53 protein-coding genes, 1 tRNA gene and 1 pseudogene (1 of these 55 cut by a window edge) are annotated in these 56,660 nt (G+C 67.8%); 28 read left to right on the top strand and 27 right to left on the bottom strand.

What is annotated here, in order from left to right; genetic code table 11:
- Positions 1-111: 111 nt before the first annotated feature.
- The 4 genes from G578_RS30000 to G578_RS0106990 form a co-directional block, all read right to left on the bottom strand.
- On the bottom strand, positions 112-1,095 hold the full coding sequence (locus tag G578_RS30000) for a VOC family protein (protein WP_211228877.1): 984 nt from the start codon (positions 1,093-1,095) through the stop codon (positions 112-114).
- On the bottom strand, positions 1,092-1,727 hold the full coding sequence (locus tag G578_RS0107000; protein ID WP_028793624.1) for a TetR/AcrR family transcriptional regulator: 636 nt from the start codon (positions 1,725-1,727) through the stop codon (positions 1,092-1,094). Before G578_RS0107000 ends, G578_RS30000 begins: the two co-directional genes overlap by 4 nt.
- Positions 1,728-1,883: 156 nt before the next feature.
- The gene (locus tag G578_RS0106995) at positions 1,884-3,992 is read right to left on the bottom strand and encodes a catalase (RefSeq protein ID WP_084618738.1); all 2,109 of its coding nucleotides are present in this window, start codon (positions 3,990-3,992) and stop codon (positions 1,884-1,886) included.
- Positions 3,993-4,142: 150 nt separating this feature from the next.
- Positions 4,143-5,045, bottom strand: a complete 903-nt coding sequence (locus tag G578_RS0106990) for a GNAT family N-acetyltransferase (protein ID WP_028793622.1) — start codon at positions 5,043-5,045, stop codon at positions 4,143-4,145.
- A gap of 137 nt (positions 5,046-5,182) precedes the next feature.
- Between G578_RS0106990 and G578_RS29420 the strand changes: the two genes are divergently transcribed.
- Complete coding sequence (locus G578_RS29420) at positions 5,183-5,389, top strand: hypothetical protein (RefSeq protein WP_156907227.1); 207 nt, start codon at positions 5,183-5,185, stop codon at positions 5,387-5,389.
- A 224-nt stretch (positions 5,390-5,613) separates the two neighbouring features.
- Here the strand turns inward: G578_RS29420 and ltnD are convergent, their stop codons facing one another.
- A complete protein-coding gene (gene ltnD / locus G578_RS0106980; protein WP_028793621.1) occupies positions 5,614-6,525 on the bottom strand; it encodes an L-threonate dehydrogenase in 912 nt (303 codons plus the stop codon).
- Between the two features lie 62 nt (positions 6,526-6,587).
- On the bottom strand, positions 6,588-7,430 hold the full coding sequence (locus G578_RS25170) for a sulfite exporter TauE/SafE family protein (RefSeq protein ID WP_038013798.1): 843 nt from the start codon (positions 7,428-7,430) through the stop codon (positions 6,588-6,590).
- A gap of 251 nt (positions 7,431-7,681) precedes the next feature.
- On the opposite strand from G578_RS25170, the gene G578_RS25165 reads away from it, so the two are divergent.
- From G578_RS25165 to G578_RS0106960, 3 genes are all read left to right on the top strand, one after another.
- Positions 7,682-8,062: a DUF302 domain-containing protein gene (locus G578_RS25165; protein WP_051244209.1), complete on the top strand. Its 381-nt coding sequence runs from the start codon at positions 7,682-7,684 to the stop codon at positions 8,060-8,062.
- A 160-nt stretch (positions 8,063-8,222) separates the two neighbouring features.
- Entirely contained in the window at positions 8,223-9,212 is a 990-nt protein-coding gene (locus G578_RS0106965) for an MBL fold metallo-hydrolase (RefSeq protein WP_028793620.1), read from the top strand.
- Between the two features lie 238 nt (positions 9,213-9,450).
- The gene (locus tag G578_RS0106960) at positions 9,451-11,709 is read left to right on the top strand and encodes a sensor histidine kinase (RefSeq protein ID WP_028793619.1); all 2,259 of its coding nucleotides are present in this window, start codon (positions 9,451-9,453) and stop codon (positions 11,707-11,709) included.
- Here G578_RS0106960 and G578_RS0106955 read toward each other — a convergent pair.
- The 8 genes from G578_RS0106955 to G578_RS0106920 all read right to left on the bottom strand — a co-directional run bounded on the left by G578_RS0106955 (position 11,654) and on the right by G578_RS0106920 (position 18,946).
- Positions 11,654-12,508: a sulfotransferase family protein gene (locus G578_RS0106955; protein ID WP_051244208.1), complete on the bottom strand. Its 855-nt coding sequence runs from the start codon at positions 12,506-12,508 to the stop codon at positions 11,654-11,656. The two genes, G578_RS0106960 and G578_RS0106955, sit on opposite strands and share 56 nt — an antisense overlap.
- Positions 12,509-12,535: 27 nt before the next feature.
- A complete protein-coding gene (locus G578_RS0106950; RefSeq protein WP_028793617.1) occupies positions 12,536-12,829 on the bottom strand; it encodes a DUF1330 domain-containing protein in 294 nt (97 codons plus the stop codon).
- A 75-nt stretch (positions 12,830-12,904) separates the two neighbouring features.
- Entirely contained in the window at positions 12,905-14,137 is a 1,233-nt protein-coding gene (locus G578_RS25160; protein WP_038013793.1) for an MFS transporter, read from the bottom strand.
- The gene (locus G578_RS28255; RefSeq protein ID WP_051244205.1) at positions 14,131-15,417 is read right to left on the bottom strand and encodes an adenylate/guanylate cyclase domain-containing protein; all 1,287 of its coding nucleotides are present in this window, start codon (positions 15,415-15,417) and stop codon (positions 14,131-14,133) included. The genes G578_RS25160 and G578_RS28255 overlap by 7 nt, the downstream gene beginning before the upstream one ends.
- Before the next feature lie 7 nt (positions 15,418-15,424).
- Positions 15,425-16,468, bottom strand: a complete 1,044-nt coding sequence (locus G578_RS0106935) for an aromatic ring-hydroxylating oxygenase subunit alpha (RefSeq protein ID WP_028793616.1) — start codon at positions 16,466-16,468, stop codon at positions 15,425-15,427.
- Positions 16,469-16,551: 83 nt separating this feature from the next.
- The gene (locus G578_RS0106930; protein WP_028793615.1) at positions 16,552-16,905 is read right to left on the bottom strand and encodes a TraR/DksA family transcriptional regulator; all 354 of its coding nucleotides are present in this window, start codon (positions 16,903-16,905) and stop codon (positions 16,552-16,554) included.
- Positions 16,906-16,976: 71 nt separating this feature from the next.
- Positions 16,977-17,993 (bottom strand): flagellar motor switch protein FliG, encoded by a 1,017-nt coding sequence (fliG, locus tag G578_RS0106925; protein ID WP_084618733.1) that lies wholly within the window; start codon positions 17,991-17,993, stop codon positions 16,977-16,979.
- A 125-nt stretch (positions 17,994-18,118) separates the two neighbouring features.
- Entirely contained in the window at positions 18,119-18,946 is an 828-nt protein-coding gene (locus G578_RS0106920) for a DUF547 domain-containing protein (RefSeq protein WP_084618732.1), read from the bottom strand.
- A 70-nt stretch (positions 18,947-19,016) separates the two neighbouring features.
- Here G578_RS0106920 and G578_RS0106915 point away from each other — a divergent pair, with 70 nt between their 5' ends.
- The 4 genes from G578_RS0106915 (at position 19,017) to G578_RS0106900 (ending at position 22,682) form a co-directional block, all read left to right on the top strand.
- Entirely contained in the window at positions 19,017-19,964 is a 948-nt protein-coding gene (locus tag G578_RS0106915) for an AEC family transporter (protein WP_028793612.1), read from the top strand.
- A gap of 2 nt (positions 19,965-19,966) precedes the next feature.
- Complete coding sequence (locus G578_RS25150) at positions 19,967-20,656, top strand: HNH endonuclease family protein (protein WP_211228876.1); 690 nt, start codon at positions 19,967-19,969, stop codon at positions 20,654-20,656.
- A gap of 63 nt (positions 20,657-20,719) precedes the next feature.
- Complete coding sequence (locus G578_RS0106905) at positions 20,720-21,376, top strand: glutathione S-transferase family protein (RefSeq protein WP_028793611.1); 657 nt, start codon at positions 20,720-20,722, stop codon at positions 21,374-21,376.
- Positions 21,377-21,467: 91 nt separating this feature from the next.
- Positions 21,468-22,682 carry a MalY/PatB family protein gene (locus G578_RS0106900; protein ID WP_028793610.1) on the top strand — a complete coding sequence of 405 codons (1,215 nt, stop codon included), beginning with the start codon at positions 21,468-21,470 and terminating at the stop codon, positions 22,680-22,682.
- 78 nt (positions 22,683-22,760) lie between these two features.
- On the opposite strand, the gene G578_RS0106895 is transcribed toward G578_RS0106900, so the two are convergent.
- A complete protein-coding gene (locus G578_RS0106895) occupies positions 22,761-23,192 on the bottom strand; it encodes a CBS domain-containing protein (protein ID WP_028793609.1) in 432 nt (143 codons plus the stop codon).
- A 243-nt stretch (positions 23,193-23,435) separates the two neighbouring features.
- On the opposite strand from G578_RS0106895, the gene G578_RS0106890 reads away from it, so the two are divergent.
- Positions 23,436-23,512, top strand: a tRNA-Arg gene (locus tag G578_RS0106890).
- A 110-nt stretch (positions 23,513-23,622) separates the two neighbouring features.
- Here the strand turns inward: G578_RS0106890 and G578_RS25145 are convergent.
- Positions 23,623-24,441, bottom strand: a complete 819-nt coding sequence (locus tag G578_RS25145; protein ID WP_038013787.1) for a DUF1206 domain-containing protein — start codon at positions 24,439-24,441, stop codon at positions 23,623-23,625.
- Between the two features lie 237 nt (positions 24,442-24,678).
- Here G578_RS25145 and G578_RS0106880 point away from each other — a divergent pair, with 237 nt between their 5' ends.
- Positions 24,679-25,362, top strand: a complete 684-nt coding sequence (locus G578_RS0106880; protein ID WP_028793608.1) for a PAS domain-containing protein — start codon at positions 24,679-24,681, stop codon at positions 25,360-25,362.
- Positions 25,363-25,418: 56 nt separating this feature from the next.
- On the top strand, positions 25,419-26,123 hold the full coding sequence (locus G578_RS0106875) for a PAS domain-containing protein (protein WP_084618730.1): 705 nt from the start codon (positions 25,419-25,421) through the stop codon (positions 26,121-26,123).
- 35 nt (positions 26,124-26,158) lie between these two features.
- On the opposite strand, the gene G578_RS25140 is transcribed toward G578_RS0106875, so the two are convergent.
- Positions 26,159-26,815, bottom strand: a complete 657-nt coding sequence (locus G578_RS25140) for a glutathione S-transferase family protein (protein WP_051244203.1) — start codon at positions 26,813-26,815, stop codon at positions 26,159-26,161.
- A gap of 42 nt (positions 26,816-26,857) precedes the next feature.
- On the bottom strand, positions 26,858-28,048 hold the full coding sequence (locus G578_RS0106865; RefSeq protein ID WP_028793606.1) for a class I SAM-dependent rRNA methyltransferase: 1,191 nt from the start codon (positions 28,046-28,048) through the stop codon (positions 26,858-26,860).
- 93 nt (positions 28,049-28,141) lie between these two features.
- Here G578_RS0106865 and G578_RS0106860 point away from each other — a divergent pair, with 93 nt between their 5' ends.
- The 4 genes and pseudogenes from G578_RS0106860 to G578_RS0106845 all read left to right on the top strand — a co-directional run bounded on the left by G578_RS0106860 (position 28,142) and on the right by G578_RS0106845 (position 32,195).
- The gene (locus tag G578_RS0106860; protein WP_028793605.1) at positions 28,142-28,795 is read left to right on the top strand and encodes a hypothetical protein; all 654 of its coding nucleotides are present in this window, start codon (positions 28,142-28,144) and stop codon (positions 28,793-28,795) included.
- A 198-nt stretch (positions 28,796-28,993) separates the two neighbouring features.
- A pseudogene (locus G578_RS25135) lies at positions 28,994-30,220 on the top strand (Re/Si-specific NAD(P)(+) transhydrogenase subunit alpha); the annotation flags it as partial.
- 120 nt (positions 30,221-30,340) lie between these two features.
- Positions 30,341-30,784 (top strand): NAD(P) transhydrogenase subunit alpha part 2, encoded by a 444-nt coding sequence (locus G578_RS0106850; RefSeq protein ID WP_028793604.1) that lies wholly within the window; start codon positions 30,341-30,343, stop codon positions 30,782-30,784.
- 16 nt (positions 30,785-30,800) lie between these two features.
- Entirely contained in the window at positions 30,801-32,195 is a 1,395-nt protein-coding gene (locus tag G578_RS0106845) for an NAD(P)(+) transhydrogenase (Re/Si-specific) subunit beta (RefSeq protein ID WP_028793603.1), read from the top strand.
- 118 nt (positions 32,196-32,313) lie between these two features.
- Here the strand turns inward: G578_RS0106845 and G578_RS0106840 are convergent, their stop codons facing one another.
- Positions 32,314-33,738 (bottom strand): amidase, encoded by a 1,425-nt coding sequence (locus G578_RS0106840; protein WP_028793602.1) that lies wholly within the window; start codon positions 33,736-33,738, stop codon positions 32,314-32,316.
- 60 nt (positions 33,739-33,798) lie between these two features.
- Here G578_RS0106840 and G578_RS0106835 point away from each other — a divergent pair, with 60 nt between their 5' ends.
- Positions 33,799-33,990: a hypothetical protein gene (locus G578_RS0106835; RefSeq protein WP_028793601.1), complete on the top strand. Its 192-nt coding sequence runs from the start codon at positions 33,799-33,801 to the stop codon at positions 33,988-33,990.
- 103 nt (positions 33,991-34,093) lie between these two features.
- The gene (locus G578_RS0106830; RefSeq protein ID WP_245565573.1) at positions 34,094-34,816 is read left to right on the top strand and encodes a Crp/Fnr family transcriptional regulator; all 723 of its coding nucleotides are present in this window, start codon (positions 34,094-34,096) and stop codon (positions 34,814-34,816) included.
- Here G578_RS0106830 and G578_RS0106825 read toward each other — a convergent pair.
- Positions 34,808-35,347, bottom strand: a complete 540-nt coding sequence (locus G578_RS0106825) for a hemerythrin domain-containing protein (protein ID WP_051244196.1) — start codon at positions 35,345-35,347, stop codon at positions 34,808-34,810. The two genes, G578_RS0106830 and G578_RS0106825, sit on opposite strands and share 9 nt — an antisense overlap.
- A gap of 339 nt (positions 35,348-35,686) precedes the next feature.
- Between G578_RS0106825 and ccoN the strand changes: the two genes are divergently transcribed.
- From ccoN to ccoS, 8 genes are read left to right on the top strand one after another with little or no spacing between them, the layout of a single operon-like run.
- Entirely contained in the window at positions 35,687-37,096 is a 1,410-nt protein-coding gene (gene ccoN, locus G578_RS0106820; protein WP_245565621.1) for a cytochrome-c oxidase, cbb3-type subunit I, read from the top strand.
- Between the two features lie 12 nt (positions 37,097-37,108).
- Complete coding sequence (gene ccoO, locus G578_RS0106815) at positions 37,109-37,840, top strand: cytochrome-c oxidase, cbb3-type subunit II (RefSeq protein ID WP_028793597.1); 732 nt, start codon at positions 37,109-37,111, stop codon at positions 37,838-37,840.
- Between the two features lie 11 nt (positions 37,841-37,851).
- Entirely contained in the window at positions 37,852-38,001 is a 150-nt protein-coding gene (locus G578_RS0106810) for a CcoQ/FixQ family Cbb3-type cytochrome c oxidase assembly chaperone (RefSeq protein ID WP_028793596.1), read from the top strand.
- 3 nt (positions 38,002-38,004) lie between these two features.
- Positions 38,005-38,874 carry a cytochrome-c oxidase, cbb3-type subunit III gene (ccoP, locus tag G578_RS0106805; protein WP_028793595.1) on the top strand — a complete coding sequence of 290 codons (870 nt, stop codon included), beginning with the start codon at positions 38,005-38,007 and terminating at the stop codon, positions 38,872-38,874.
- Between the two features lie 32 nt (positions 38,875-38,906).
- Positions 38,907-40,481, top strand: a complete 1,575-nt coding sequence (ccoG, locus tag G578_RS0106800) for a cytochrome c oxidase accessory protein CcoG (protein ID WP_028793594.1) — start codon at positions 38,907-38,909, stop codon at positions 40,479-40,481.
- Positions 40,478-40,975 (top strand): FixH family protein, encoded by a 498-nt coding sequence (locus G578_RS25130; RefSeq protein ID WP_051244194.1) that lies wholly within the window; start codon positions 40,478-40,480, stop codon positions 40,973-40,975. Before ccoG ends, G578_RS25130 begins: the two co-directional genes overlap by 4 nt.
- 1 nt (position 40,976) lies before the next feature.
- Positions 40,977-43,268 carry a heavy metal translocating P-type ATPase gene (locus G578_RS0106790; protein WP_028793593.1) on the top strand — a complete coding sequence of 764 codons (2,292 nt, stop codon included), beginning with the start codon at positions 40,977-40,979 and terminating at the stop codon, positions 43,266-43,268.
- Complete coding sequence (gene ccoS / locus G578_RS0106785; RefSeq protein ID WP_028793592.1) at positions 43,265-43,438, top strand: cbb3-type cytochrome oxidase assembly protein CcoS; 174 nt, start codon at positions 43,265-43,267, stop codon at positions 43,436-43,438. Before G578_RS0106790 ends, ccoS begins: the two co-directional genes overlap by 4 nt.
- A 7-nt stretch (positions 43,439-43,445) precedes the next feature.
- On the opposite strand, the gene G578_RS0106780 is transcribed toward ccoS, so the two are convergent.
- Positions 43,446-43,925 (bottom strand): GFA family protein, encoded by a 480-nt coding sequence (locus tag G578_RS0106780; protein WP_038013780.1) that lies wholly within the window; start codon positions 43,923-43,925, stop codon positions 43,446-43,448.
- A 2-nt stretch (positions 43,926-43,927) separates the two neighbouring features.
- Positions 43,928-45,265, bottom strand: coding sequence for a dihydroorotase (locus tag G578_RS0106775; protein ID WP_038013777.1), 1,338 nt, complete (start codon positions 45,263-45,265; stop codon positions 43,928-43,930).
- A 163-nt stretch (positions 45,266-45,428) separates the two neighbouring features.
- On the opposite strand from G578_RS0106775, the gene G578_RS28250 reads away from it, so the two are divergent.
- The gene (locus G578_RS28250) at positions 45,429-46,541 is read left to right on the top strand and encodes a DUF898 family protein (protein ID WP_028793589.1); all 1,113 of its coding nucleotides are present in this window, start codon (positions 45,429-45,431) and stop codon (positions 46,539-46,541) included.
- Positions 46,522-47,640 carry a M48 family metallopeptidase gene (locus G578_RS28245; protein WP_156907226.1) on the top strand — a complete coding sequence of 373 codons (1,119 nt, stop codon included), beginning with the start codon at positions 46,522-46,524 and terminating at the stop codon, positions 47,638-47,640. Before G578_RS28250 ends, G578_RS28245 begins: the two co-directional genes overlap by 20 nt.
- 13 nt (positions 47,641-47,653) lie before the next feature.
- Here G578_RS28245 and G578_RS0106760 read toward each other — a convergent pair whose 3' ends face one another.
- Entirely contained in the window at positions 47,654-48,223 is a 570-nt protein-coding gene (locus G578_RS0106760; protein WP_038013774.1) for a tetratricopeptide repeat protein, read from the bottom strand.
- A 90-nt stretch (positions 48,224-48,313) separates the two neighbouring features.
- Between G578_RS0106760 and G578_RS28240 the strand changes: the two genes are divergently transcribed.
- Complete coding sequence (locus G578_RS28240; protein ID WP_051244188.1) at positions 48,314-50,974, top strand: methyl-accepting chemotaxis protein; 2,661 nt, start codon at positions 48,314-48,316, stop codon at positions 50,972-50,974.
- A 292-nt stretch (positions 50,975-51,266) separates the two neighbouring features.
- Here G578_RS28240 and G578_RS0106750 read toward each other — a convergent pair whose 3' ends face one another.
- The 4 genes from G578_RS0106750 to G578_RS0106735 all read right to left on the bottom strand — a co-directional run.
- Positions 51,267-52,445, bottom strand: a complete 1,179-nt coding sequence (locus G578_RS0106750; protein ID WP_028793586.1) for a cystathionine gamma-synthase — start codon at positions 52,443-52,445, stop codon at positions 51,267-51,269.
- Positions 52,446-52,460: 15 nt separating this feature from the next.
- Positions 52,461-53,831, bottom strand: coding sequence for a pyridoxal-phosphate dependent enzyme (locus tag G578_RS0106745; protein ID WP_028793585.1), 1,371 nt, complete (start codon positions 53,829-53,831; stop codon positions 52,461-52,463).
- A gap of 125 nt (positions 53,832-53,956) precedes the next feature.
- The gene (locus tag G578_RS0106740) at positions 53,957-55,093 is read right to left on the bottom strand and encodes a hypothetical protein (RefSeq protein ID WP_028793584.1); all 1,137 of its coding nucleotides are present in this window, start codon (positions 55,091-55,093) and stop codon (positions 53,957-53,959) included.
- A 249-nt stretch (positions 55,094-55,342) separates the two neighbouring features.
- A protein-coding gene (locus G578_RS0106735; protein ID WP_245565572.1) for an acetolactate synthase large subunit crosses the window boundary here: on the bottom strand, positions 55,343-56,660 show its 3' portion. It continues 245 nt past the right edge of the window; the window shows 1,318 of its 1,563 coding nt (coding positions 246-1,563); the start codon falls outside the window, past its right edge; its stop codon occupies positions 55,343-55,345.

Raw genomic sequence — 56,660 nt, 5'->3', positions numbered from 1 at the left:
CCCTATAAACCGACATCAGAAACCGCGACATTACGACGCAGGTCTGCATAGGAAGCGCGGAGCCGTATTCCCGGCCGGCATGACGCAACCTGGTGGGCTTGGCGCCCGCGGTCAGGCGGTTTGACTGCCGCTCGCTTCGAAGGCCGCCTCCAAACCGGCAATGTCGATCTTGCCCATGGCCATCAGGGCCGCGCTCACCCGCCCCGCCGCCTGCGGGTCGCCGGCATGCATGAGACGCGGCAGCGCCTTGGGCACGATCTGCCAGTGCAGGCCGAACCGGTCGCGCAGCCAGCCGCACTTGCCTCCCTCGCCGCCATCGGCGCAGAGCGCGTGCCAAAGCCGATCGGTCTCTCCCTGGTCCTCGGTCAGGATCGAGATCGAGACCGCGTGGGAGGGCGCCGACGGCGGCGCGCCGTTCATCGCCATATAGGGCGTGCCGGCCAGGGTGAACTCCACCACCAGCGGCGGGCCGTTCGGGTCTGGGCGATACACCTGGTCGATCCCGCTGTCCGGCAGCAGCCCGCAATAGAACTCCGCCGCCTCCAGGGCCCCATGCGGCAGGAACAGACAGGTCCGCGCCTTCGCCCTGAACAGCGGATCCGCGCCCAACGGCCGGGGCAACGACGCCGCCAGTTCCTCAAGCTGGTCCGTGGCGGCGTTCCAGCCGGCCTCGAAACCCATCTCAAGATGCTGCCGCGTCGTCTCCACCGAGGGATGCCGCGCGCCCCAGGACATCCGGGTCCGACCTTCCCCCGCCTCTTCCAGGGTGACGAAGCCGGTCATGAAGTGACTGCCCGACGGCACGAATCCCTCGCTATAGGCATCGGTGAAGGTGAGATGACGGCCGGGCTCGACCTGCAGGAACGAGCCGGTGTTCTCGATGCGCTCGCCATCCGACCCCTCCATCACCGTGTTGAAGCGGCCGCCCGGGCGCAGGTCCATCTCGGCGGCGGTCACCTGCCAGGGCTTCGGGCAGTGCCAGCGCATCAGCAGATCGGGCTCGCTCCAGCACCGCCACACGGCGGTGCGCGGCGCATCGAGCACCCGCTCCAGGACGAGCGTGCGGTCGTCGGGTCTTTCGATCGGCGTGATCATGACGGCAGTCCCTCCCCGGGGCGGGCTTCGAACAGAAGCGTGATGTAGCGTTTGAGATGGTCGATCTGCTCGACCGCGGCGTCGGGCCCGCCACCGGCCTTGGCCAGAATGAAGGCGCCCTGAAGCACTGCCTGGGTGTGACGGGCGAGGCCGGCCGCGGTCCAGCCGCCGCCGGCCATACCCCGACGCTCCATCGCTTCCGCGATGTCCGCCTCCAGAGTCCGGGCGTGGCCGAAGATACTGCGCCCGCAGGCGGCGGCGATGTCCGGATGGGCGTCGTAGGCCTCCTGCACCATGGTACCCACCAGGCAGGTGAACTCGCAGACCTCGCCGGCGATCAGCGAACGGCGGAAATCGACGTAACCGAGTACGCGATCCAGCGGGTCGGTCTGCCGGTGGTAGGCGGCCGAGGCGAACAGACCCCCGGTCGTCTCCGACCAGTGATCCGCCGCCACCACCGCCAGGGCCTCCTTGCTCCTGAAGTGATGGAAGAAGGCCCCCTTGGTCACGCCGGCCGCCGCACAGAGATCGTCGACGCTGGTCGCCGAATATCCCTTGGCCCGGATCACCGACAGGGCGGCATCCAGCAGCTTGTCACGGGCATTCGGCGTTCCGGCAGGGGGGCGCGGCATCGGACTCTCCTTCGTCGGAGAAATTACATACCAACCAGTTGGTATGCTGTAAATCACTGAAATTCACAGCACGGCCGACTCGGCAAAAAAAGCCGGCGATGTCCGCGACACCGCCGGCTTGAGGGAGCCGGCGCCAGATCGCAGGCTACGGGGTCCTCAGCTCACCCGGTCCCAGTAGCGGAGCTTGCCGCAGGCCTTGATGAAACCGGCCGCCTCCGCCTTGCCGGACAGTACGGTCATGCCGTCGTCCCGGTCGGTGACGCCGGCCGCGTCCAGCAGTGCGCCGGCGGCCTGGCTGAGGGCCATGAACTTGGCATGGGCGTAGGCGTCGGCGGCGAAGGCCCGGGCCGGGTGCATCGCCTTCAGGTCGGCGGCACCGTCCTCCGAGACGATGATCGCCACCGCGTCGTAGAGGACGGAGGGCCCGCCATCGATCTTCTGCTGCGCCGCAAGGGTCTTCCCGTTGGACAGCGTCACGCCATAGACCTTCGGCGCGACCACCTCGACCGTGCCGCCGGCCTCTTCGACCGCGTCCATCAGCCCGCCGACCAGATCGGCATCGGCGCCGTCGGTCACCAGCAGACCGAGCTTGCGCCCCTCGAACCGGTCCGGGCCGTTCTTCAGGATCGACAGCTTGTCGGAGACCGGCAGGTCGATCGGCGTCCGGGCCGGATCGGCCGCCTTGGGCATGGTCCAGAGTCCCAGCCCCTCGGCCACGTCCTGGGCCAGGCCGTCGTCGATGTTCAGCAGGTGGGAGACCACGCGTTCGCGGATACCGGGAACCTCGACCTTCGACAGTTCGAAGACCAGGGCGTTGGCGATGTGACCCTGCTCCACCCCGGTCTGGCTGCGGTAGAACTGCCGGGCCTGGCTGTAATGGTCGGCGAAGGTCTCCGAGCGCACCCGACGCTTGTCGCCCTGCACCCGGTCGGCGATCGATTGGAAACCCTGTTTGGGGGCGGCACGGGGTCCTCCCTGGCTCCAGGAGTTCGGCTCGTAGTTCGCCCGACCCTTGGGGTTGTGCATCGCCATGTGCCCGTCCTGCTGGAAATGATGGAACGGGCATTTCGGTGCGTTGATCGGGATATGGGTGAAGTTCGGCCCGCCCAGCCGCTTGGTCTGGGTGTCCAGGTAGGAGAAGTTCCGGCCCTGGAGCAGCGGATCGTCGGAGAAGTCGATGCCGGGGACGATGTTCTGGGTACAGAACGCCACCTGCTCGGTCTCGGCGAAGAAGTTGTCGACAACCCGGTCGAGCACCAGCCGGCCGATGATCCGCACCGGCACCTGCTCCTCGGGGATCAGCTTGGTCGCGTCCAGCACGTCGAACTCGAACGTGTCGGCGAAGGCGTCGTCGAACACCTGCACGCCCAGTTCCCATTCCGGGAAGTCGCCTGACTGGATCGCGTTCCACAGGTCGCGGCGGTGGAAGTCCGGATCGGCGCCGTTGAGGGTCACCGCCTCGTCCCAGACCACCGACTGCATGCCCAGCTTCGGCTTCCAGTGGAACTTAACGAAGGTTCCCTCGCCCTCGGCGTTGACGAACCGGAAGGTGTGGACGCCGAAGCCCTCCATGAAGCGCAGGGAGCGTGGGATCGCGCGGTCCGACATGACCCACATGACCATGTTCATGGCTTCCGGCATCAGCGAGACGAAGTCCCAGAAATTGTCGTGGGCCGACTGCGCCTGGGGGAAGCCGCGATCCGGCTCCGGCTTCACTGAATGAATCAGGTCGGGAAACTTCATGGCGTCCTGGATGAAGAACACCGGGATGTTGTTGCCGACGATGTCCCAGTTGCCGTCCTCGGTATAGAGCTTCACCGCGAAGCCGCGCACGTCGCGCGCCAGATCCGGCGAGCCCTTGCTGCCGGCCACGGTGGAGAAGCGCACGAAGGCCGGAACCCGGTTGCCTTCCTTCTGGAACAGGCCGGCGGACGTCGGCTCGGGAATTGCGTCGGTGACTTCCAGATAGCCGTGGGCGCCGTAGCCGCGGGCATGGACCACACGCTCGGGAATGCGCTCGTGGTCGAAGTGGAACATCTTCTCGCGGAAGTGCAGGTCTTCCATCAGGGTCGGCCCGCGGGCGCCGGCCTTCAGGCTGTTCTGATCGTCTGAGACCGGCGTGCCCTGGGCCGTCGTCATCCGGGGGGTGTCGCCGCGCGGGGTCTGGTGCAGTTCCCCGCCCTGCCCCCGTTCCGCCGGATGCTCGGTCCGCTCATTGGACATCTGGCTGTCGCTGGTCGGGCGATACAACGGCTCGTCTTGCATGGGGATACCCTCGCGGTTTCTGGAATCGGTCGCGGATGAGAGCGCGATCCGGATGGCGCGCCCTACCTTTGAACAATTCCAGAAAAGCGAAGTTCCAAGCCTTCGCAGACGCGACTGACACCAGTGACACAGCCGGTTCTGCGGGACCCCTTACATCCAGGTCCCCGCCAGCGTGACCGGCGCGGCCCCGGTCCCGAGCTTGAAGCGGCTCACGCCCTCCATGGCGGCGTCGACGCCGCCCAGGTCGAGCCAGCGCACCCCGTCGGCAGCCAACCGGCGCATGCCCTCCCACAGCAGGAGACGGTTGGCGTTGGCGGCACGCCCGGCCTCGCTGGTGTAGGCGACCTGATAGGTGGCGGAGAACCCGTGGCGCAGGAACAGCACGCCAGCGAGCGGCTCGGACCCGCGCTCGGCCTGGAGCAGCAGCACGTCGCGCGGGCGGGGCGCGCAGATCGCCAGGGCGGCGGCGAAGGCGCCGCTCGCCGCACGGAACCGCCTGCGCCTGCGCTCCGCATCGTAGCGGGCAAGCAGCCAGTTCAACGCCTGACCGGAATGGGCGTCGCGGATCCGCAGCTTCTCGCCCTCCGCCGCGAGAAGCTGGTTGCGCCATTTCTGGTTCAGGCCGGCCCGCAGGCGGTCGGCCCCCACCGTCAGATCGATCCAGGCCGTGGAATAGCCGGTGACGGTCTGCTTCAGGTTCAGGCTGCGCATGGCCGATCGGGAGAAATCCCCATCGATCATCTCCGGCGTGAAGAACAGCCAGTTCAGCCTCGGCATCGGCCAGCGGTCGGCGATCAGCCGGTGGACCGCCACGCATTCCTCTTCGGTCACATCCTTCAGGAACAGCGGCCCGCGCACCACCTTGGCCAGCCGGGCCGCCCGGACGAAGGACCATTCCAGCGCCTGGACGATGGCCACCGGCTTGCCGTCCCGCGTCACCACGCCCCGGGTCGGCCGGTAGGGCGAGCCGGCGGCGATCGCGTCCCCATACATCCAGGCCTGCTCCAGCGGCGCCATCGGCACCGCACTGTGCAGATCCATCCAGCGGCGCATGTCGCCCCCATCCCAGGTCAGCACCAGTCCGGCACGCTCGCCGCCCGACCATCCGGCCTGGGAAGCCGGCCTTCTTTTGCTTCGGACTACCGCCATAGTGGTTCCGTCTCCGCCGCGCCGAGGCTACTCTTGCGTCCATGGTAGGCATTAAGAACAAGCCCGTAACCATCCTTGGTCACGAGGTCCAGCGCCGGCACTACACGTGGTGGGCAATCCTGTACGTGCTGATCTTCGTCGGCCTGCCGGTCACCCTGCTCATGGCCCTGCTGGACCTGGCGGCCTGGGGGCTGACGGTTCACGTCTTCGGTGCCGACTGCTACGGCATCGGCTGCCTGTTTCAGTGAGGGCGGCACGGTGCGGGTCGAGTGATCCTGTCCTATACCGGAACCGCGAGCGCAGCGCCGGGCTGATACGGCGGCCGGAACTTCCGGCGACGGTCATCGTCCTGATCGTCGATTTCGGCCCGACCGCGCGGTTCCTCGACAGCACCTCCGGGACGGCTGCCGGCCCCATTCTAGAGCCAAATCCGAACCGGCACGCCCCTGGGCCGCCGACACGCACCGGCGGATCAGCCGTCCTTGCCCTCCGGCAGCTCGATCCCGGCGAGCTTCTGGAACACCTTGATCACCGCGCTGTCGTCCTCGCGTCCGAGGCCGGCGGCGGCGGCGGCAAGGAACTGCTGATGGGCGGCGGCGGTCAGCGGCAGCGGGAAGGTATGCCGCTTGCCGGTCTCCAGCACGATGCCGAGATCCTTCACGAAGATGTCGACCGCGCTCTTCGGCGCGTAGTCGCCGTCGAGGATGTGCGGGACCCGGTTGTTGAACATCCAGGAGGCACCGGCCGAATTCGAGATCACCTCGTACAGGGTGTGCGGGTCGACCCCGGCGCGCACACCCAGCGCCATCGCCTCGCAGGCCGCCGCGATATGCACGCCGGCCAGGAGCTGGTTGATGGTCTTCACCGAGGCACCGATGCCGTGGGCCGTGCCCAGCCGGTAAACCTTCTTGGCGATGACATCGAGCACCGGCTGGGCCAGGTCGAAGGCGATGTCCGGCCCCGACGCCATGATCGACAGTTCGCCCGCATTGGCACCGACCGCACCGCCCGAGACGGGGCCGTCGATCATGTGGATGCCGCGGTCGGCCAGATCCTGGCCGATGGCGACCGCGTCGGCCGCCGGCACGGTGGCGCTGGCGATGACGACGGAGTCCGCCGCCATGGATTCCGCCGCGCCCGCGTCGGCGAAGAGAACGCTGCGCGTCTGTTCCGCGTTCACCACCAGCACGATGGCGACATCGACATTCTTGCCGAGTTCCCACGGACTGGTGGCCCAATGGCCGCCGATCTCCTCCAGCTCGCTGCGGCGGGTATCCACCACGTCGCAGCCCCAGGTCTCGATCCCCGCCCGGCGCAGCGAGCGGGCCACGCCCATTCCCATGGAGCCGAGGCCGATCACCCCGGCGCTGATGCTCTCGGTCATGCTTTCCTCCCGTTGGCGGATCCGCGTCGCCCTGCGCCCCACCTTCCGGCAGGATAGTGTCCTTACGAGAAGACTTCGTACAGCCGCAGGAACATCCGCACCGCCGTCACCCCCAAGAATAGGGCGAACGCGCGCCGCAACCAGACCCGGTTCAGCTTGTGGGCGATGGCCGCGCCGTAGGGCGCCATCAGCGAGGACAGCGGGAAGATCAGCAGGAAACCGATGATGTTGATGAAGCCGATCGACAGCGGCGGCCGGTTCTCCACGCCCCAGCCGGCGATGGCGAAGCCGATGACGCCGGGAATGGCGATCGGCAGGCCGAGGGCGGCGGCGGTACCGACGGCGCGATGGATCGGGAAGTTGAAGGCCGAGAGGGTCGGCACGGACAGGGTCCCGCCCCCGATCCCCATGGTCACCGAGAAACCGCCGATGAAGAACGACATGATCGCGTTCTTGATTTTGGAGACCGGCAGGGAATCGGCCACCTTGAGTCCGTCGCGGCTCGCCATGTTGATCGCCACCAGGGAGGCGACGACGGCGAAGATCGCGGTCAGCATCCAGCTCTTGAACTGGCCGGCCAGGATGGTGCCGATGGTGGCGCCGACGAACGCCCAGACCGCCCAGACCTTCAGCAGATCGACATCCACGTTCCCCTTTTTCCAATGCGCCCGCATCGAGAAGATCGAGGTCGGGATGATCGTCGCCAGGGAGGTCGCCACGGCCACGTGCATGGCCCATTCAGGCGGCAGGTGGAGCACGTCGAACATGTTGAACAGCACCGGCACGATGACGATCCCGCCGCCGACGCCGAGCAGACCGGCAAGCAGGCCGGCGACCGCACCGGTGAAAATCAGGACGAGAATGGACGGAAGGTAGCTGGCGAGTTCGCCGCCAAATTCAGGCATAAGGGTACTCCGGACAGGAAGGCGGGTGTTCCCTACACCGGGACAGACGGCGAATAAAGACCACAAGACGTAGCAGCCAGCCGGACCGGCGCTTCACGTCGCCTCACGCAGTGTTGTGTTCGCCCCCGCCACGCGGTGCCGTATGACCGGACGACCCGGCTACGGAGGCTGTCATACGTGCCCTGCTGCTCGTCCTGCTCCTTGCCCTCGCGTCACCGGCCGTCGCCGAGACGCCGGGCGGCACCGTCACCGTGGACACGCACCGGCCGTTCGCCGCCTATATCGACGCGCTGCCGAAGGCGATCGGGGACAACGGCTTCAACATCGTCGGCATCGCCTGTGCGACCTGCGCCATCCGGAACGCCTTCAACGAGGCCGTGCCCGGCAACCGGGTCTTCCTGTTCTTTCGCCCGGATTACGCCCGCCGGATGCTGCGGGCCAGCACCGAGGCCGGAATCGAGGCGCCGATCCGGCTCTATGTGACCGAAACCGAGGACGGCACCGCCCGGGTGACCTACCGGCGGCCCAGCCAGGTCTTCGGCACCTACGGGATCGACGACCTGACCGCCATGGGCCGGGAACTGGACGTCCATGTGGCGACGATCCTGCAGACCGCCGGCGAGGCGGGCTGACGATGGAATACGGTGCGCCTCAGCTACGGCAGCGACATCGGCGCCTTGTTTTCCGAAGCCCCTGCCGGGATCGCTGGTCGGCCGCCGGCGGCGACCTATCTTTCGGCTCGATCAACCCTCCGATCACCCAAAGCATACAACGACAACAGGGAGTAGCCCGATGACCGACACACCGACACGCCTGACCCGCCGTGCCGCCCTTCTGGGGGCCGCCGGCGTCACCGCATTCGCCGCCTCCGGCGTGTTGACCGCCCCGCCGGCCGGTGCCAGCGCGCCCCTGCTCGGCCCGACCCAGCGGACCCATCACCGCTTCAAGCTCGGCGAGTTCGAGGTCACGGTGATCCATGACGGCTTCATCGCCCTGGACGGCCCGCACCCGATCTTCGGCACGGACCAGGAGCCCCAGGCGGTCGAGGCGCTCGCGGCCGAGAACTTCCTGCCGCCGAAGAAGATGACCATCGGCTTCTCGCCGGTGATCGTGAACACCGGAGCCGAGCTGATCCTGTTCGACACCGGCAACGGCGCCGGGCGCCGGCCCGACGCGGGTCAACTCCGCGCGCTCCTCGCCGGCGCCGGTTATACGCCGGAACAGATCGACATCGTCGTCCTGACCCATTTCCATCCGGACCATATCGGCGGGCTGATGGAGGACGGCACCCCGGCCTTCCCCAATGCCCGATACGTCGCCGGCCGGGTCGAGTACGACTTCTGGTCGCCCCAGGAGAAGGCGAGCGGCCCCACCGAGCGGGTCGGCAAGCTGGTACAGGCCAACGTGGTGCCCTTCGCCGAGAAGATGACCTTCATCGACGACAATCAGGATGTGGTTTCCGGCATCACCGCGGTCAGCGCCTTCGGCCATACGCCTGGGCATCTCGCCTTCCATGCCGAGAGCGCGGGCCAGCGGCTCATGATCACCGGCGACACCGCCAACCACTATGTGATCTCGCTGCAGAAGCCGGACTGGCACGTCCGCTTCGACATGGACAAGGACGCCGCGGCGGCCGCACGCCGGAAGGTGTTCGGCATGATCGCGGCCGACCGGATTCCGTTCTCCGGCTACCACATGCCCTTCCCCAATATTGGCTATGTGGAAGCGCAGGGCGACGGATTCCGCTATGCGCCGGTGAGTTATCAGTTCGACGTGCAGTGAGGGATAACTCCCCGACACAGCCAGTCATAGTAGAGCCGGCCGTATTATTTCGGCCGGCTCATGAGTGTTCGGCGTAGATTTTAATGTCTCAGTGAAACATTAAGCCTTACGATTCCTGCTCTGAATAACAAAGTCAGGATATGACTGACCGATGACGCAGGATGACCGTGATCCGGACCGAAGCGTTGACGGGTCCGGCCACGCGAGGAAGGCCACTGGTGATACCGCCCCCCTCGACATGGACCCCAGGCTGCTGCCGTCCCTGCGCCATCTGATCAGGGGCAGCGCCGGCCTGGCCGTGACGCGCGACGGCCAGCCGGAGCCTGAGCTCGTGCTGGCCCTGGTCTCGGATCTCCCGGCAGTTTCCTCCGCCACCCTGGCGACCGACCCCGGCGGGCTGTCGCCCGACCAGCGCCGGTTCGCGTTGGACCCGGCCGGAACCGAGGGCGGGCAGACGTCACTTGTCGCGACCTTCCATTCCGTGGCCCTCGCCCATGCATTGGAGGACGACCTCAGGCGCACCCTCGATCTCCTGCGCATCGGCCGCGGGGCGCCGGCCGAGCCGACCCTGCCGCCGGTCGATCTGCGGACCTGGCGCAAGGAACGAGCCCTCGCCCATATGCGCCGCGCGTTCATCATCACCGACCGCGACCAGCGCATCCTGTGGGTCAACCCGGCCTTCGAACGGGTCACCGGCTTCCAGCGGGCGGACGCGGTGGGCCAGATCTGCGACGAGCTGCTGGGATATCGGGAACACAACCCGGACCTCGTCTCCCGCCTCGCCCGGCACCTGAAGGACCGGGAATCGTTCGACGGCGAGATCCGAATTGTCAGAGCCTGGGGCGAGGCGCTGACGGTGCACCTGGAACGGCATCCGGATGTCGATCCCGACGGGCGCATGGTCTGGCTGTCGCTGCTGACCGAGGGCTCCCTCATGGAGGAGGGCGGGCGAACGGAAACCGAGACGCGGTCGCTGGCGATCTCGGCCAGCCATGGCCAATGGTACTTCGAGACCGATCCCGAAGACCGGTTCCTGCGGGTCTGGGGCGGACCGGCCATCGCCGCGGGCCGGCGCATCGGCTTCCGCCGGGAAGACGTCTCCGCCGAAGACACCACCACGCAGAAATGGGACCAGTACCGCAAGGCGCTGGCCCGCCGGGAGCCGTATCAGGATTTCATCTACCGGGTGAAGGCGATCCCGACCGACCGCCTGGTAATGGTGTCGGGCACGCCGCGCTACGATCGCCAGGGCCGGTTCCTCGGCTATGAAGGCGTCTCGCGGGATGTCACCGATATCGAGCGCAACCGGGTCAACTCGATGCTGGTCGGCGCCGCCCTTGAAGGCATCCAGGAACTGATCGCCCTGTTCGACGACATGGGCACGGTTCTGTTCATGAACCAGGCGTTCATGCAGACGTTCCGGCTCGACCCCCAATCCATCCACCTGCGCGAGACGACGATCGAGAACCTGACCCGCGACATCATCCGGCGCGGCGATCCGGACCTCGACGCCGAGACCAGGGAGATGGCCGTGGTCGACCGGCTGCAGCGGTACTGGTCGGCGACCGGCTCACACGACTATCGGTTCGGCGACCGCTGGATCCGGATCCACGACCGCCCGACCTCCGATGGCGGCCGGCTGGTGGTCGGCTTCGACAACACCCAGGCCCGGGCCAGCAGCGAAGCGATGACCGCCGCGCTGGAGAAGGCCGAGGCCTCGGCGCGGGCGGCCGACGCCTTCCTGGCCCGCATGAGCCATGAGCTGCGCACGCCGCTCAACGCGATCATCGGCCTGTCGGAACTCATGACCACGGACCAGATTCAGCTCTCCCAGGACAAATTCAGGGAGTACGCCGGAGATATCAACCGATCCGGCCGGCACCTGCTGGACCTGATCCAGGACATCCTGGAATTCTCCTCGATCCGCTCCCGCGACCGCACGCTCTCGGAGGACGAGGTGGACGTGAGCGCCGCCGTCGCGGAGGTGCAGGCCATCGTCCGTCCGATCCTGTCGCGCCGGACCCAGGCCCTGGTGGTCACGAACACGCTGGCCCCGACGGACAGGGTCCGCGGCGACACCCGCGCCGTGAAGCAGATCCTGATCAATCTGCTCACCAACGCGTCGAAATACGGTCGCGCGGAGGGACGTGTCTGGCTCGAGGTGGCGCGCCGCGACGACCGGGCCGCGATCATCGTCATCGATGACGGTCCGGGCATCTCGCCGCGCGACCTGCCCCATGTCTTCGACCCGTTCTATCGCGGGATGAACCCGATGAACGCAGGGACGGACTCCGAAGACGTCGACGGCACCGGGCTCGGCCTGGCGATCGTGAAGACCATGGCCGAGCGCATGGACGGCCAGGTCACGCTGGACAGCTCGGCGGAGACCGGAACGCGGGTGACGATCGAACTCCCCTTGGTCTCCGGGACGGCCGAGCCGGCTACGGATCGACCGGCCACCCGGTCCGCCGGCAGAACTCCAGCTGTTCCGGAGTGAAGACCGAGAGATCGCGCTCGCGCCACCGGCCGACGGTCGAGGGCACGATCACCTCGCGGGTCGCCGCCGCCAGGGCCGCCGGGTCCGGCGCCAGCCCCAGTCGGCCTGCGAGTGCTGCCACATGGGGCACCGGATCGGCCGCGAAGGCGTCGAAATTCAGCGGATAGATCCGGCCCTCGTGACGCGCCAGCAGGCCGTCGAGCCGCCGCTGGGTGCGGATCCAGTATTCGAGCTGTGCCGCCTCCGGCGCGGCAAACCCGTCCGGATCGAGATCGAAGAGCCAGCTCCAGTTGCCGAGCTGCCCCTTGTTGTCGCTGTAGGCCATGTCCAACGGATGGCGGGTGACATAGACGAACAGCGCGTCCGGCCAGCGCTCCAGGATGGGTTCCACGAACAGGTGGCAGTTCGGCTCCTTGGTCATCCAGCCGATGGCGCCCGGCGTCCCCACCAGACCGCGCCCCTGCTGCCGCCGGAACCGCCGCAGCGCCGGCCAGCGCAGCATCGACATCGCGCCGACGCCCTCGCGCATGACCTGCTCGAAGAGCGCCAGGCGGCGGTCGATGGCTTGCGGGGTCGGGCTGCCGCGGATCCAGTCGGGGCGTTTGAACAGCTCGGTGAAGATCAGATTGTCGTTGGCGCCGTTCAGGCAGCCGCCGGCGTAGTAGCCGAGCGCCATCATGGTGCCGGCCACCGCTCGGGTCCCGGAGCCGCCAAGGCCGCCGATGAACAGAATGGGTGCTTCAGACGTCACGAAGGGCGGATAGCCGAGCGGGCCGGGTCCGTCAATGGCGGTGACCATCGCATGACGGACCCGGCGCCGCCGGGTTCACTCGGCGCCTTCGACGATCCGCATGTCGCGCTCGGCACCGTCGCCCAGCGCGTCCAGCGCCTCCTTGTAGGCCGGGCTGTCATGGGTGGCGACGGCGGCCTCGACGCTCGGGAACTCGATCAGCACCGTGCGCTCGGCCAGCCCCGCCTCGTAGGTCTTGGCCGGCATGCCGCGGGCCAGGAACGTCCCGCCGCCGGCGGTGATCGCCGGACCGGCCAGCTTGGCATAGGCGGCGAGCTTGTCCGCGTCCTTGATCTTGCGATACGCGGAAATCCAGTAGGCTTTCGCCATGTCATCCTCCGAAACAGACGTGAGGGGCGATGAGAACGGGTCGGCACGCGCTTTGGCAATGCCTGATCGAAGGCCTCAGGTCGCGGACAGGCGGCGACCGGTGAACAGGATCCAGAGAACACCGATTCCCAGCACCACATAGACGGCGCAGGCCAGCGCGATCGCCTCCATGGTGATACCGGCATCCAATCCCCAGCCCATCAGGGCGGGCGACAGGGCGCTGGAGACCACCGAACAGGCGGTCACCAGAGCCCGGATCGCGCCCAGGTGGCGGACCCCGTATATCTCGGCCCAGAGGGTGCCGAGCAGGGTGGAAGACGCCCCCGAAGTGGCGCCGCACATGGCCAGGAAGAACAGGCCGGCCCAGACCGCATCCGACGCGGCGAGCAGCACCAGACCGAACACCATCGGGGCCAGATAGACCCGGGCCACCCGCCGGGCGCCGATCCGGTCGATCGCCGGGCCGGCCACCAGGGCGACGGCGATCTGACACACGGCGTATCCCACATAGCCGGTGGCGAAGATCGAGAGGTCCCACCCCTTCGACTCCGTCAGATACACCTGATGGAACAGGATGCCGGTGACGATGAAGGACGGCGCCAGGACGGCGGTCAGGGACCACAGAAAGGTCGGATCGCGCAGGACCTCGCCGCGGGTCCATTGCCGCAGCGCGCCCTCCATCCCCTCGTCAACGGTGCGCGCCATCAGATCGGTGTGGCGCCGCCCATGGGTCGCCAGCAGGAGCAGGGCGAGCGGCAGGAACACCGCCAGCGTCAGCAGTCCCGCCCCGCCATAGGTCCAGCGCCAGCCGATCAGGGCGATCAGGGCCACCGCCACCGTCGGCCAGACCGCCTCGCCCACCGGAAACCCGAGCGCGGCGAGGCTGACCGACCGGCCGCGCACGCCCGCATCGGCGTATCGGGCGACCGAGGTGACAGCCGTGTGGCTCGCCAGTCCCTGCCCGAAGAACCGCAGCAGGAACAGCACGATGACGAGAGTGACGGGGCCGGTCATGGCCGAGGCGAAGGCCGAGGCGGCGGCGATCCCGGCCAGCACGATGGCGGCGAAGATCCGCAGATCCACCCGGTCGATCATGCCGCCGGCCCAGAGCAGCAGCAGCCCGCTCGTCAGGGTCGCCGCCGAGTAGAGCGTCCCGAAGCCGCCATGGCTCAGATCGAAGGCCGCGCGGAACTCGGCCGAGAACAGGGAGATGAAATAGGTCTGACCGAAACTGGACGAGAACGACATCAGGAAGCCGAACGCCAGAAGCCGCCAGTCGAGGGCGAGGCCGCGAAGGGACATCAACATGGAGCGATCCCCCGGGCCGGCCCCGTCAGGGCGAAGAGCTCGGGCGGCGTGTCGATGCCGGCAAGGTCGGGCCGGCCGCGGGACATGGCCGGAGCGTCCGGGCAGGCCTCGACCACCGCTGCGGACAGCAGAACCGCGTCGCCGGTCTGCTTGCAGGCCTGCTCGATCCGGTTGGCCAGGTTGACGACATCGCCGATCACCGTGAACTCCAGCCGGTCCTCGCTGCCCACATTGCCGACCATGGCCTCGCCGGCATGGATGCCGATGCGATGGGAGATCGGCGGGGCGCCGGCGGCCAGCCGCTCGGAATTGATGGCCTGCAGGGCGTCCATCATGCCTTGGGCCGTGGCCACCGCCCGGGCGCAGGGCGCCGGCATCGCCCCGGTGGCGCCGAATGTCGCCAGGATCCCGTCGCCGATGAACTTGTCGACCGACCCGCCGTTGCGGAAGATCACCTCGGTCATCCGCTTCTGGTAGTCGGCCAGAAACCGCATCGTCGCGTCCGGACCCATGGAGGCGGACAGGGCGGTGAAGCCGCCGATGTCGGAGACGAGCACGGCGACGAAGCGCAGGCTGCCGCCCGGCCGCAGGAAGTCCGGATCCGCGGTCGCCACCCGTTCGGCCACCTCGGGCGAGAAGTAGCGGCTGAGTTGCCCGGCCGCCTGCTCCAGCCGCGCGGCGGAGATCACCGTACGCCGGGCGATCCAGGTCGAGAAGCCGACGATCGCCCCGGTGCCCAGCAGGAACGCCGTCTCGTTGGCGACCCGCCCGAGATGCAGTGCCGGCCCCATCACATGTTCCTGCCAGGTCGGCAGGGTCGCCATCACGGTGGCGGGATCGTCCAAGGCGACCGAGATCAGAATCCCTCGGAACACGGCCAGCAGCACCGTCACCACCACCGGATAGAGCGGCTGCAGGGTGGTCGCGCTGACCAGCAGGAGAACCAGCCCCATGGGATAGCCGGTCTTCACCAGATAGGCCGCGGAGGTCCCGGTTCCCTCCCACTCCAGGAAGACGAACGGGCCGGTCGCCAGGATCGAGACGGCCATCGCGACGAGACCCGCGGCGGTCACCCACTTTCGACGGCGCACGAGAACCAGCAGGCCGGTCAGGACAAAAAGGCCCGGCACGGAGATCGCCAGGACCGCCAACGGGGATGCGCGGGACACGAACACCAGGATGCCCAGGACCAGGGCGACGATCCCGACGATCTCCAGCACGATGAAGAGGGCGATCCCCTTCGCCTCGCGGTCGCGCAGGACCTCGGCCGTCGTGCTCACGCCGCGGTCAGCTCCGCCAACGCAGGGTGGTCTCGCGCACCGGGTTCTCGAACGCGCCCTCGGTCCAGCCGCCATAGGCCTTCTTCAGGCGGTAGTACCACTTGGCCTGCATGTCGGCGTCGTTGATGAGCATCAGGTTGGGGTCGTATTTCAGCCCGCGCTGCTGCTTGACCACCACGTCGCGGTCCTGGCCCAGGAACTTTCGCGCGAAGACCCGCAGGATCGGCTTCAGCGCCCCGGCCCAGCCGACGTTCCAGTACATCATGTGGTGGATCTCGGTGGTCTGTCTGTCGATCGGCGTGACTGTGGTCAGGTTGCAGACCCGCTTGTCGCCGACCTCGATATCCTCGATCCGGATGCCCGGAAGGCGGAATCGGATCTCCGTGGTCGGGGTGCCGCCCAGCAGCTTGTAGGCGGCGGAGTTGCTCGACGGCTGGTGACGCAGCATGGCGAAGCCGTACTCGGCCGGCCCGAAGCGCTTGGCCTTCTCGTGGATCGAGCGCTTGGAGCGCCACCACCAGCTCTGGTGCACGAAGGGTCCGTGCGCCGGGTCCATCAGCCCGATCACCGCGTGGTCGATATGGCTGGGGAAGATCATCCGCTCGGTCAGGCCGGGGCCGAGCGTCGTGACCTCGGGCAGGTCGGGCGGGGCCACCTTCGGCTCGGCCCGGCCGCGCGGATCGGCGGACATGTAGACCCAGATGCCGCCGCCGCGCTCCTCCACCGGATACGGACGCACGCGGATGGCGTCCACATCCATCTCCTGATCTTCGGTCAGCGAGGGGATGCAGGTGCAGTGACCGGTCGGGGCGAAGCGCCAGCCGTGATAGCAGCACTCCACCTCCTTGCCGTCGAACCAACCGTCGGAGAGCGGGATGCCGCGATGCGGGCAGATGTCGCGCAGGGCGAACGCCTTGCCCTCGCTGGTGCGCGCGAAGACCAGCGGCTCTTCCAGCAGGGTCTTGTCGCGCATCTCACCCGGCTTCAGCGCCGCCGACGGCATCGCGAAGTACCAGATGTCGCGGAGAAAATCGTTTCCGTCTATCGCCATGACCGGACACTGCCACCGAGGTTGACCGGAGGCAACGCGGTTGATGACCGCAGCGGTGGTTCAGCGGCGGTTCAGGCGGCGGATCAGTTGTCGGCGCAGTCCATGCAGAGCGTCGCGGCCGGGTCGGTGCCGAGGCGGGCGGGTTCGATCTCCTCGCCGCAGCGCACGCAACTGCCGTACTCACCGGCGTCGAGGCGTTTGAGGGCCGAGCCGATGCGCTGCAACTCCAGCGTCCGGCGTCGATCGGTCTCCAGGGCCATGGCCTGATCCTGGATCGCATCGATCCGGGACAGCCGCCCGACCCGGCTCTGATCGAGCTCCACCGCCCCGCGCGCCTCCTTGGACCCGGCCATCAGGGCTTCGATCTCGGCGCGGCGTTCGGTCAGCACGCGACGAACAGCCTCGTCGTCGTCCGTATCGAACTGGAGGTCTTGCATGGGGGTCATATCCGGATGATGCACCGGATGGCCGATTTGTCCTAACGATTCCCGGCCGGGTCCCGCGGCGTTCAGTAGACCAGCTGGTCGTCGCCGCCCGAACCGCCCAGCACGATCTCGCCGCGGTCGGCCAGGTCCTTGGCCGACTGCACCATGGCGTTCTGCGCGTCCTCCACGTCCTTCAGCCGGATCGGCCCCATGGACTGCATGTCCTCGCGCAGCAGCTTGCCGGCGCGTTCCGACATGTTGGAGAAGAACAGGTCGCGCAGCTCCTCCGACGCCCCCTTCAGGGCAATGGTCATCTTGTCCTTGTCGACCGCGCGCAGCAGGGTCTGCACGCCGGCAGGGTCGAGGCGGTTGAGGTCCTCGAAGGTGAACATCAGCGAGCGGATCTTCTCCGCGCTGTCCTTGTTGCGCTCTTCCAGGGCCGACAGGAACCGGCTCTCGGTGGCGCGGTCCAGGCTGTTGAAGATCTCGGCCATCATCTCGTGGCTGTCGCGCCGGTTGGTGCGCGCCAGGTTGGACATGAACTCGGTGCGCAGCACCCGCTCCACGTCGCGCTCGATCTCCTTGTTGACCGCTTCCATGCGCAGCATGCGCATGACCACTTCCATGGCGAAGTTCTCGGGCAGGGTCGCCAGTACCTTGGCGGCGTGCAACTGGCTGATCTTGGCCAGGATGACGGCGACGGTCTGCGGGTATTCGTTCTTCAGGTAGTTCGCCAGAACGTTCTCGTTCACGTTGGCGAGCTTGTCCCACATGGTGCGACCGGCCGGGCCGCGGATCTCCTCCATGATGTCGGCGACGCGGTCCTCGCCCAGCACCTTGGTCAGGAGCCGCTCGGTACTGTCGAGCGAACCGACCAGCGAGCCGGTGGAGGACACCTGCTCGGCGAATTCGACAAACAACCTTTCGACGATATTCGAAGAAACGGTTCCGAGGCCGGCCATGACCTGGGAGATCTCCTTGATCTCCTCGTCGTCCATCTGGCTGAACAGCGCGGCGGCCTGCTGCTCGCCCAGGGACATCAACAGGATGGCAGCCTTCTCGGGCCCATTGATTCCGCGGTAATCCTCACGAACGCGCATGATCTCTCCGGCCTCTGGCGCCGATTCCGTCCGAATATGGGGTCACTCAGCTTCTGAACAATAAATCCCTACATGCGACGGGTACATATATCAAATTACCTTACAATGTCGACGCCCAACGCCCGCTAGACTTGAAAAGCGTTCAGCCGGCGGTCGTCCATCCAGACAACCTGCGGACCTCGCGCGAGCACTGCGCGGAGTTCCGCCTCGGCATAGAGATCGATGCTGGCGAAGACGGCCTGGAGCGTGCCGCCGAAATCCTCCATGTGGCGCCGCCAGAGGCTGTTCAGGCGGACAATGCCGGGCCGGTCCGCCGGCCGGTCCACCGCCCGCGGATGGGCGACATACTCGATGGCCGCGTCCTCCAGGCGCCGGTCCACGTCGGCGCCGGCAAAGGCGCGGCGGCGCAGGCTCGGCGCGCCCAGGGTGCCGTCGCACAACCCGTAATGCCAGCGCGGGTCGTGGAACACCGGCGCCAGCACCTCGCGGCGGATCCCGGCGAGCGAGACATCCCGCCCCTCGACCCGCACCAGCGGCACGTCCCAGGGGCCACGCGGGAACAGGCCGCCGGTCCGGATATCGTCCGGGCTGCCCACGATCAGGTGATCCAGGACCAGGCGCACCACCAGGGCATTATACAGGTTCAACCAGAACGCCAGCTGCTCGCGCCGCGACAGCGACGCCACGGGCAGCGCCGACTGCTCGCGGACATAGGCTTCCAGCAGCTCCCGGTCGGCGGTCGAGAACCGGGTGTAGTCGACCCGGGTGATGCCGTCGGGCCAGTCGCGGGTGTTTCGGTCGAGGATGACCTGCCAGACCCGGTGATCGACAACCCGGGGCGACAGCGGGTCGTGGCGGTGCCAGATCTCCGGTCCCGGCCCGCCAGCACAGGCGGCGACAGGCAGAACCGCCAGAGCGGCAATCAGGTCTCGGCGCGGCATTCCTCTCGGCATGGGCGCAGTCTACGCGTTGACGCGCCGCCACGACCATCGCTACATGGCGCGTCTTCCCGGGAGCCGACGCTTGGATGCCATCCTCAATGCCGTCGTTCCTCTGTTCGCCGTGATCTTCGCCGGCTTCATCGCCGGCAAGACCCGCGTGCTGGCGGAGGAATGGGTACGCGGCCTGAACGTCTTCGTCTTCACCTTCGCCATGCCGCCGATGCTGTTCCGGCTGATGGCGACGACCGACGTCACCGCGATCGGCGAGTGGTCGTTCGTGGTCGGATTCTTCTACAGCGAGGTGCTGGTCTTCACCGCCGGTGCGGTACTGGGCGGGCTGCTGTTCCGCCAGCGGTTCGCCGAGATGACCATGCAGGGTTTCGGATCCTGCTTCTCCAACGGCGTGCTCCTGGCTCTGCCCCTGCTGATCGGCCTGTTCGGAGAGAAGGGCGCGACCCCGGCCGTCCTGCTGTTCACCCTGGACGTGCTGCTGTTCAGCATCGTCACCATGATGCTGGAGATCGCCCGCAGCGGCGACCGACCGGGCGGCGGATGGCGGGCGGTGCGCCAGTCGCTGCGGGCCATGCTGAAGAACCCGATCCTGATGTCGACCCTGCTCGGCATCCTGTGGGGCATCGCCGGCCTGCCGCTGCCCGATCTGGTCGACAAGAGCTTCGGCTTCATCGGACAGGCCGGCCCGCCCTCGGCCCTGTTCGCGCTCGGCGCCACGCTGGCCTACCGCCGGGTCGCCGGCAGTGTCGGTCCGGCCGCCATGATGGTGATCTTCAAGCTGTTCATCCACCCGGCGGTCACCTTCGTGATCCTCGCCTATGTGGTCGGCGCCGATCCGTTCTGGGTCCAGGCCGCGGTGATCTTCGCCGCCTGTCCGGTCGGCGCCAACGTCTATGTCTTCGCCCAGCATTACGGCATCTCGGTCACCGCCGCCTCGGCCGGTATTCTGGCGGCCACCGGCCTGTCGCTGCTGACCGTGACCGGCCTGCTGATCCTCTACCCGCCGATCGGAGTCTGACCATGGCGCCCCGGCGCGCTGGACCTCGCTCCACCCCCCGCTCCCGCAAATCCGCGAACCACCAGCGCACCGGCTTCTGGAGGCGCCGGACCGGCCGCTGGTCGCGCTGGGCGGTGGTGATCGCCGCCCTGGTCGCCGCCGTCGCGGGGCTGCGCCAGTCCGAACTGTTCTACCCCGTCGACGAACCGTTCGAGCGGGACCTCTATCGGCATTGGAGCGATGCCGACGGCGACTGCCGGGACACCCGCCAGGAGGTGCTGGTCGCCGAAAGCCTGGCGCCGCCGGCGATGAGCGCCGACGGCTGCAAGGTCGTCTCCGGCCGCTGGTACGACCCGTTCACCGGCGCCACCTTCACCGACCCGGGCGACCTGGACGTCGACCATCGGGTTCCGCTGTCGGAAGCGCACCGGTCCGGCGCCCATCGCTGGGATGCGGCCCGGCGCGCGGCCTATGCCAACGACCTGTCCCACCCGGACACGCTGATCGCCGTCGACAAGAGCGCCAACCGATCGAAGGGCGACGGCGACCCGCTGTCCTGGATGCCGCCGGAGTGGGGGTACTGGTGCCCCTATACCGCCCGCTGGCGCGCCACCAAGCAGCGCTGGGAACTGCAGGAGGATCTGCTGGAGGGGTGGTGGATTGACGCCGTGCTCGCCGGCTGCAGACTGCTGGGTCGACCGACGGGTCCATGACGGGACACGGTCCCGCAAGCGGCCTCCCGGCGGAAAGGAGACCACGGCAAGGGACAACCGGACATGACCGAGCTGATCCTCACCACTTTCGACTGGGTGCCGGAGCCGCCGCGGGGCTTGGTGCGCGACCTGCGCATCCGTTGGGCGCTGGAGGAGGCCGGTCTGGCGTACCGGGTGGAGAGGGTGCCCTTCGACGATCGGGGGACGGAGCATTTCGCCCACCAACCCTTCGGCCAGGTCCCGTGGCTGACCGACGGCGATCTGTCGATCTTCGAGACCGGCGCCATCCTGCTGCACCTGGGCGGACTGAGCGAGGCGCTGCTGCCGGGCGAGCGCGGGCGGCGCAGCGACGTGGTGCAATGGCTGTTCGCCGCCCTGAATTCCGTCGAGATGGCTGCCCTGCCCTGGGTTCTGTACAGGTTCACCGGCGACACGACGGACACGCCCGGACGCCAGCTTCTCGAGTCGTTCCAGGCCGGCCGGCTCAAGCACATGGAAGCGGTGCTGGCGGACCGGGAGTGGCTGTCCGGCGGCTTCTCCGTCGCCGACATCCTGATGGCCGACGTGCTGCGGATGGTCGATCGATTCGACGGGCTGTCCGGACATCCCGGCTGCCGCGCGTATGTCGCCAGAGCCACCGGCCGGCCGGCCTTCGTGAAGGCCCATGGCGACCAGCTCGCCCATTTCGCCGCGGCGGATGCCCTCCGCATGCAGCAATAGGGCGTCCGGAAAGCCGTTGGCCTATTCTGTTCAGCGGTCGACTGTGGTCCTCTATCGGCCCCGTTCCGCCCCACTCAAGGGATACCGCCGCATGCCGTTCGACTTCGACGAGATCATCGACCGCGAGAACACCCACTCGGTCAAATGGGACTATCACAACCACGGCGGTTTCGCGGCCTGGGACAAGACCTACGGGCACAACGGCGCCGACCGGGTGCTGCCCATGTGGGTGGCCGACATGGATTTCCGCTGCCCGCCGGCGGTGACCAAGGCGCTCGGCGACCTCGCCGCCCACGGGATCTTCGGGTACTCGGCCAAGACCGACGATTATGTCGACGCCGTCTGCGGCTGGTTCCGTGACCGCCAGGGCTGGGACGCCCAGGGCGAGTGGCTGATCACCGCGCCGGGCGTGGTGCCGACCCTGAACGTGGTGGTGCGCGCCTTCACCCAGCCCGGCGACAAGGTGATCGTGCAGCGGCCGGTCTACTACCCGTTCTTCCGGGTGACGACCAACAACGGCTGCGAGGTGGTCTCCAACTCGCTGATCCTGGAGGACGGCGCCTACCGCATGGACCTGGAGGATCTGGAGGCGAAGGCGAAGGACCCGAAGGCCAGGCTGCTGATCCTGTGCTCGCCGCACAACCCGATCGGCCGGGTCTGGACCGCCGAGGAGCTGACTGCCGTCGCCGAGATCTGCGCCCGCCACGGGGTCATCGTGGTGGCCGACGAGATCCACGGCGACCTGATGTTCCCGGGCGAGACCTTCACGCCCTTCGCCACCCTCGGGGACACCGCGGCCCAGAACACCATCGTCTGCACCGCGCCGTCGAAGACCTTCAACCTGGCCGGCCTGCACACCTCGAACATCTTCATCCCGAACCCGGCCCTGCGGGAGCAGTTCGCGGCGACCTACGCGCTGCACACCCTGCCGGGGATGAACCCGTTCGGCATCGCCGCCACCATGGCCGCCTATCGCGGGGCCGGCGAGTGGCTCGACGCGGTGATGGCCTATGTCGCCGGCAACGCAGACCGGCTGATCGCCTTCTTCGGGCAGGAGGTGCCGGAGATCCGCGCGATCCGGCCGCAGGGCACCTACCTGCAGTGGTTCGACTGCCGCGCCCTCGGCCTGGACAAGGACGCGCTGGAGGACCTGATGCTGAACCGGGCCAGGGTCTATTTCGACGAAGGCTATATCTTCGGTGACGAGGGCGCGGGCTTCGAGCGCATCAACCTCGCCTGCCCGCGCAGCGTGCTCGACGAGGCGCTGGTGCGGATCCGCGACGCCGTCCGGGCTCATCGCGCCTGAAAAGACGCATAGTCGCCCCCTCGAATTGCCTTCCAAGAGGGCGCGGGAGGCGACGCAGAAGACGAGAAGGGCCGGCGCTCAGCCGCCGGCCACATAGGCCGAGAGCTGACGGACCTCCTCCTCGGTCTCCTCCAGGCGGAACTTCACCACGTCGCCGATCGAGACCATGCCGGCGAGCCGTCCCTCCTCCAGCACAGGCACATGCCGGAAGCGGCCCTGGGTCATCATCTCCATCACATCGGCGATGGTCTGGCTCGGGCTGCAGGTCACGACCTTGGCGGTCATCAGGGCGCTGACCGGCTCGTCGAGCACGTCGCCGCCCTGCTGGGCCAGCACGCGCACCACGTCGCGCTCCGACAGGATGCCGGCGAGCGCGCCGCCATCGGTGGTGACGACGATGCAGCCGATGCGCTTTTCCGCGAGGGTGGCGACCGCGACCCCGACGGGCGTATCCGGCGCCACGGTCACGACGTTCTTGCCCTTGGTCTTCAGGATGTCGGAAACAATCATCTCTACCTCCCGCTTGGCGAAGCGGGCGGGCCGGTCTGGCGACCCATCGGAACGACGCTGCGTCATCGTCGGCGGCTCGGCGACGGCTCGGCCGCGCCCGTTCCGAGGCAGCTAGAACGGCCCGATCCCGTCGCAAATGCCCAATTGGCCGGGCCTTGGCGTCATGATCCGCCCGATTGCCGCCCCATGCAAGCGCCTCGACGGTGGCACCGTCGCCCGGCCTGCGGTAGAACAGCACCGGCTGTCCTCGTAGCTCAGCTGGATAGAGCACCAGATTCCTAATCTGGGGGTCACAGGTTCGAATCCTGTCGGGGACACCATTCCATCTCCCGGACGCCGTCCCCGGCTGAAACCGCGACCGACGGGACCTTCCGCCGCTCGGACCGGCCCCTTCCGGAGCAACCGGCCGCCCGGCCCGCAGCGCGGGGCGTCAGCCGCCGGTGGCCTGGGCGCGCAGTCGGTCGATCACGTTGTCGTCGGTGATCCGGCGATGCACCGCCTCCACGAAGCTCGACAGGCCGAACATCAGCAGGCCGACCGCCACGATCCCCAGCAGCCAGGGACCGTAGGGCTGCTTCTGCAGTTCCCGCAGCGCCTCGGCAAGGCCGCCGGCCTGACTGGGATCGGTGTTCCAGCCGGCGCTCACCAGAAACACCGCCACCAGGGTCAGCACGAAGGCACGGGCTGCATAGCCCGCGCGGCCGACCGCCTCGGCCGTCGCGTGCGTCTCACCCGAGATCGTGAGGTCGTCCATGAAGTCGGCGGTCCAGGCGGACTTGGCCTGGGCAAGGGCGACGCCGAACACAACGGCGCCGATCGCCATCACCATCCAGGGGCCGTAGGGCTGCCGCATCAACCAGGCGGTCCAGCCGTTCATGTCTCCGCCCGACAGGGTCAACCCGATCGCGAGGGCCGCGGCATAGATCGCCAGACCGATATGGATGACCGCGCCGACGATCCGGCCGGTCCGCACCACCATCCCGCGGGCGTCGTCACCGATGTCGTTCAGGTCCAGGATCGCCTCCACCAAGCGGAACAGCCCGTAGAACAGCAGCCCGAGCGCCATGGCACCGAGCATCGCCCAGCCGAACGGCCCTCCGACCAGGCTGTGCAGGGCGCCCTTGGTGTCCGTGGGAACGCCGAGGCCAAGCGCCGAGCGGATGGCGAACCAACCGACCAGCAGATAGACGACGCCGTGCGCCGCAAACCCTATGCGGCCGAAAGTCTCCAGTCGGTAGACCCGGTCCATAGGGCTCTCCTTGACGCTCGCTCGGGCAGTAACGCGCGAGACCGGGCCGCGGTTGCCTGCGAAAGGCGTCCGGCGCCGGCTCGCCCCGTCGCGATCGCCCCAACGCCATCGCCGCGCATCCCGGCCGCGGCGTTATGGAAATCCTTGGAAATTACTCTTCTAGGTTTTTTTATTGTTATTTTCATCCGATTTGGTTCTCCGTCATGATTCCTGCACGGCACCCGCCCGGCGCATTCGATGACTTCGGTCGTCCGCATTGGACGGCGCTCGCTGATCGTGAATACTGCAGAGATCGCGTTCGTCCCGAGGGGTGGCATGCAGGCCTCTGACCACACCGACAGCCACTCCCTCCCGGGCCCGGCCGGGCTCTGCGCCGATATCTTCGAGCATTGGCAGGCGCTCGTCCGGAACAGCGAGGCTGCGCTCGGTATCCCGATACGCGATCAGATCGACCTGCTCACGCTGCCAAAATCGACCCGAGGCAACTTCTTCCTGATCGAGCGGCGGGGGGACCGCTATCTCGTGCGTCTGGCCGCGACGACCCTGGTCGACAACATGGGCACGGAGACGACGGGGAAGTATCTCGACGAGCTCATGCGCGCGGAGATCTACCCGGCGCGTCGGGCCCTGTTTGATTTATGTGTACAGCAGGGCTGTCCCGTCTACTATGGCGCGACTCTCGCCGCCCCGTCCCGGGGGCACATCGCCTTTCGTAGGATCCTTCTTCCCTTGCGCAGCGCAGCCCGTGCCGAAATCGATCTGGTGTGTGGCGTGATGGAATTTCTCTCTGCTCAGGAACTCTCCGATGGCCCGTCGACCTCTCCTATCTCCGGCCCCCACGACCCCACCGATGACAAGGGTTTGGTTTTCCGGAGAATCTTCAGAGCGGACCAGTGGATCGACTGGTCGGACGCCCCGTAGGGGCACGGCGGCCCACCCGTTTTCCGTTAACGAGTCGTTAACCTTTCTGCACAAAGATGCGATCCGGGTCGGCAGCACGCGCCCCCGCGACCGTCTTGCTCGCGGGGACTCTGTCTCTCCTATCGGTTGTTATAATATGGAGCGGGGCGTTGTCAGAAACCGGCTACCCCGGTGAGATAAGGACCGCGGGCATCGCTCCGGACGGCCTGTGCGCCGATCTTTTCAGCCACTGGCTGGAGCTCTGCGCCGCCTCATCCGCTCCCGACCGAATCCCCGTGCGATCCCAGATCGACATGCTGACCCTGCCGACGCAGGTCCTGCCCTGGTTCTTTCTGCAGGAACGGCGCGACGGCCGGTACCAAAGCATCATCGCCGGCACCAGGCTGACCGACGAATTCGGCTTCGAGCCGAGGGGCCGGTTCATGGACGAGCTGCTGTCCAATGCCGTCTATCACGCCCGCAGCAAGATGTTCGATACCTGCCTGGAGGTCGGCCTGCCGTTCTATTACCGCGGCAGCCTGTCGAAGCCGGCCGATCGGTATGTGGGTTTTCAGCGCCTGCTCTTGCCGCTGCGCGCCACCGAGGACGCGCCAGTCTGCATGCTGTTCGGCGTGCTGCGGTTCTACGAGAGAACCGCCCTCAGCGACCGCGAGCTGCGGCTGATGGAATTCGACGCCGGCAGCCTGTTCCACTGCAGCACCTACGAGAGCGGGTGCTGGCTCTCCTGGCCGCCGGGAACCGCCGCTCACCCCGGGCGCTGATCCCGGGCACCGATCCCAGGCGCCGATCCCCGATATCAGACCGACCAGTCGGGCACGATGCTGTGCGCACAGGCCCGCTGCCAACTCTCGCGCTGCCGCAAGGCCGTCATCGCCCGTGCCAGCGAGGGTGCCGGCTCCAACAGCGTCCCGGCCCCGTCGATCAGCGTGAGCACGTCGAGCGTGCAGACCAGCACGATATCGGCGAGCGACAGGCGGTCGCCGACCAGATGGCCCTGGGCCGCGTATTGCCGCTCCAGCACTGCGATATCCCGCGCCGCCGCCTTGCGCGCCCGGGCGATCCGCGCTTCGTCGACCGTCCGGTCGGGACCGCTGGGAAAGACCTGTTCCAGCGCCCATTCCCGCACGATATGGCGATCGACCGTGCCCATCACCGCGTTGAACCATTGATCCAGGCGGATCCGGTCCAGCGGGTCGGACGGCTGCAGGGCCTCGGGCTCGCCGAAGGTGAGATCGATATAGCGCATGATCGCCAGGCTCTCGAACAGCACGAGGTCGCCGTGGCGCATCACCGGCACCTTGCCGAAGGGCGAGATCGCCTGCATCTCGCGCGAACGCATGTCGCGGAGCCCGGTCAGAGCGGCCTCGTAGGACGCCCCCTTCTCCAGAGCGGTCATGGCGCAGGCCCGCACGAAATTCGAGTGGGGCAGGCCATAGAGAACGATGTCGGCCATCCGACCCCCGCGCTGTTCGTTTCCGGTCGCCCGCGCGCCCGTTCAGTCGAGCGCGAAGACCATGGCCTTCAGATAGGCACTCTCCGGCAGATGTGCATGGACCGGATGGTCCGGCCCCGCACCGGCCGAGCGCAGCAGCCGTCCCTGGCGCTCCGCGTCGCCGAGGCCCCGGGCGTTCTGCTGGGCGAAGGAGACCGGATCCATGTGGTGCGAACACGAGGCCAGCAGCAGCACGCCGCCCGGCGCGGTGATCTGCGCGGTCATGCGGGCGAGCTTGCGATAGGCCTTGGCCGCCGGGCCGACATCCTTCTTGGACCGCGCGAAGGCCGGCGGATCGCAGACCACGATGTCGTATTGCTCGCCGGTCTTCACCAGGTGCTCCAGGGCCGCGAAGGCATCGGCCTTGCGCGTGGTGACCCGGTCCGCCACGCCGCTGAGCTCCGCCGCCTGGGCCGCCTGCGCCAGGGCCGGCCCGGCCCGGTCGATGAGATCGACCGACGCCGCTCCGGCCACCGCCGCCTGAATGCCGAAGCCGCCGGTATGGGCATAGAGATCCAGCACCCGGGCGCCGCCGGCCAGACGGGCGACGAAGGCGCGGTTGTCGCGGTGGTCGTAGAACCAGCCGGTCTTCTGCCCGCCCATCGGGTCGAGCGGGAACAGGGCCCCGCCCTCGGCCACCAGGGCCGGGTCCGGCACGGTGCCTTCGACCAGCCGCACCTCCTCGCCCAGGCCCTCCAGCTTGCGGACGGAACTGTCGTTGCGCAGCACGACCGCCGCCGGCGACAGGACCTGACGCACGGCCTCGGCCACCATCGGGACCATCCGGTCCATCCCGGCGGAGTTCGCCTGAATGACGACCACGTCGCCGTAGCGGTCGACGATCAGGCCGGGCAGGCCGTCCGCCTCGGCATGGACGACGCGATAATACGGCGTGTCGAACATCCGCTCGCGCCAGGCCAGCGCCGTCGCCAACCGGCCGGCGATCCAGCCGGCGTCGATCGCGACCGTCGGGTCGCGGTCCAGCATCCGCAGGGCGATCAGGCTGTGCGGGTTCATATGGGCCGAACCGACCGCGTCGCCTCCAGGGGTCTCCACCGTGACCACGGATCCCGGCGGCAGGGCCTTGGCCTCGGCCGTCATCACGATCTCGTTGGAGAAGCCCCAGGGATGACCGCGCAGCAGGCGCGCGCCGCCCCCCTTGTTGAGCCGGATGGTGGGGGTCTTGTCGGACATGGGACTCTCCGCGACGGTCGGGGCACCGGAGGCGGCACCGAATAATGGGTGCGGGTTATGGCACGACAGACCGGGCTCGCGGTACCATAAGCTATGATTCGCGCCCTGACCGCTCTCGCCCTGATCGCCGTCCTGACTGGATGCACGTCGCCGCGGACGACCATGCAGACGGGCGGACCGCCGGCCCCGCAGCTCACCCTCGTCGAGGCGGTCCCGGCCGACGCGCGCTGCCGGGCGGTCGGGCGCAGCGGCCGCCGCGATATGCAGCCCGCCCCGATGAGCATCGACCCGCGCAGGCTGGGTTTCCCGGTCGAGGTGACCTGCGAGGCGCCGGGCTACCTGACGACGACCGAGATCCTCCACCCCCGTCCCCTGCCCGATGTCCTGACCGCGGCGCAGGCCCGGCGCCCGTTCTCCCCCATGGCCGACCTGGCGCCGGCCGCCGGAGCGCCGGCCGGAAGCCAGGTGCCGTTCCGCCTCATCGTACCGTTGCGGGGCGGTTTCTTCGAAACGGCGACCGACCGCGCCGCCTTTTACGAGGCGCTGCTCGACGACCGCCTGAAACGCTGGACGGCGCTGCAGCATCAGGCCGAAGCGGACTGCTCCCGGCCCGGCACGTCGCGGGCCGGCGCAAGCTCCACCTCGCCTCCGGAGGTCTGTCGTCGGGCCTATGCCTGGCTGCGCGATCAGCGCGACGCCGATCTGCGGAAGCTGGAGATCGACCGCCGCCGCGCCACGTTTCGATAGAATCCATCCCGGTTTCGTGCCGATTCCGGCTCCTGGGCGGATTTTTAGAATTATCCCATTGCCCATCACGCGCTTGTCGCTGGTACAGTCCGGTGCAGTTAACTACGTGCGGGCACGGGGTTGGCGTCCGGCTTGCGCTTTCGGCGCTCCTCCCGGCATAACCCGTCCACGAAAAAGGGAATCCAGCGGGGACCCAAGATGAAAATCGGCATCATCAAGGAACGCCGAGAGGGCGAGAAACGCGTCGCAGCCTCTGCGGACACGGTGAAGAAATATATTCAGCTCGGCGCGGACGTCGCGATCGAGTCCGGTGCGGGTCTGTCCGCTGCCGTGACCGACGACGCCTATTCCGCCGCGGGCGCCAAGATCGTCAAGACCGCCAAGGAGGCGATCGGCGACGCCGACGTCGTCCTGAAGGTGCGAAAACCGACCCAGGACGAGATTCCGCTGCTCAAGAAGGGCGCGCTGCTGATCTCCCTGATGGAGCCGCACAAGGACAAGGCGATCGTCGAGGGCATCGCCAAGCAGGGCGTACGCGCCTTCGCCCTGGAGCTGGTGCCGCGGATCACCCGGGCCCAGTCCATGGACGTGCTGTCCTCGCAGTCGAACCTGGCCGGCTACAAGGCCGTGCTGGACGCAGCCGCCGTGTTCGGCCGCGCGTTTCCGATGATGATGACCGCCGCCGGCACGGTTCCGCCGGCCCGCGTTCTGGTCATGGGGGCCGGTGTCGCCGGTCTGCAGGCGATCGCCACGGCCCGGCGCCTCGGCGCCATCGTGTCGGCCACCGACGTCCGGCCGGCCGCCAAGGAACAGGTGGAGAGCCTGGGCGGAACCTTCGTCGCCGTCGAGGACGACGAGTTTAAGCAGGCCGAGACCGCCGGCGGCTACGCCAAGGAAATGAGCGACGAGTACAAGAAGAAGCAGGCGGCACTCATTGCCGAGACCATCGCCAAGCAGGACATCGTCATCACCACGGCGCTGATCCCGGGCCGTCCGGCCCCGGTGCTGGTCACCGAGGAGATGGTGAAGACCATGAAGCCGGGCTCGGTCATCGTCGATCTGGCGGTCGAGCAGGGCGGCAACTGCCCGCTGTCCAAGCCGGGCGAAGTGGTCGAAGCGCATGGCGTGACCCTGGTGGGCCACCTGAACGTGGCCAGCCGCGTGGCGGTCGACGCCAGCGCGCTCTACGCCAAGAACCTGCTCAACTTCCTCACCCCGCTGATCGACGAGGAGAGCAAGTCGATCAAGATCAACGAGGAGGATGAGATCATCAAGGCGTCCACCATCACCAAGGACGGCGAGATCACCAACGACAACATCAAGGCGCTGAAGGACGAGCCGGCGGCCCCGAAATCGGCAGCCAAACCGGCGGCCAAAAAGGCGCCGGCCAAGAAGCCGGCGGCGAAGAAGGACGAGCCGAAGGCGGCCGCGGCCAAGACGGCAGACGCCAAGACGGCCGAAACCAAGACGGCGGAAACCAAGCCCGATACGGCGCCGAAGCCGGACGGCTCCAACGGCGACGCGAAGGCGTAAGGAGGGACCCTGATGTCGGACACTTCTATCGCGGACAAGCTCAAGGACCTCGCCGAAGAGGCCCGCGAGCTTGCCTCTGACGCCGCCGATCTGGCCACCCAGGCCGGAACCGCGGCACTGGACAAGACCGTCGCGGCGACGGCCCCGGTTGGCACGGTCGCCCAGGGCGGCGGGCTCGACCCGACCGTGGTCGGGCTGACGGTGTTTGTGCTGGCCTGCTTCGTCGGCTACTACGTGGTGTGGCGGGTCACCCCGGCCCTGCACTCGCCGCTGATGGCGGTCACCAACGCGATCTCGTCGGTGATCATCGTCGGCGCGCTGATCGCGGCCGGGCCGGACAGCATGAACTTCTCATCGATCATGGGCTTCCTCGCCGTGGTGCTCGCCAGCGTGAACATCGCCGGCGGCTTCCTGGTGACCGAGCGCATGCTCGCCATGTTCAAGAAGAAGAAGTGAGGGAAGGACCCGTATCATGAGTGGCACCATCTCTTCGCTTCTATACCTGGTCTCCGGCGTCTGCTTCATCATGGCGCTGCGCGGCCTGTCGCATCCGTCCACCTCGCGGGCGGGCAACTATTACGGCATGGCCGGCATGGCCCTGGCCATCGGCACCACCCTCACCCTGCCGGTCGTGCAGTCCTACGAGGTCATCATCCTCGGCCTGCTGATCGGCGGCGCCATCGGCGCGGTGATCGCCCGCAAGATCCAGATGACCGCCCTGCCCCAGCTCGTGGCGGCGTTCCACAGCCTGGTCGGCCTCGCCGCCTGTTTTGTGGCGGCGGCCGCCTTCTACCGGCCGGACGCCTACGGCATCGGCGAGATCGGCGCGATCAAGGTCGGCTCGCTGATCGAAATGGCGATCGGGCTGGCGATCGGCGCGATCACCTTCACCGGATCGATCATCGCCTTCGGCAAGCTCCAGGGCCTGGTCACCGGCCGGCCGCTGGTGTTCAAGGGCCAGCATCCGCTGAACGCTCTGCTCGGCATCGCCCTGGTAGTGCTGATCGTCTGGCTGTGCGCCACCCAGGATCCGACCGCCTTCTGGCTGATCTTCATCGTCGCCCTGGCGCTGGGCTTCCTGCTGATCCTGCCGATCGGCGGCGCCGACATGCCGGTGGTGGTGTCGATGCTCAACTCCTATTCGGGTTGGGCGGCGGCCGGCATCGGCTTCACGCTGGGCAACCACCTGCTGATCATCACCGGCGCGCTGGTCGGCTCCTCGGGCGCGATCCTGTCCTACATCATGTGCAAGGGCATGAACCGGTCGTTCATCAGCGTCATTCTCGGCGGCTTCGGCGGCGAGAGCGAGGCGGCGGCGGCCGGCGGACCGGGCGGCGACCGCTCGGTCAAGTCGGGCAGCGCGGAGGACGCGGCCTTCATCATGGAGGGCGCATCCTCGGTCATCATCGTCCCCGGCTACGGCATGGCGGTGGCCCAGGCGCAGCATGCGCTGCGCGAGATGGCCGACACGCTGAAGGCCAAGGGCGTGAAGGTCCGCTACGCCATCCACCCGGTGGCGGGCCGCATGCCCGGGCACATGAACGTGCTGCTGGCCGAGGCCAACGTGCCCTATGACGAGGTGCTGGAGCTGGAGGAGATCAACCGCGACTTCTCCCAGACCGACGTGGCCTTCGTGATCGGCGCCAACGACGTCACCAACCCGGCGGCCAAGACCGACCCGGCGAGCCCGATCTACGGCATGCCGATCCTGGACGTGGAGAATGCCAAGACGGTCCTGTTCGTGAAGCGCTCCATGGCGTCCGGCTATGCCGGCGTGGAGAACGAGGTGTTCTTCCGCGACAACACGATGATGCTGTTCGGCGACGCCAAGAAGATGTGCGAGGAAATCGTCCAGTCCCTCGACTGACGAGCGCTCACATCGCGAAAACAAAAGGCGCCGGGGGAAACCCTCCGGCGCCTTTTTTATTCGTCATCCCGAATGTGTTTCGGGATGACGAAGGTGGGGGCTTCGTGAAGAGCCAGCCCTACACCACCACCGGCTCCATCGTGTCCTGCACCCAGCGGGCCATGGCGCCGGTGCGCCAGTCCTCGTTGTGGCGGCCGATGACCTGGACGCCGACCGGCATGCCGTCGACCGAGAGCATCGGCACGGTCACGCAGGGGCAGCCGATCGCCGAGGTCCAGGCGTTGTAGGCCGGCAGGCCGGTGGTGTGGATCAGTCCCGGCTCGCCTTCCTGGGTAGCCGACTCCACGAATTTCGGCGCCGGGCCGGTCGAGGACAGCGTGATCATCGCATCGGCGTTGGCCGCCACCGCCTTGAACCGGGCGCGCATCGCCTCGCGCTTGGTCAGAGCCGCCCGGTAATCGTCGATCGACATCTCCGAGGCCATGGACAGGCGCTGCCGCATGCTGTCGCTCAGCTTGGTGACGTCCTTCTCCGCCAGGTTGCGCAGGGTCCAGAGCATCTCCCAGCCGCAGATGTCGCGGCACAGCAGCAGGCTCTCGGCGATCTCGGTCTCGAACGCGTCGATATCGCCATGGCCGGCCCGGCGCACGATCTCCACGCCCGACGCCGCGATCCGGTCGATCAGGGTCTCGAAGGCGGTCTTGGTGACGTCGTCCGTCTGCGACCAGCCCTCGCTCTCCACCACGATCAGCCGCTGCGGCTTGCTCGCGACGGGAGCGGTCTGCGGGCCGAACAGACCCGGGCTGCCCGGATCGCCGCCGACGAAATGGGAGATCGCATGGGCGACCGCCCACATGTCGGCGATGGAACCGGCATGGACGCCAAGATGGCTGTGGCTCATGCCCTGGCGCTCGCCCCGGTGCAGGGCGCCCAGCGTCGGCTTGATCGCGGTGTTGGCGCAGAAGCCGGCCGGGCGGATGATCGAGCCGACCACCTGGCTGCCCAGAGCCGCCGGCACCATGCCGGCGCCGATCACCGCAGCCGAGCCGGAGGACGAGCCGCCGGGCGTGCGCTCCGGATCGAACGGGTTGGTGGTCGGCCCCGGATGGGAGAAGCCGAGCTCCGTCGTCACCGTCTTGCCGAGTACGACCGCACCGGCCAGCCGCAGGGCCTGGACCGGGGCGGAATCCTCGCCGGTCATGCGCCCGGCATAGAGCGGCGAGCCCATCTGGGTCGGCATGTCCTTGGTCATGTAGAGGTCCTTGACCCCGATCGGCATGCCGTCGATCGGCGACAGCGGCTCGCCCGCCTTCCAGCGCTTGGTCGAGGCGTCGGCCTGCTCCTTCGCGCCGCTCTCGTTCAGAGTGACCCAGGCCTTGACGGTCCCTTCCCGCGCGGAGATCACATCCAGACAGCGCTCCAGATAGGCGTTCGGGCTGTCCTTGCCGCTGGCGAAATCCCCCGTGCCCTCCACATAGGTCAACGGCTTGAAGGTGGACGGGTCGTAGGATACGCCCTTGCCGCCACCCGATACGTCATTCATCAAAACTCTCCTCTGTCACGCGGGTTGCCCCCCATGCCCTTGTCCACAACGCTGATAATCATGGCTGTCAGTCTGACGTTGGCCGGCCTAGCGTGGCACATGCAGCGCCGGCCGCGCGAGACCCTGGATCCACCCTTGCCGGTTCCGTGGACGTTTCTGCAGATCCTGGGAATCGTGGTCGCCCTGGCCGCGGCCGCGCATCTGATCTCGTTGGCAACCGGACAGCCGTTCAAGGGGCGCTTCGGCTTCTAGCGTCCGATAGCCACACCGGGTATCGCCAGCCGTCACGTCTGATAGGATGCCCATGAGCGAGCAGGGTGTAGCAACGTCCCGATCGGCAGCCAGGAGTTCCGTGGTGGAACGGAAGGACATTCATAACTCGGACGTCCCCATCGTCTGCCGCGCCTGCGAGGCCCGGCACAAGGGGATCTGCGGCGCGCTCTCCGGGGACGAGCTGCAGCGGCTGAGCAAGCATACCTCCAAGCGGGTGGCCTCGCGGAAAAGCGAGCTGATCCACGAGGAGGACGAGGTCCATACCTACTCGAACATCCTGTCCGGGGCGGTGAAGCTCACCAAGCTGATGCCGGACGGCCGCCAGCAGATCGTCGGTCTGCAGTTCGCGCCGGACTTCCTGGGCCGCCCGTTCATGAGCGAAAGCAACTTCGGCGCGGAGGTGGCGGTCGACGTGCGGCTGTGCAGCTTCCCGAAGGACGTGCTCGAGTCGATGCTGGTGGAGAATCCGGGCCTGGAGAACCGCCTGCTCCGCCAGGTGCTCAAGGAGCTCGACGAGGCGCGGCAATGGATGCTGGTTCTCGGCCGGATGACCGCCAAGGAGAAGGTCGCCAGCTTCCTCGGCCTGATCTCCGACCATATCGATCCGGAGCATGAGGGCGACAGCGTGACCTTCGAGCTGCCCCTGTCGCGCGCGGAGATCGCCGACTATCTCGGGCTGACCATCGAGACCGTCAGCCGCCAGTTCACCGCGTTGCGCAAGGAAGGCCTGATCGAGATCGAGGGCAACCGCCACATCGTCGTGCCCGACCGCGAGGCGCTCAAGGACGCGACCGGCTCACCCTGAGGCGAGACGACGGCAGGCCGGTCCGATGAGCTGGTCGCGCTCGCGGGCGGTGTGCCGACGCAGGTTGTCGAACAGGCCGCGCAGCATATAGCCCAGCGTGGCCGCATCGTGATGCCGCTCTCCGGCAATCCACTCCATCAGCACCTCGCACACCTCGTCGGCGAAGGCCTCGTCGGTCCGGTGCTCCTCGGTCAGGGTAGCGACGCTGTCCCTGACCGCCTCCTCCCCGAGCGCCGAGGCGAAGACCGGCAGGATCTCGCGTTCCTCCTCCGCGTGGACGTCGCGCAGCAGCGCACCCATGCGGCGCGCGAGCCGCAGATGGCTGCCGTTGGTCGGCAGCGCCGGCAGCCCGTCGGCCAAGCCCTCGAGTTCCTCGCAGGCCGTCAGGATTCGTCCGTGGTTTGTCTCGAACTTGCGGATCGCCTGCTCCAGGCAGGACCGGCAGGCGTCGCCAATCTTGGATATACCGCCGTCCGGCCGGGAGCCGCCTTCCCAGGCCGATCCAGATTGCAGCCTTTCGCCACCCCGCATCGCCAAGATCCTGTTCGCCGCGACCGCACACCGGCAGCCTGAATAATGTTAGGATTACGCGGGGGTGCGGAGCAGGTCGTTGATCGAGATCAAGGAAACCCGATCCCGAAGACGACACCTTCCGCGCCGTGTCAATCACACGCTGCGGGAACCCGGATCATGTCTAAAGCGATCGAACTTTCCCTCGCGGCCTTCGCAGGACTGCTCGCCTTGTTCATGGCGGCGGGAGCGCAGGACGCGGTTTATGAGTTCCACGCCTACCTATTCTTCATCGTCGCGGTGCTGGTCGCCTTCTGGCTGATCGGACGCGACGTCACCGCTGCCGACCCGGACAGCTACATGGACGGACCGGTGCGCCTCGGCGTGCTGGCCACCGTGTTCTGGGGGATCGTCGGCTTTCTTGTCGGCGTCGTCGCCGCCTCCCAGCTCGCCTGGCCCGACCTCAACATCGAGCCCTGGTTCAATTTCGGACGTGTCCGCCCGCTGCATACCTCGGCCGTGGTCTTCGCCTTCGGCGGCAACGCGTTGCTGTGCACGAGCTTCTACGTTGTCCAGCGCACCTGCCGCGCCCGCCTGTTCGGCGGCGACCTCGCCTGGTTCGTGTTCTGGGGCTACCAGTTCTTCATCGTCCTGGCCGCCACCGGCTACCTGCTGGGCAACAGCCAGTCGAAGGAATACGCCGAGCCCGAGTGGTACATCGATCTGTGGCTGACCATCGTATGGGTCGCCTATCTGATCGTGTTCCTCGGCACCATCCTGAGGCGCAAGGAACCGCACATCTACGTGGCCAACTGGTTCTACCTGTCGTTCATCGTGACGGTGGCCATGCTGCATGTGGTGAACGCGCTGGCGATCCCGGTGTCGCTGACCGGCTCGAAGAGCTACTCGCTGTTCTCCGGCGTGCAGGACGCGCTGACCCAGTGGTGGTACGGCCATAACGCGGTGGGCTTCTTCCTGACCGCGGGCTTCCTGGGCATGATGTACTACTTCGTGCCGAAGCAGGCCGAGCGGCCGGTCTACTCCTACCGGCTGTCGATCGTGCACTTCTGGTCGCTGATCTTCCTCTACATCTGGGCCGGCCCGCACCACCTGCACTACACGGCACTCCCCGACTGGGCGCAGACCCTGGGCATGGTGTTCTCGATCATGCTGTGGATGCCCTCCTGGGGCGGCATGATCAACGGCCTGATGACCCTGTCGGGGGCCTGGGACAAGATCCGCACCGACCCGATCATCCGCATGATGGTCATGGCGCTCGCCTTCTACGGCATGTCGACCTTCGAAGGCCCGATGATGTCGGTGAAGAGCGTGAACGCGCTCAGCCACTACACCGACTGGACCATCGGTCACGTGCATTCCGGCGCGCTCGGCTGGGTCGGCATGATCTCCTTCGGGGCGATCTACTTCCTGGTGCCGCGTCTGTACGGCCGCGAGAAGCTGTACTCCCTGCGCATGGTCAACTGGCACTTCTGGCTCGCCACCCTCGGCATCGCCGCCTATGCCGGCGTGATGTGGGTCAGCGGGATCATGCAGGGCCTGATGTGGCGCGAGTACGATCCGGAAGGCTTCCTGGTCTACTCCTTCGCCGAGACCGTCGACGCCATGCATCCCTTCTACGTGGCGCGGACCTTCGCCGGGGTTCTCTACCTCGCTGGTGGTTTGGTCATGGCCTACAACGTGGCCATGACGATCATGGGCCGCGAGCGCAACGAGCAGCCCATCGTCACCGCTGCGGCACAACCCGCCTGATCGGAGGAAACCATGTCGATCCTTGATAGGCACAAGAGTGTCGAGACCAACGCCACCCTGCTGTTGGTCCTCTCCTTCCTCGTGGTCACCATCGGCGGCATCGTCGAGATCGCGCCCCTGTTCTACCTGCAGAACACCATCGAGAAGGTGGAGGGGATGCGTCCCTACTCACCGCTCGAACTGAAGGGGCGCGAGATCTACCAGCGCGAGGGCTGCTACGTCTGTCACAGCCAGATGATCCGGCCGTTCCGCGACGAGGTGGAGCGCTACGGCCACTACTCGCTGGCGGCGGAGAGCATGTACGACCATCCGTTCCAGTGGGGCTCCAAGCGCACCGGCCCGGACCTGGCCCGCATCGGCGACCGCTACTCCAACGAGTGGCACGTCCAGCACCTGATCGAGCCGCGCTCGGTCGTGCCGGAGTCGATCATGCCCTCCTACGCGTTCCTGGCGGACACCGATCTCGACGCCACCAACATCGCCGGTCACCTGAAGACCAACCGGATGCTCGGCGTCCCCTATGACGACGAGATGATCGAGAACGCCCTGGCCGACATGCGCGACCAGGCGAACCCGGATGCCGACTGGGACGGGCTGCTAGCCCGCTACCCGAAGGCCAAGACCGGCGATTTCGACGGCAACCCGAACCGCCTGACGGAGATGGATGCCGTGATCGCCTACCTGCAGATGCTCGGGACGCTGGTCGACTTCTCGACCTTCGACCCCGAAGCCAATGCCCGCTGAGGAGGCCTGCCATGACGTACGAGAGCCTGAGACAGGCCGCCGACAGCTGGGGGCTGCTCTACATGGTGATCATCTTCCTCGGGGTGATCGCCTACACATTCCGACCGGGTGGACGCAAATCGGCCGACGACGCCGCCGCCATCCCGCTTAAGGAGGACTGAGCCATGAGCGAGAAGGAGATCGACAGCGTCACCAATGTCGAGACCACCGGTCACGAGTGGGACGGCATCAAGGAGCTGAACAATCCGCTGCCGCGCTGGTGGGTCTACGTATTCTACGCCACCATCGTCTTCTCCATCGGCTACGCCGTGTACTATCCGGCGATCCCGCTGATCGAGGGGGCGACCCAGGGTATCTCCGGCGAGACCACCCGCGGCCAGCTGCACGAGGAGATGGCCGCGGTCGAAGCCGGCCGGGCCGACATGCTGGAGCAGATCCGCGGCATGGAGGTGGGCGAGATCCCGGCCAACCCGGAACTGGCGCGCTTCGCGTCGGCGGGCGGCGCCTCGGCCTTCAAGGTCTACTGCTCCCAGTGCCACGGCTCCGGCGCCCAGGGGGCCGCGGGCTACCCGAACCTGAACGACGACGACTGGCTGTGGGGCGGGTCGATCGAGCAGATCGCCGCGACCATCCGCCATGGCGTCCGCTACGAGGCGGACGGCGACACCCGGTGGTCCGAGATGCCGGCCTTCGGGCGCGACCAGCTTCTCCCGCGCGAGGACATCCTGGCGGTCGCCCACTACGTCCGCTCGCTCTCCGGTCTGGAGCACGACCGGGGCGCGATGGACGAGGGTGCCCGGGTCTATGCCGAGAACTGCGCCGCCTGCCACGGCGAGGACGGGCTCGGCAATACCGACCTGGGGGCCCCGAACCTGGCCGATGCGCTGTGGCTGTACGGCGACTCGCAGCAGGAGATCGTGTCGCAGATCAACAACCCGAAGCACGGCGTCATGCCGGCCTGGGGTGAGCGTCTGGGTGACGCGGTGGTGAAGCAGCTCGCCGTGTATGTGCACGGTCTGGGCGGCGGCGAATAAGCGCCGCGACAACTGACTGGCGGAGACTTCCGATGACGACGGTTGACCAGAATGGCACGGCAGGGAGCGGCCTCGAGCAATTCGATGTCGAGCCGGTCAACCGTCGCGACCAGCAGCAGCCGCTCTATGCGCCGCGCAAGAAGATCCACCCGAAGCGCGCGGAAGGCACCTTCCGCCGCTTCAAGTGGCTGGTGATGCTGATCACCCTGGGCATCTACTACATCACCCCGTGGATCCGCTGGGACCGGGGCGAGTTCGCTCCGGATCAGGCGGTGCTGATCGACCTGTACAACCGCCGCTTCTACTTCTTCTGGATCGAGATCTGGCCGCAGGAATTCTACTATGTGGCCGGCCTGCTGCTGATGGCGGCGCTCGGCCTGTTCCTGGTCACCTCCTCGGTCGGCCGCGCCTGGTGCGGCTATACCTGCCCGCAGACCGTCTGGGTCGACCTGTTCCTGGTGGTCGAGCGGTTCATCGAAGGCGACCGCAACAAGCGCATCCGCCTCGACAAGGAGCCCATGAGCCCGTCGAAGGCCGCCAAGCGGGTGAGCAAGCACACGATCTGGCTGTTGATCGCCGTGGCGACCGGCGGCGCCTGGATCTTCTATTTCGCCGACGCGCCGACCCTTTTCATGGACGTGTTCACCGGCACCGCCCCGACGGTCGCCTACGGCACCATCGCCGTGCTGACCTTCACGACCTATTCGCTCGGCGGGCTGATGCGCGAGCAGCTCTGCACCTATATGTGCCCGTGGCCGCGGATCCAGGCAGCGATGCTGGACGAGCATTCGCTGACCGTGACCTACAACGTCTGGCGCGGCGAGCCGCGCTCGCGGCACCGCAAGGTTCAGCAGGCCGCCGGCGCCACGGTGGGCGACTGCATCGACTGCAACGCCTGCGTCGCGGTCTGCCCGATGGGCATCGACATCCGCGACGGCCAGCAGCTCGAATGCATCACCTGCGCGCTGTGCATCGACGCCTGCGACGGGGTGATGGAGAAGATCGGACAGCCCAAGGGCCTGATCTCCTACTCCACGCTGGCGTCCTACAATCACAACATGAAGCTGGCGCAGCTCGCCGACGGCACGGTCGACCCGGCGCGCGTCCACACCGCCGACGGCGGCATCGCGCCGGAGGTCGAGCACACCACCCTGCGCTCGATCCTGCGCCCGCGCACGATGATCTACTTCGCCATCTGGGCGCTGATCGGCCTCGGCATGCTGGTCATGCTGACCACCCGCGACCGGCTGGAGATCAACGTGCTGCACGACCGCAACCCGGTCTCCGTGCGGCTGTCGGACGGCACCGTGCGAAACGGATACACCGTGAAGATCCTCAACATGATGCCGGAACGCCGGACGGTGCTGCTGACCATCGAGGACTTCCCCCAGGGGGCCATGATCATGCCGCTGGAGAAGGACGACCCGCGGCAGGCGATCTTCCTCGATATCGACCCGGACAGCCTGCGCGCCCAGCGGATCTTCGTGATCGCCGATCCCGAGGGCCTCGACGGCCAGCAGACCCCGTTCCGCTTCCGCGTCCGCGACAGTGCGGGTTCGGAGCGGGCGGAATACGATGCGATCTTCGACAATGGAGCAGCGCGATGAGTGACACGTCCCGGACCGACGGATCGTTCAAACTGACCGGCCGCCACGTCTTCCTGATCCTGCTGTCGTTCTTCGGCCTGATCATCGCGGTGAACGTGACCATGGCGACCCTGGCCGCCGGCACCTGGCCGGGCCTCGTCGTCGCCAACTCCTACGTGGAGAGTCAGCGCTTCAACGAACGCGTCGCCGCCGCCCGCGTGCAGCAGGCCCTGGGCTACGAGCTGGCCTTCTTGCAGGCCGACGATCAGCTCTCCCTGACCCTCACGGACGCCGACGGACAGGGTGTGGCGATCCTCGGCGGGACGGTGCGGATCGGTCGCCCGGTCACCCGCACCGAGGACCGGCTGATCGACGTCCCGGCCGCGCCGAGCGGCACCGTCAGCATGCCCGACGCCCTCGCCGACGGCCTCTGGGTCGCCGACGTCGCCCTCAAGCTGGCCGGTGGCCGGGTCTGGCGCTACGAGACCCGGTTCTCGCTGAGCGAAGGCAAGTGACATGTCCTGCTGCGCCGCCTCCGCCTCGCTTTCGGTGCCGGGCCAGGCCCAGCGGCCGGACCGGCGCGAGCTGCTGGACGCCTCCCACGATCTGGGCGACGGGCTGGTCGCCACACGCCTCGCCGTGCCGGACGCCCATTGCGCCGCCTGCATCTCCGCCATCGAAAAGGCTGTGGGCGCGGTCGACGGGGTGACCGACGCGCGGGTCAATCTCGCCGGGCGGTTCGTCACGGTGAAATGGCCGCGCGACGCCGTCGACGCGGACGCCGTCTTCACCGCCCTCGACCATGCCGGCTACCGGGCCGGACTGCTGGACGAGGCCGAGAGCGGGCCGGACCCGGTCTTGCGCCGCCTGTTCATTGCCCTGGCGGTCGCCGGCTTCGCCGCCGGCAACGTCATGCTGCTGTCGGTCTCCATCTGGTCGGGAGCGGACGACGCGACCCGCGACCTGTTCCACTGGATCTCCGCCGCCATCGCCATTCCGGCTGTCGCCGTCGCCGGCCGGCCGTTCTTCGCCCCGGCGCTGCACGCCCTGAAGGCGGGCAGGCTCAACATGGACGTGCCGATCTCGCTCGCCGTGATCCTCGCGGTGGGTCTGTCGTTGCACGAAACCCTGACCGGCGGAGCGCATGCCTATTTCGACGCCTCGGTCACCCTGCTGTTCTTCCTGCTGATCGGCCGCACGCTCGACTACGTGATGCGGTCCCGCGCCGGTGCGGCCCTGAAGACCCTCGACCGGACGACGCCGCGCGGGGCGGTGGTCGTCGCCGCCGACGGCACCACCGCCTGGACCCCGGTCTCCGAGGTCGCGGCCGACATGACCGTGCTGGTCGCCTCCGGCGACCGGGTGCCGGTGGACGGCACCGTGGTTTCAAGGGGCGTGCGGGTCGATCTCTCGGTCGTCACCGGCGAAAGCGACGCGGTCGAGCTGGCTCCGGGCGACACGGTCGTGGCGGGCGCCATGGTGGTCGACGGGCCGCTGAAACTGACCGCCACGCGGGCCGGCCACGCCTCCTTCCTGGGCGAGATGCGCTCCATGCTGGAGGCGGCGGAGACCGCGCGGCCGGCGCTGAGCCGTCTGGCCGACCGGATGGCCGCGGTCTACGCCCCTGCCGTGCATCTGATCGCGGCGGCCACCTTCGTCGGCTGGTGGGCGGCCGGCGGCGGGCTGCACCACGCCCTGACCACCGCCATCGCCGTGCTGATCATCACCTGCCCTTGCGCCCTGGGCCTCGCCGCCCCGATCGTGCAGGTCGTCGCTGCCGGACGGCTGCTGAAGCACCGCATCCTGCTGCGCGACGGCGGGGCGCTGGAGACGCTGGCCACCGTGGACCGGGTGGTGCTGGACAAGACCGGCACGCTGACCACCCCGACCGTGGACCCGCGCGCGCTTGAGCAGCTTGCTGACGGCACCCTGTCGGTCGCCGCCGCCCTCGCCCGGCATAGCCGGCATCCGGTGGCGCAGGCCATCGCGGCGGCCGCGCCTGCCACCCCCATCGCCCCGGATCGCGTGACCGAACATGCCGGCCACGGCATCGAAGGCGTCATCGACGGCCGGACCTGGCGCCTCGGCCGCCCTGACTGGGCCCTGTCCGCGGAGGCCTTCGACGCACTGTCCGTCGACCGGCGGGGTGCGCCGGCGCTGTCCTGCGACGGCGCGCTGGCCGCCGCCTTCGATCTGCTCGACCGGCCGCGTCCGGGTGCGGACGGCGCGGTCGCGACCCTGATCCGCCTTGGCCTGGCCCCGACCCTGCTGTCCGGCGACGGCGAGGCCAAGGTCGCCGAGACCGCCGCCCGGCTCAACCTGGAGAGCTGGACCGCCCGCGCCACGCCGGCCGGCAAGATCGCGGCGATCCACGCGTTGCAGGGCGACGGCCATCGGGTGCTCATGATCGGCGACGGGCTGAACGACGCCCCGGCCCTGGCCGCCGCCGACGTCTCCATGGCGCCGAGTGCCGCCTCCGATGTCAGCCGCACGGCCGCCGGCATCGTCTTCCTGAGCGAGGACATGGGCGCCATCCCGACCGCCATCGCGGTCGCCCGCAAGGCGCGGCGGCTGATTCTGGAGAATTTCGGACTGGCCATCGTCTACAACGCCATCGCCATTCCGCTGGCCATCGCCGGCTATGCGACCCCGCTCTTCGCGGCGATCGCCATGTCGGCCTCCTCGATCGTCGTGGTGGCCAACGCTCTGCGTCTCGCCCTGCCGGAGCGCCGGTCCGGGGTTGCAGGATCCGCCGCCCGGGACGACATCAGGACTCCCCTCACCCCGGCGCTGGGAGCCCGCGTATGACCGTCCTGTCGATCCTGATCCCGGCCGCCCTGGTACTCGGCCTGATCGGCCTCGTCGCCTTCCTGTGGGCCCTGCGGTCGGGCCAGTTCGAGGATCTCGACGGGGCGGCCGAGCGCATCCTGCTGCCGGAAGAGGACAAGCCGAAGAAATCGGGCGGACCGAGGGAATAGGGTCGGCCTATCCCTGACGGGCCGCCTTCAGCCGCGCAAAGCTCTCTTCGGGCCAGTGCTCCCGGTAGGCATAGAACCCCTCCATCACCAGCGCCCCCTCCGGCAACCCGACCCAGGGCAGTTTGGAACGGGTGAAGATGTGGATGTCCGGCGGAACCCGGGCCGGTTCGTCCAACGTCCCGACCCGTACGAAGGCGACCGACTTCCCCGCCCCGGCATAATGGCTGTACAGGGTCGCCAGGCAGGTCGGGCAGCGCATGAAGATCTGCCCCTTGCCGCTCTCGGTCGGGGTGTCCACCGCCTCCAACGTGCCGGAGATCACCTCCATCTCCGCCGTCTCGATCAGGGCGTTCAACGCGAAGGCCGTGCCGCTGTCGCGCTGGCACCAGGTGCAGTGGCAGCAATGCACGAACATCGGCTTGCGCTTGAGCCGGTAGCGCACCGACCGGCAGGTGCAGCCACCCTCGGCAAAGGTGTCGTCGGCCATGCTCACCCCCTCTGCAGGCTGGACCAGAAGCGCACCGGCTCGCCCACCGCCTCGCCGACCAGTTCCTCGTCGCGCATCACCACGTTGCCGCGCACCAGGGTGGCGATCGGCCAGCCGGTAACGGTCTTGCCGTCGAACGGGGTCCAGCCGCACTTGCTGGCGATCCACTTGTTGGTGATCTCGCGCTTGGCCTTCAGGTCGACCAGGGTCAGGTCCGCGTCCCAGCCCTTGGCGATGCGCCCCTTCCCGGCGATGCCGTAGATCCGGTGCGGACCGGCCGAGGTCAGGTCGACCAGCCGGGCCAGGGTCAGCCGGCCTGCATTCATGTGGTCGAGCAGCAGCGGCAGCAGGGTCTGCACGCCGGGCATGCCGGACGGGCTCGACGGATAGGGACGCTGCTTCTCCTCCAGGGTGTGCGGCGCGTGGTCGGAGCCGATGACATCGACCGTGCCGTCGGCGATCGCCCGCCACAAAGCGTCCTGGTGATGCTGCTCGCGCACGGGCGGGTTCATCTGCGCCAGCGAGCCGAGCCGCTCGTAGCATTCCGGCGCCGCCATGGTCAGGTGGTTCAGGGTGGTCTCGACCGTGGCCACGTCCTTGTTCTCGGCCAGGAATTCCATCTCCTCGGCCGAGGTGATGTGCAGCACATGCACCGGACGGCCGGCGGCCCGGCCCAAACGGACGATCCGCTGGGTCGCCTTCAGGGCGCATTCCGGCGAGCGCCAGACCGGATGGGCGCGGGGGTGGCCCGCCTCCTTGGCGATGTGCTGACGCTCGCGCAGCATGTCCTCGTCCTCGGCATGAACGGCGACCCGGCGGCGGCCGGCGGCCAGCACCTTGGCCAGCAGCTCGTCCTTCTCGACCAGCAGCGAGCCGGTGGACGAGCCCATGAAAACCTTCACCCCGGCGCAGCCCGGCGCCAGCTCCAGCTCTTCCAGCAGGTGGAAATTCTCTTCCGCCGCGCCGACGAAATAGGCGTGGTCGCACCAGGCGCGCCCCTTGGAGCGGGCGAGCTTGTCGTTCAGTTCGACCTCGGTGAGAGTCAGCGGCGAGGTGTTCGGCATCTCGAAGATCGCGGTGACCCCACCCTTGGCGGCGGCGCGGGTGCCGTGGTGGATGTCTTCCTTGTGCTCCAGGCCGGGCTCACGGAAATGCACCTGGGTGTCGATCACGCCGGGCAGCACGGTCAGGCCGGACGCGTCGACCACCTCGCCCGCCTCCGCCGTCGCCAGATCGCCGATCGCGGTGATCTTGCCGCCCGTAACCCCGAGATCCACCCGTTCCAGTCCGGACGGGGTGAACACCTCGCCGCCCCGCACCACCAGATCGTATCGCGCCATGCATGCCTCCATTCGTGACCGGCGCCAGCATAGCCGCGCCGCAGCGGGCGGCAACCGGTCTCGGGACGCAGGATCTCGTGCCGACGTGCGAATTGCTACGGTGGAGCCGTCGCGCCCGACCTGCGATAGTCGGCGAAATTTCAAACCGAGGCCGAGGACCGTTTTGTCCGTCCCCCAATACGACCGAGGCGCGCCGCCGCCGGGTTCCGCCACCGTCTCCACGCTGGAATACACCGAAGGCGGCTCGTGGCCCCTGATCCGGCGGCACGTCATCAACGTCGCGCTGATGATCCTCACGCTGGGCCTCTACCGGTTCTGGGCGATCACGATCATGCGGCAGATCCTGTGGCGGCGGATCCGGTTCGCGGGTCGGCCGCTCGAATACACCGGCACCGGCCTGGAGATTTTCCTCGGATTCGTGCGGGTGTTCCTGGTGATCCTGCTGCCGCTGGGCATCATCTTCATGCTGATCGAACTCGGCCTGCAGCGCGAGATGCCGACCGTGGATGCCGGAACGGTCGAGACGGTCGACCTCGTCTATCTCATCGCCGTGCTCATGCTCATCGAGATGGGCCGCTTTCTGAGCTGGCGCTACCGGATCTCCCGCACACGCTGGCGCGGCATCCGCGGCCGGATCGAGCATCCGGTCGGGAGCTACCTCATCGTGGCGGCCGCCTCGGCGGCGATGATCGTCTTCTCCGGCTGGCTCCTGAAGCCGGTGGTCGACCTCTACCGGGCCAACACCATCCTCAACACCCTGAATATCGGCGGGTTGAAGGGAAGCTATCGGGGCGGGGTCTGGGCCCTGTTCCCGACCTGGATCGGGATCTGGATCGGGCTGGCCCTGATGGCGATCGCAGGGTTCGTGGCCTGGTTCTGGCTCATCGGGATCGTCGCCATCTCCGGCAGCGAGACGTTCTTCTATCTCGCCATGATCGGCTTCGGTCTCGCCGTCTTCTGGGTCGTGCTGTACATGCTCTCGATCTACCGCGTCGCCTTCTGGCGGCTGATCTGCAACCTGTCCTCGGTCGGCCCGACCCGGATCCGGTTCAGCGGAAGCGCGGCGGACATGGCCTGGCTGACCTTCGGCAACTGGCTACTGATCGGCATTTCCCTGGGACTGCTCGCGCCCCTCACCTGGGAGCGCAAGATCCGCTACCTCGCCGACAAGGTGGTCGTCTACGGCATGCCCGACCCGGCCGGCCTGCGACAGGTCGGGGACGACGACAGTGCATTCGGCGGAGAGGGGCTGGCCGGTGACTTCGACATCGCCTGACAACCGCGCCGGTCCGGTGGGCAATGCCCTGCTGCTCGACGGCGTGACCGGGGCCGACCATCGGGTCGCGATTCTGGTGGAGGAGACGGGCCTGCGCATCCTGCCGGCGGACGCCTTGGCCGCGGCGCCGCAATGCCCTCTGCTGTGGCCCTGGAGCAAGGTGTACCGGCCCGCCTCGGCCGGCGAGGACATGGTCTTCGCCATGCTCGACGCCCAGGACGCCCGCCTGACACCCGACCTGCCGGCCCATGCCCGCACGATCCTCTCGCGGGCCTCGGGCGACGAGCGGCGCTCCGGACGGCAGGTCCTCGGTCTCGCCCGCCGCCCCAGCGCGGCCCTCGCCATCGGTGCCACGGTCGCGGTCCTGGCCCTCGCCCTCGTCGCCCTGGCGCCCCTCAGCGGCGTCGCCGCCCATCTGCTCCCGGCCGATACCGGGGCGGCCTCCTCCGATCAGGCCATCGAGCAGCTCGCCGCCTCCCATCCGCGCTGCGACGGCACCGAGGGCCTCGCCGCGCTCGACGCCCTGTCCCGACGGCTCGCCGGCGCGGCCGGAATCCCGACCCCGCAGCTCACGGTGATCGACTGGGACGTGGTGAACGCCTTCGCCCTGCCGGGCGGACGGGTGGTCCTGACCAGCGGGCTGATCGAGGCAAGCCGCGACGGCTCGGAGATCGCCGCCGTCCTGGCGCACGAGATCTCCCATGTGGTGCACCGCGATCCGATGACCGGGTGGATCCGCCGGGAGGGGGTGAGCCTCCTCCTCGCCCTGCTGTTCGGGCAGGAGGCGGCGGGCTCGATCGCCTCGAGCCTGACCGGCGCGCTGCTCAACGCGCGCTATACCCGCCACCAGGAGGACCGGGCCGACCATACGGCCCTGGACCTGATGCGCGACAACGACATCCGCTCGGACGGTGGACAGGCCTTCTTCGAGCGCCTGCATGAGCGCGAGATCGGCGGCACGGTCGGGGCACTGCTGACCCTGATCGAAACCCATCCCGGCTCGGCCGACCGGGCCGCCCTGTTCGCCGAGGCGCAGACCGGCACCGGCCCGGGCCTCGACGCGGCCCAGCTCGCCGCGGTCAAGCGCATGTGCCGGTGAGCGGCCACCCCGCTCAGATCTTCTCGCCCTCCACCGCCTTGCGCAGGGCGTCGATCTCGAAGCGGACCGGCAGGAAGGGGTGGATCTCCAGCGCCGCCTCGAAGGCCGCCAGGGCGTCGGCCTTGCGGTCGAGCTTGAGGTTGATCAGGCCGAGTCCGGACAGCGCGCCAAAATGTCGCGGCTCGAGCGCAAGGGTCTGCCGGACATCGGCGATCGACGCGGGATAGTCGGCGAGCAGGAAGTTGATCGTCGCCCGCTTGTTCCACGCTTCGGCAAAGGTGGGCGCGCGCCGCACCGCCTTGTCAAAGGCCTCCAACGCGTCCCCGAGCCGGGACTCCCGCATTGCTTGCAGGCCATCTTCCATGATTTCCGCCACTTCCGGAATCTCGGGCGCCTCGTGCCAGATGATCCAGATCTGCTGCTCGGTCGCATGCGCGATTGAGAAAACTTCAGCAATCCTAAGCTTCTCGAACAGCGCATCCAGGCGCGGATCGGTCTGATCCGCCTGTGACGCGTTGGCGGCGCCGAGAAGAAACACAAGAGCAACAGCAAGCCGTCTAAATTTCAGTAAAATACCATTCATTATTGTGCTCCCCATCCTGCTTCGTAATCCTTTATTAATTCTTCCAACCTACGGTTATTCAGCCATTCAGACCCCATTAGGAGTTGATTTATGTCCGTTACGGGAACGGCACAGCTCGACAGTGAAAATTCCTCCGGCACCGACGAGTCGCAGCAGAGCGCGCCCGGCAAGACCGGGGGCTTCGGCATCGCCGGCCGGTTGGGCACGGCGTTCGCGGCGACAACCCTTCTGACCGTCCTGACGGCCGGCGTCGCCTGGTTTGCCTTTTCCAACGTCGAGAGCACCCTGACCATCGTCACCGACGAGGCGATGCCGGCGGTGACCAGCAGCCTAGAGCTCGCCGCCAGCAGTTCCGCCGTTGCCGCCGCCGCGCCGAGCCTCGTATCGGCCAAGACCGACGAGGAACGTCAGGCCATTCGCGACGAGCTCGCCACCAAACAGCAGGAACTGGCAGCGCGCCTGCAGGATCTGCAGACCACCGGCGCCGACGTCTCCTCCCTGACGGAGCTCGCCGACACCCTGTCCCAGGCGATGACCGATCTCGACTCCGCGGTCCTGCGCCGGGTCGATGCCAAGGCCAGGCTCGGCCAGGCCATTCAGAACGTCTCCGAGGTGAACAACCAGTTCCAGAACGACGTGCAACCGATGATCGCCGAAGCCAGCGAGCGGATGGTGAAGACCGGCGAAGAGGCGATCGAGGCGACCACCTCCACGGTGGGCGAGCTGCTCGGCACCCACATGACGGCGCTCAAGGACATCCTGACCCTGGCGGGCACCGGCCAGAAGATGCTCGGCATGCTGGCCCGGGTCGCCAGCACGGTGGACCTGGAACTGCTCGCCCGCGAGGAGGCGAAGTTCAAGGATCTCGCCACCGAGATGCAATACTCGGTGACCAGCGCCCCGGATACCGAGGACGGCAACCGCTTCCGCGACGCCGCCCTGGAGCTGATCGCGCGTGGCACCGGCGAGGACTCGGCCTTCGAGATCCGCCGCAAGGAGATCAACTGGGTCGAGCTGACCCCGGAGCAGTTCGACGCGGTCCAGCGGCAGCGCGAGGAACTCGACGCCGCCCTGCCGGCGATCGCCGAGGCGTTCGAGAAGTCGGTCAACCCGCTGGTCGGCGAGGCACAGCGCAACATGGCCTTCGCCGGGCGCGATCTGGCCATCGGCTCGCGCAAGCTGATCGGTGGCCTGGTGCAGGACGACGTGCGCGAGTTCCAGCTGATGCTGGAGGCCGCGGCCACGTCCAACCTGATCATCGGCACGCTGAACGCCGCGGCCGGCGCCGAATCCGAGCGGCACCTGGACAGCATCAGCCTCGAGTTCGCGATGGCCCTGACCATGCTGACGGATATCCAGAAGGAGGCGTCCGGGATCGAGCGGCTGAGCGGCCTGCTTCCGAGCCTGAATGCCATCCTGGAACTCGGCAACGACGACGACGGCGTGTTCGAGCGACGCAAGGCGATGCTCATGGCCGAAAACGATGCCGATGCCGCCCTGGCCCGGGCCCGGGACGTGTCCGGCGCCTTCGGCACGGCCGTCGCCCAGATGGTCGACGCCGCGACGGAGAGCGCGCACGCGACCGCCGACGCCGCCAAGCAGACCATCAACGAGAGCCGGATGATGATCCTGGCCCTGGCGGCCGCCAGTGTCGTGGCCGCGATCCTGATCGGGCTGATCGTGGTCTGGCGCGGTGTGGTCAAGCGGCTGACCAGCCTGGCGGGCGTCATGCGCCGCCTGGCCGACGGCGAACTGGACGTCGAAGTCGACACCTCCGGCTCCGACGAGATCAGCACCATGGCCGGGACGGTTCAGGTGTTCCGCGACAGCGCCAAGGAGGTCGAACGGCTGCGGGCCGACCAGATCGAGTCGGAGCGCCGGGCGTCGGAGGAGCGTCAGCGCCAGCGGGTCGAGCTGGCCGACGCGTTCGAGAGCCGGGTGAAGGGCATCGTCGATCGTCTGGGCACCGCCTCGCGCGGCATGGCCGACACGGCGAAGAAGATGGCCGCCGGGGCCGGCGACGTGCGCGAGCGCTCGACCGCCGGCGTCGGGGCCGCCCAGCAGACCTCGTCCAACGTGCAGACCGTCGCCGCCGCGGCGGAGGAGCTCTCGGCCTCGATCGTCGAGATCTCCAACAAGGTCAGCGAAAGCTCGGCCCGCGCCCGCGTGGCCGCGGACCAGGCGGACGCCACCAACCGCACGGTGGAGACGCTGGAGCAGTCGACCAACCGGATCGGCACGGTCGTCACTTTGATCCAGGACATCGCCGAGCAGACCAACCTGCTGGCGCTGAACGCCACCATCGAGGCGGCGCGGGCCGGTGAGGCCGGCAAGGGCTTCGCGGTTGTGGCGTCGGAGGTGAAGTCGCTGGCCAGCCAGACCGGCAAGGCGACCGAGGAGATCACCATCCAGATCAAATCGGTGCAGGATGGCGTGGCCGCTGCGGTCACCGCCATCCGCGAGGTCTCCGAGGCGATCCGCGAGATCGACGGCCACGTGACCGCCATCGCCGGCGCGGTGGAGGAGCAGGGTGCGTCGACCCAGGAGATCGCCCGCTCCAGCCAGGAGGCGGCGACCGGCACCGACGACGTGACCCGCACCATCGAGATGGTGTCGACGGTGGCCAACGACACCGGCCATCAGGCGGAAGAGGTGCTCAGCTCGGCCACCCTGCTGGCGGAGGATTCCTCAGTGCTCGACCGCGAGGTGGAGAACTTCCTCACCCAGGTCCGCGGCGGCGGCCAGAACTGAGGCGAAGACCTCTTCCATCGCAAACGACGAAGGGCGGGAGAGATCCCGCCCTTTTTCTTTCTTCCTTCCCCGTCATCCCGGCGATGTCCGGGCTTGACCCGGAGACCGGCCGGGATCAGGCCGGAGCGCCCGAACGAGGTCCCGGCCCGCCCCCGGATCAAGTCCGGAGCCGTCCGGGATGACGCCGGGATGACGATGGAGAAACGTTAGAGTGATGACCTCGCCCTGAGCAGCCCCATCCCGGACTCGATCCGGGATGGGACGTGTCGAAGGGCCGGGCCGAGTTGAAAGGTCAGCCCAGCGCGGTCTCCAGCTCCGCGATCAGGTCGTCACCGTCCTCGATGCCGACCGACAGGCGGACCAGTCCGTCGGAGATGCCCAGCGCCTCGCGGATCTCCCTGGGCACGCTGGCATGGGTCATGATCGCCGGGTGCTCGATCAGGCTCTCCACCCCGCCAAGGCTCTCCGCCAGGGCGAACAGCTCGCAGCGCTCCAGAAACGCCCTGGCGTCGTCCAGCCCGCCCTTCAGCACCGCCGTCACCATGCCGCCGAACCGGGTCATCTGCCGCTTGGCAAGATCGTGCTGCGGGTGGCTGGCCAGGCCGGGGTAATAGACTTTCTCGATCTTGGGATGGGCTTCCAGGAAGGCGGCGATCCGCTCGGCGTTGTCGCAGTGCCGCTCCATGCGCACCGGCAGGGTCTTCAGCGCGCGCAGCACCAGGAAACTGTCGAACGGGCCGGCGATCGAGCCCACCGCGTTCTGCAGGAACCCGAGCTTGTCGCGCAGGTTCTCCCGCCCCTCGGCCACCACGGCGACGCCGCCGACCACGTCGGAATGGCCGTTCAGGTACTTGGTGGTGGAGTGCATGACGATGTCGATGCCGTGATCGAGCGGGCGCTGGACATAAGGCGAGCAGAAGGTGTTGTCGCAGACCGTGATCAGGTCGTGCTTCTTGGCGAACTCGGCGATGGCGGCGAGGTCGACCAGCTTCAGCAGCGGGTTGGTCGGGGTCTCCACCCAGATCATCCTGGTCTTCTCCGTGACCGCGGCCTCCAGGGCGGACAGGTCGGAGAGGTCGACGAAGCTGAAATCGAGACCCGACGAGCGCCGCCGCACATTCTCGAACAGCCGGTAGCTGCCGCCATACAGATCATCCATGGCGATGACGTGGTCGCCGCTGTTCAGCAGCTCCAGCACGGTACCGATCGTCGCCAGTCCCGAGGCGAAGGCGAAGCCCTTCTCGCCGTTCTCCAGATCGGCGATGCAGGCCTCCAGGGCGAAGCGGGTCGGGTTCTGGCTGCGCGAATACTCGAAGCCCTTATGGACGCCCGGGCTCTCCTGCACATAGGTCGAGGTCGCATAGATCGGCGTCATGATCGCGCCGGTGGTCGGGTCCGGGCTCTGCCCCGCATGGATGGCGCGGGTGGCGAAACCCGGACGGTTACGCCCGGCTATCTTGGGATCGGTCATAAAATGCTCCGTTCGTCAGCCGACAGATCGGCGGATATGGTTGATCAGGTCGACCTTCGTGATCATGCCGAGGAAGCTGTCCCCGTCCATCACCATCGCGACCTCGTTGCGCCGGAACAGGTCGAGCACCTCGATGATCGGCCGGTCGACCGCGATCACGTCGAGCTGTCCGGTCATGTGCTTGGACACCGGCTCGCGGAACACCTCCGGCTTGTCGAAGACCGCCAGCAGGATGTCCTCCTCATCGAGAATGCCGACGGGGTGGCCGTCCTGCATCACCGGCACCTGGCTGACCTCGTTGGCCCGCATGCGGTTATAGGCGGTGTTCACCGTGTCCTCGGGACCGACGGAAATCACCCGGCCCTGGTCGGCGCGGTACATGATCAGGTCGCGCAGGTCGCCGCTGTCCTCCCGCGGCGTCAGCCCCTGCTCCACCAGCCAGGTCCGGTCGAAGGCCTTGGACAGATACTTGTTGCCGGTGTCGCAAACGAAGGTGACGACGTTCTTCGGCTCGGTCTGGCGGCGGCACCATTTCAGCGCGCCGGCCAGCAGGGTGCCGGTCGAGCTGCCGCCCAGGATGCCCTCGCTGCGCAGCAGCTCGTTTACCGCGGAGAAGGCCTCGGCGTCGCTCACCACCACGCCGTCGTCGATCACGGACAGGTCCAGGTTCGGCGGAATGAAATCCTCGCCGATCCCCTCCACCAGCCAGGAGCCGCCCTCGTATTTCACCTCGCCGGTCTCCACCGCCGGGGCGACGACCGAGCCTTCCGGGTCGGCCACCACGACCTTCAGGGCCGGGTTCTTTGCCTTCAGGAACCGGCCGGCGCCGGAGATCGTGCCGCCGGACCCGACCCCGGCGACCAGCGCGTCCACCTGGCCGTCCATCTGCGCCCAGATCTCCGGCCCGGTGGTGGTCTCGTGGGCCGCCGGATTGGCCGGATTGTCGAACTGGCTCGCCCAGAAGGCGCCCGGCGTCTCCTTCACGATCCGCTCCGCCATGTCCTGGTAGTATTCCGGATGGCCCTTGGGGACGTCGGAGCGGGTCAGCCGGACCTCCGCCCCCAGCGCGCGCAGGTGGCGGATCTTGTCGGCGCTCATCTTGTCGGGAATCACCAGAACCAGGCGGTAGCCCTTCTGGGCGGCGACCAGGGCGAGACCGAGCCCGGTATTGCCGGCGGTCGCCTCGACGATGGTGCCACCCGGCTTCAGGGAGCCGTCGCGTTCGGCCGCCTCGACGATGGACAGGCCGATCCGGTCCTTGATCGAGCCGGCCGGGTTCTGGTTCTCCAGCTTGACGAACAGCCGGCAGGGTCCGGTGTCCAGGTGGGTGAGTTCCAGCATCGGGGTGTTGCCGATCATCGACAGCACCGACGTCGCGGGCGCCATTGTGGTCTCCCTAGCCGCGTTTCTCTCCGCGGCCCATATGGGGGCGACCGGGGTCCGGCGAAAGCGCCTGCCGGGCGCGAGAACCGTTCCCGGGGATCACCAGCGCCCGGGCCGGCCTGGTTGACCTAATCCAATATCCGGTAGATCAGCGACAGCAGGTCGTGCAGCGGGTCGTATTTCAGGCGGCCGCCGAAATGCCGGTCGGTGATGAAGCGGCGCACCTCCGAGGCGTGGTCCAGCCGGGACAGCTCGTCGCCCAGCTCGTTGAACACGTCGGAGGCATGGCCGAGGAAGGCGATGAACGGGCCGGGGCTGCGCTTTTCGACGAACAGGGCGGTATAGGCGTCGTTGTATTCCAGCAGCCGGCTGCGGGCCCGCTGCCAGCGGTCGCGCACCTTGTGGCGCACCCCGTCGCGGATCTCCTCCAGGATCTTGCGGTTGCCCGAGGGCACCATGTCCGTCGGCGTCGCCGAATGGGTCAGCCAGGTCGCCAGTTCCCGGACCCGGCCCTCCAGCTTGGACAGGCGGTAGTCGTAATAGATCACGCCCTTCCAGGCATGCAGCGCCTTGGGCGCCTCCTCGGTCGAGAGCTCCATGGCATCGAGGATCGGCTTCAGCCCCTCCATGTCCTTGGCTTCCCAGATCTTCTGCACCAGCGAGCGCAACCGCGCCTGGGTCTTGGTGGCGTCGGCACCGCCGAAGGCGAACTCGACGATCGGGCGGAAGCGACGCATGACATGCTCGCGGATCTGCCGCCACTCCTCCTCCTCGATCTCGAAATAGCCGGGATGCGGGCTCAGCCCCTCGGCCTCGAGCCGGTCGCGCATCAGGAACGGGTCGAGGGAGGGCAGGCTGTCCAGGATCTGGATGATGTCGCGGTCGCGGATGTAGTCGGCCATCTTGCGGCTGCGGTCGAAGCCGAGCTGGAACGCCATCGCGTCGTCGAACTGCGGATCGCCGGCGAAGATCGACTTGCCGCCCTCGAAGGCGTTGTCCTCGTTGAAGGCGAAGTACAGCTTGGTACCGATCCGGTTGTGCCGCTCCTTCTGGTAGTCGGAGTCGATCAGCGCCTGCTTGATGAAGATGATCCGGTGCAGCTCGACATGGCGGAACAGGTGCTCATCCCGCGGCGCCCCCTCCGCCATGATCGCCCGGTGCAGGCGGTCGACGTTGAAGACGCGGGTCGATCCGGAATTCAACTCGCTCGCCAGATAGGAGGCGGCGAGCTTGTCGCTGTCGACGAGTTTGGAGGAATCCAGCATCCGGCGATTATCCTTCAACGCAAGGATCAGGACTATAAGCGTGGTTGAGGGCATTTCGCCAGATTTGGCGGCAACAGGTCTCCCGGAACCGCGGGGCTCGGCACACGGCCGGGGAGTGCGTTGTTTCTTTGGGCATCGGAAATGAAAAGGGTGAGGCCCGATCCGACCTCACCCTGAGCAGCCCCGGGGCTCGTCCGGGGTGTGTGGAAGGGCCCGGGCCGCCGCGATGACCGCCCGAGCCCGCCTTCTTTACATCACCGCTTCGATCAGGTGCGGCCCCGGCTCTTCCACCGCGCGGGCCAGCGCCTTGTTGAAGCCGTCGGCGTCGTCGACCCGCACGCCGTCCACGCCCATGCCCTTGGCCAGCGCCACCCAATCCAGGGCCGGCCGGTCGAGGGTCAGCATGTCGATCGCCTTGCGGCCCGGATTCAGCGCGCCGACATTGGTCAGCTCGTGACGCAGGATCGCGTAGGAGCGGTTGGCGAAAATCACGTTCACCACGTCGCAGCCCTCGCGCGCCTGAGTCCAGAGCGCCTGCAGCGTGTACATGCCCGACCCGTCGCCCTCGGTGCAGATCACCTTGCGGTCGGGACAGGCGATCGCCGCACCGGTCGCATAGGGCATGCCGATGCCGATGGCGCCGCCCGTGAGCGACAGCCAGTCATGCGGCGCCGACCCCTGGGTGTACGGCATGAAGCCGCGGCCCGAGGTGACGCTCTCATCGGCAATGATGGCGTTCTCCGGCATGAAGCGGCCGAGCGCGGCCGCCACCGAATCCGGGGTGATGGCGCCGCCGGCGATCAGATCCGGCTTCTTCGCCTCCTGCAGCTTCGGCTCGCAGCCCCAGGCGTCGAGCTCGTCGCAGAGCGCCGTCAGCACCGCCCGATGGTCATCCGCGATACCGGCCAGCTCGACCACGTTGCAGCCGTCCGGAATCAGCACGCTCGGCTTGTCCGGATAGGCGAAGAACGCCACCGGCACCTTGGTGCCGAGCAGGACCAGGTTCTTCACGCTCTCAAGCTGCTTGAGGGCGATGTCGACCGGGTACTGGATGCGTTCGATCGCGACCCGGCCGGCACCGCGCTGCCAGCGGCCGTTGGAGGTCATGCAGGACAGCCGGCAACCCGTCTTGGTCTGAATGCGTCCGGCGATCTCCAGCAGGTCGGCGCGCAGGGCGTCGCCGGTCATGTGGATCAGCGTTTCCTTGCCGGACATCAGCGCCTCGGCCGCGGCCTTCACCGCGTTGGCATCCGGACCCGGGCGGGCGGCGGGCGCCACCGGCGCGGCCGGGCCGTCGGACTCGTCCCAGGCGGTGTTCGCCGGCAGGATCAGCGTGGCGATCTGACCCGGAGGGCCCATGGAGGCGGCAACCGCCGCCGCACCGTCCGCCGCCACGTCCTTCGCCGAGCCCGAGGTCTTCACCCAGCCGGAGACCGGACGAGCGATGCCCTCGATATCGGAGGTCAGCGGCGCGTCATACTTGATGTGATAGGTCGCGTGCTCGCCGACGATGTTGACGATCGGCGTGAACGCCTTCTTGGCGTTGTGCAGGTTGGCGATGCCGTTG

This window comes from Thalassobaculum salexigens DSM 19539 (assembly GCF_000423805.1).
Lineage (GTDB): Bacteria > Pseudomonadota > Alphaproteobacteria > Thalassobaculales > Thalassobaculaceae > Thalassobaculum > Thalassobaculum litoreum.
The sequence above is the reverse complement of the archived record's forward strand: the minus strand, read 5'-3'. Positions and strand labels throughout refer to the sequence as shown.

Bases quoted from the DNA above. Each gene is read 5' to 3' on its own strand.
- G578_RS30000 (WP_211228877.1), bottom strand. From the start codon at position 1,095: ATGATCACGCCGATCGAAAGACCCGACGACCGCACGCTCGTCCTGGAG.
- G578_RS0107000 (WP_028793624.1), bottom strand. From the start codon at position 1,727: ATGCCGCGCCCCCCTGCCGGAACGCCGAATGCCCGTGACAAGCTGCTG.
- G578_RS0106995 (WP_084618738.1), bottom strand. From the start codon at position 3,992: ATGCAAGACGAGCCGTTGTATCGCCCGACCAGCGACAGCCAGATGTCC.
- G578_RS0106990 (WP_028793622.1), bottom strand. From the start codon at position 5,045: ATGCGCCGCTGGATGGATCTGCACAGTGCGGTGCCGATGGCGCCGCTG.
- G578_RS29420 (WP_156907227.1), top strand. From the start codon at position 5,183: ATGGTAGGCATTAAGAACAAGCCCGTAACCATCCTTGGTCACGAGGTC.
- ltnD (WP_028793621.1), bottom strand. From the start codon at position 6,525: ATGACCGAGAGCATCAGCGCCGGGGTGATCGGCCTCGGCTCCATGGGA.
- G578_RS25170 (WP_038013798.1), bottom strand. From the start codon at position 7,430: ATGCCTGAATTTGGCGGCGAACTCGCCAGCTACCTTCCGTCCATTCTC.
- G578_RS0106965 (WP_028793620.1), top strand. From the start codon at position 8,223: ATGACCGACACACCGACACGCCTGACCCGCCGTGCCGCCCTTCTGGGG.
- G578_RS0106960 (WP_028793619.1), top strand. From the start codon at position 9,451: ATGGACCCCAGGCTGCTGCCGTCCCTGCGCCATCTGATCAGGGGCAGC.
- G578_RS0106955 (WP_051244208.1), bottom strand. From the start codon at position 12,508: ATGGTCACCGCCATTGACGGACCCGGCCCGCTCGGCTATCCGCCCTTC.
- G578_RS0106950 (WP_028793617.1), bottom strand. From the start codon at position 12,829: ATGGCGAAAGCCTACTGGATTTCCGCGTATCGCAAGATCAAGGACGCG.
- G578_RS25160 (WP_038013793.1), bottom strand. From the start codon at position 14,137: ATGTTGATGTCCCTTCGCGGCCTCGCCCTCGACTGGCGGCTTCTGGCG.
- G578_RS0106935 (WP_028793616.1), bottom strand. From the start codon at position 16,468: ATGGCGATAGACGGAAACGATTTTCTCCGCGACATCTGGTACTTCGCG.
- G578_RS0106930 (WP_028793615.1), bottom strand. From the start codon at position 16,905: ATGCAAGACCTCCAGTTCGATACGGACGACGACGAGGCTGTTCGTCGC.
- fliG (WP_084618733.1), bottom strand. From the start codon at position 17,993: ATGCGCGTTCGTGAGGATTACCGCGGAATCAATGGGCCCGAGAAGGCT.
- G578_RS0106920 (WP_084618732.1), bottom strand. From the start codon at position 18,946: ATGCCGAGAGGAATGCCGCGCCGAGACCTGATTGCCGCTCTGGCGGTT.
- G578_RS25150 (WP_211228876.1), top strand. From the start codon at position 19,967: ATGGCGCCCCGGCGCGCTGGACCTCGCTCCACCCCCCGCTCCCGCAAA.
- G578_RS0106905 (WP_028793611.1), top strand. From the start codon at position 20,720: ATGACCGAGCTGATCCTCACCACTTTCGACTGGGTGCCGGAGCCGCCG.
- G578_RS0106900 (WP_028793610.1), top strand. From the start codon at position 21,468: ATGCCGTTCGACTTCGACGAGATCATCGACCGCGAGAACACCCACTCG.
- G578_RS0106895 (WP_028793609.1), bottom strand. From the start codon at position 23,192: ATGATTGTTTCCGACATCCTGAAGACCAAGGGCAAGAACGTCGTGACC.
- G578_RS25145 (WP_038013787.1), bottom strand. From the start codon at position 24,441: ATGGACCGGGTCTACCGACTGGAGACTTTCGGCCGCATAGGGTTTGCG.
- G578_RS0106880 (WP_028793608.1), top strand. From the start codon at position 24,679: ATGACTTCGGTCGTCCGCATTGGACGGCGCTCGCTGATCGTGAATACT.
- G578_RS0106875 (WP_084618730.1), top strand. From the start codon at position 25,419: ATGCGATCCGGGTCGGCAGCACGCGCCCCCGCGACCGTCTTGCTCGCG.
- G578_RS25140 (WP_051244203.1), bottom strand. From the start codon at position 26,815: ATGGCCGACATCGTTCTCTATGGCCTGCCCCACTCGAATTTCGTGCGG.
- G578_RS0106865 (WP_028793606.1), bottom strand. From the start codon at position 28,048: ATGTCCGACAAGACCCCCACCATCCGGCTCAACAAGGGGGGCGGCGCG.
- G578_RS0106860 (WP_028793605.1), top strand. From the start codon at position 28,142: ATGATTCGCGCCCTGACCGCTCTCGCCCTGATCGCCGTCCTGACTGGA.
- G578_RS0106850 (WP_028793604.1), top strand. From the start codon at position 30,341: ATGTCGGACACTTCTATCGCGGACAAGCTCAAGGACCTCGCCGAAGAG.
- G578_RS0106845 (WP_028793603.1), top strand. From the start codon at position 30,801: ATGAGTGGCACCATCTCTTCGCTTCTATACCTGGTCTCCGGCGTCTGC.
- G578_RS0106840 (WP_028793602.1), bottom strand. From the start codon at position 33,738: ATGAATGACGTATCGGGTGGCGGCAAGGGCGTATCCTACGACCCGTCC.
- G578_RS0106835 (WP_028793601.1), top strand. From the start codon at position 33,799: ATGGCTGTCAGTCTGACGTTGGCCGGCCTAGCGTGGCACATGCAGCGC.
- G578_RS0106825 (WP_051244196.1), bottom strand. From the start codon at position 35,347: ATGCGGGGTGGCGAAAGGCTGCAATCTGGATCGGCCTGGGAAGGCGGC.
- ccoN (WP_245565621.1), top strand. From the start codon at position 35,687: ATGGACGGACCGGTGCGCCTCGGCGTGCTGGCCACCGTGTTCTGGGGG.
- ccoO (WP_028793597.1), top strand. From the start codon at position 37,109: ATGTCGATCCTTGATAGGCACAAGAGTGTCGAGACCAACGCCACCCTG.
- G578_RS0106810 (WP_028793596.1), top strand. From the start codon at position 37,852: ATGACGTACGAGAGCCTGAGACAGGCCGCCGACAGCTGGGGGCTGCTC.
- ccoP (WP_028793595.1), top strand. From the start codon at position 38,005: ATGAGCGAGAAGGAGATCGACAGCGTCACCAATGTCGAGACCACCGGT.
- ccoG (WP_028793594.1), top strand. From the start codon at position 38,907: ATGACGACGGTTGACCAGAATGGCACGGCAGGGAGCGGCCTCGAGCAA.
- G578_RS25130 (WP_051244194.1), top strand. From the start codon at position 40,478: ATGAGTGACACGTCCCGGACCGACGGATCGTTCAAACTGACCGGCCGC.
- G578_RS0106790 (WP_028793593.1), top strand. From the start codon at position 40,977: ATGTCCTGCTGCGCCGCCTCCGCCTCGCTTTCGGTGCCGGGCCAGGCC.
- ccoS (WP_028793592.1), top strand. From the start codon at position 43,265: ATGACCGTCCTGTCGATCCTGATCCCGGCCGCCCTGGTACTCGGCCTG.
- G578_RS0106780 (WP_038013780.1), bottom strand. From the start codon at position 43,925: ATGGCCGACGACACCTTTGCCGAGGGTGGCTGCACCTGCCGGTCGGTG.
- G578_RS0106775 (WP_038013777.1), bottom strand. From the start codon at position 45,265: ATGGCGCGATACGATCTGGTGGTGCGGGGCGGCGAGGTGTTCACCCCG.
- G578_RS0106760 (WP_038013774.1), bottom strand. From the start codon at position 48,223: ATGAATGGTATTTTACTGAAATTTAGACGGCTTGCTGTTGCTCTTGTG.
- G578_RS28240 (WP_051244188.1), top strand. From the start codon at position 48,314: ATGTCCGTTACGGGAACGGCACAGCTCGACAGTGAAAATTCCTCCGGC.
- G578_RS0106750 (WP_028793586.1), bottom strand. From the start codon at position 52,445: ATGACCGATCCCAAGATAGCCGGGCGTAACCGTCCGGGTTTCGCCACC.
- G578_RS0106745 (WP_028793585.1), bottom strand. From the start codon at position 53,831: ATGGCGCCCGCGACGTCGGTGCTGTCGATGATCGGCAACACCCCGATG.
- G578_RS0106740 (WP_028793584.1), bottom strand. From the start codon at position 55,093: ATGCTGGATTCCTCCAAACTCGTCGACAGCGACAAGCTCGCCGCCTCC.